The organism is Peribacillus simplex (assembly GCF_030123325.1).
Lineage (GTDB): Bacteria > Bacillota > Bacilli > Bacillales > DSM-1321 > Peribacillus > Peribacillus simplex_D.
The window spans coordinates 661,200-718,870 of sequence record NZ_CP126106.1; the positions used below are offsets into that span (position 1 = coordinate 661,200).

Annotated in this window: 41 protein-coding genes and 1 pseudogene (2 of these 42 cut by a window edge); 36 read left to right on the forward strand and 6 right to left on the reverse strand. The window is 37.3% G+C overall.

What is annotated here, in order from left to right; genetic code table 11:
• Window positions 1–107, reverse strand: partial view of a hypothetical protein gene (locus QNH43_RS03165; RefSeq protein ID WP_057278656.1) — the 5' portion only. The gene continues 106 nt to the left of window position 1, outside the view; 107 of the gene's 213 nt are visible here — the first part of the coding sequence; its start codon is at window positions 105–107; its stop codon lies off the left edge, out of view.
• Window positions 108–578: 471 nt separating this feature from the next.
• Between QNH43_RS03165 and QNH43_RS03170 the strand changes: the two genes are divergently transcribed.
• The 11 genes from QNH43_RS03170 to QNH43_RS03220 all read left to right on the forward strand — a co-directional run bounded on the left by QNH43_RS03170 (window position 579) and on the right by QNH43_RS03220 (window position 9,773).
• A complete protein-coding gene (locus QNH43_RS03170; protein ID WP_283916773.1) occupies window positions 579–1,490 on the forward strand; it encodes a LysR family transcriptional regulator in 912 nt (303 codons plus the stop codon).
• A gap of 133 nt (window positions 1,491–1,623) precedes the next feature.
• A complete protein-coding gene (locus QNH43_RS03175) occupies window positions 1,624–2,646 on the forward strand; it encodes an LLM class flavin-dependent oxidoreductase (protein WP_283916774.1) in 1,023 nt (340 codons plus the stop codon).
• Window positions 2,647–2,714: 68 nt separating this feature from the next.
• Window positions 2,715–4,049, forward strand: coding sequence for an LLM class flavin-dependent oxidoreductase (locus QNH43_RS03180; RefSeq protein ID WP_283916775.1), 1,335 nt, complete (start codon window positions 2,715–2,717; stop codon window positions 4,047–4,049).
• A gap of 38 nt (window positions 4,050–4,087) precedes the next feature.
• Entirely contained in the window at window positions 4,088–4,348 is a 261-nt protein-coding gene (locus tag QNH43_RS03185) for a glutaredoxin family protein (RefSeq protein WP_283916776.1), read from the forward strand.
• 121 nt (window positions 4,349–4,469) lie between these two features.
• On the forward strand, window positions 4,470–5,006 hold the full coding sequence (locus QNH43_RS03190; RefSeq protein WP_283916777.1) for a GNAT family N-acetyltransferase: 537 nt from the start codon (window positions 4,470–4,472) through the stop codon (window positions 5,004–5,006).
• 21 nt (window positions 5,007–5,027) lie between these two features.
• The gene (locus QNH43_RS03195) at window positions 5,028–5,846 is read left to right on the forward strand and encodes a transporter substrate-binding domain-containing protein (RefSeq protein WP_283916778.1); all 819 of its coding nucleotides are present in this window, start codon (window positions 5,028–5,030) and stop codon (window positions 5,844–5,846) included.
• A gap of 32 nt (window positions 5,847–5,878) precedes the next feature.
• Entirely contained in the window at window positions 5,879–6,586 is a 708-nt protein-coding gene (locus QNH43_RS03200; RefSeq protein WP_283916779.1) for an amino acid ABC transporter permease, read from the forward strand.
• A gap of 20 nt (window positions 6,587–6,606) precedes the next feature.
• Entirely contained in the window at window positions 6,607–7,317 is a 711-nt protein-coding gene (locus QNH43_RS03205) for an amino acid ABC transporter permease (RefSeq protein ID WP_283916780.1), read from the forward strand.
• On the forward strand, window positions 7,314–8,084 hold the full coding sequence (locus tag QNH43_RS03210) for an amino acid ABC transporter ATP-binding protein (protein ID WP_283916781.1): 771 nt from the start codon (window positions 7,314–7,316) through the stop codon (window positions 8,082–8,084). The genes QNH43_RS03205 and QNH43_RS03210 overlap by 4 nt, the downstream gene beginning before the upstream one ends.
• Window positions 8,085–8,106: 22 nt before the next feature.
• A complete protein-coding gene (locus QNH43_RS03215) occupies window positions 8,107–8,616 on the forward strand; it encodes a GNAT family N-acetyltransferase (RefSeq protein ID WP_283916782.1) in 510 nt (169 codons plus the stop codon).
• 14 nt (window positions 8,617–8,630) lie between these two features.
• Window positions 8,631–9,773: an amidohydrolase gene (locus tag QNH43_RS03220; protein ID WP_283916783.1), complete on the forward strand. Its 1,143-nt coding sequence runs from the start codon at window positions 8,631–8,633 to the stop codon at window positions 9,771–9,773.
• Window positions 9,774–9,999: 226 nt separating this feature from the next.
• On the opposite strand, the gene QNH43_RS03225 is transcribed toward QNH43_RS03220, so the two are convergent.
• Both QNH43_RS03225 and QNH43_RS03230 read right to left on the reverse strand, forming a co-directional pair.
• Window positions 10,000–10,785: a glucose-1-dehydrogenase gene (locus QNH43_RS03225; RefSeq protein WP_283916784.1), complete on the reverse strand. Its 786-nt coding sequence runs from the start codon at window positions 10,783–10,785 to the stop codon at window positions 10,000–10,002.
• 18 nt (window positions 10,786–10,803) lie between these two features.
• Window positions 10,804–11,655: a GRP family sugar transporter gene (locus tag QNH43_RS03230; protein ID WP_283916785.1), complete on the reverse strand. Its 852-nt coding sequence runs from the start codon at window positions 11,653–11,655 to the stop codon at window positions 10,804–10,806.
• 217 nt (window positions 11,656–11,872) lie between these two features.
• On the opposite strand from QNH43_RS03230, the gene QNH43_RS03235 reads away from it, so the two are divergent.
• The gene (locus QNH43_RS03235; RefSeq protein WP_283916786.1) at window positions 11,873–12,433 is read left to right on the forward strand and encodes a thioredoxin family protein; all 561 of its coding nucleotides are present in this window, start codon (window positions 11,873–11,875) and stop codon (window positions 12,431–12,433) included.
• Between the two features lie 120 nt (window positions 12,434–12,553).
• Here QNH43_RS03235 and QNH43_RS03240 read toward each other — a convergent pair whose 3' ends face one another.
• Window positions 12,554–13,099 (reverse strand): helix-turn-helix domain-containing protein, encoded by a 546-nt coding sequence (locus tag QNH43_RS03240; RefSeq protein ID WP_076371013.1) that lies wholly within the window; start codon window positions 13,097–13,099, stop codon window positions 12,554–12,556.
• Window positions 13,100–13,502: 403 nt separating this feature from the next.
• On the opposite strand from QNH43_RS03240, the gene QNH43_RS03245 reads away from it, so the two are divergent.
• The 14 genes from QNH43_RS03245 (at window position 13,503) to QNH43_RS03310 (ending at window position 43,847) form a co-directional block, all read left to right on the forward strand.
• Window positions 13,503–13,742, forward strand: a complete 240-nt coding sequence (locus tag QNH43_RS03245) for a PLD nuclease N-terminal domain-containing protein (protein WP_034305547.1) — start codon at window positions 13,503–13,505, stop codon at window positions 13,740–13,742.
• Window positions 13,739–14,644: an ABC transporter ATP-binding protein gene (locus QNH43_RS03250; RefSeq protein ID WP_283916787.1), complete on the forward strand. Its 906-nt coding sequence runs from the start codon at window positions 13,739–13,741 to the stop codon at window positions 14,642–14,644. Before QNH43_RS03245 ends, QNH43_RS03250 begins: the two co-directional genes overlap by 4 nt.
• Complete coding sequence (locus tag QNH43_RS03255) at window positions 14,641–15,429, forward strand: ABC transporter permease (RefSeq protein WP_283916788.1); 789 nt, start codon at window positions 14,641–14,643, stop codon at window positions 15,427–15,429. Before QNH43_RS03250 ends, QNH43_RS03255 begins: the two co-directional genes overlap by 4 nt.
• A gap of 49 nt (window positions 15,430–15,478) precedes the next feature.
• On the forward strand, window positions 15,479–16,195 hold the full coding sequence (locus QNH43_RS03260; protein WP_076371019.1) for an ABC transporter ATP-binding protein: 717 nt from the start codon (window positions 15,479–15,481) through the stop codon (window positions 16,193–16,195).
• Window positions 16,170–17,762 carry a hypothetical protein gene (locus tag QNH43_RS03265; RefSeq protein WP_283916789.1) on the forward strand — a complete coding sequence of 531 codons (1,593 nt, stop codon included), beginning with the start codon at window positions 16,170–16,172 and terminating at the stop codon, window positions 17,760–17,762. Before QNH43_RS03260 ends, QNH43_RS03265 begins: the two co-directional genes overlap by 26 nt.
• A 79-nt stretch (window positions 17,763–17,841) precedes the next feature.
• On the forward strand, window positions 17,842–18,129 hold the full coding sequence (locus QNH43_RS03270) for a transposase (protein ID WP_076371023.1): 288 nt from the start codon (window positions 17,842–17,844) through the stop codon (window positions 18,127–18,129).
• 364 nt (window positions 18,130–18,493) lie between these two features.
• Complete coding sequence (locus tag QNH43_RS03275; RefSeq protein WP_283916790.1) at window positions 18,494–19,207, forward strand: 4'-phosphopantetheinyl transferase family protein; 714 nt, start codon at window positions 18,494–18,496, stop codon at window positions 19,205–19,207.
• The gene (locus tag QNH43_RS03280; RefSeq protein ID WP_283916791.1) at window positions 19,198–19,857 is read left to right on the forward strand and encodes a hypothetical protein; all 660 of its coding nucleotides are present in this window, start codon (window positions 19,198–19,200) and stop codon (window positions 19,855–19,857) included. Before QNH43_RS03275 ends, QNH43_RS03280 begins: the two co-directional genes overlap by 10 nt.
• Before the next feature lie 12 nt (window positions 19,858–19,869).
• Window positions 19,870–27,408, forward strand: a complete 7,539-nt coding sequence (locus QNH43_RS03285) for a non-ribosomal peptide synthetase (RefSeq protein WP_283916792.1) — start codon at window positions 19,870–19,872, stop codon at window positions 27,406–27,408.
• Window positions 27,409–27,419: 11 nt separating this feature from the next.
• Window positions 27,420–27,686, forward strand: a complete 267-nt coding sequence (locus tag QNH43_RS03290) for a phosphopantetheine-binding protein (protein WP_076371031.1) — start codon at window positions 27,420–27,422, stop codon at window positions 27,684–27,686.
• Window positions 27,687–27,712: 26 nt separating this feature from the next.
• A complete protein-coding gene (locus tag QNH43_RS03295; protein WP_283916793.1) occupies window positions 27,713–32,431 on the forward strand; it encodes a non-ribosomal peptide synthetase in 4,719 nt (1,572 codons plus the stop codon).
• Between the two features lie 79 nt (window positions 32,432–32,510).
• Window positions 32,511–40,196: a non-ribosomal peptide synthetase gene (locus tag QNH43_RS03300; RefSeq protein ID WP_283916794.1), complete on the forward strand. Its 7,686-nt coding sequence runs from the start codon at window positions 32,511–32,513 to the stop codon at window positions 40,194–40,196.
• The gene (locus QNH43_RS03305; RefSeq protein WP_283916795.1) at window positions 40,193–43,096 is read left to right on the forward strand and encodes a non-ribosomal peptide synthetase; all 2,904 of its coding nucleotides are present in this window, start codon (window positions 40,193–40,195) and stop codon (window positions 43,094–43,096) included. The genes QNH43_RS03300 and QNH43_RS03305 overlap by 4 nt, the downstream gene beginning before the upstream one ends.
• Window positions 43,097–43,115: 19 nt before the next feature.
• Window positions 43,116–43,847 (forward strand): thioesterase II family protein, encoded by a 732-nt coding sequence (locus QNH43_RS03310; RefSeq protein ID WP_283916796.1) that lies wholly within the window; start codon window positions 43,116–43,118, stop codon window positions 43,845–43,847.
• 174 nt (window positions 43,848–44,021) lie between these two features.
• On the opposite strand, the pseudogene QNH43_RS03315 reads toward QNH43_RS03310, so the two are convergent.
• Both QNH43_RS03315 and QNH43_RS03320 read right to left on the reverse strand, forming a co-directional pair.
• Window positions 44,022–45,211 (reverse strand): annotated as a pseudogene (locus tag QNH43_RS03315) (IS3 family transposase).
• A gap of 320 nt (window positions 45,212–45,531) precedes the next feature.
• Window positions 45,532–46,923, reverse strand: coding sequence for a hypothetical protein (locus QNH43_RS03320; protein ID WP_283916797.1), 1,392 nt, complete (start codon window positions 46,921–46,923; stop codon window positions 45,532–45,534).
• Between the two features lie 1,012 nt (window positions 46,924–47,935).
• Here QNH43_RS03320 and QNH43_RS03325 point away from each other — a divergent pair.
• From QNH43_RS03325 to pduL, 10 genes are all read left to right on the forward strand, one after another.
• The gene (locus QNH43_RS03325) at window positions 47,936–49,270 is read left to right on the forward strand and encodes an MFS transporter (RefSeq protein ID WP_283916798.1); all 1,335 of its coding nucleotides are present in this window, start codon (window positions 47,936–47,938) and stop codon (window positions 49,268–49,270) included.
• Window positions 49,271–49,367: 97 nt separating this feature from the next.
• Window positions 49,368–50,501, forward strand: a complete 1,134-nt coding sequence (phnW, locus tag QNH43_RS03330) for a 2-aminoethylphosphonate--pyruvate transaminase (RefSeq protein ID WP_283916799.1) — start codon at window positions 49,368–49,370, stop codon at window positions 50,499–50,501.
• A 158-nt stretch (window positions 50,502–50,659) separates the two neighbouring features.
• Window positions 50,660–51,463: a DeoR/GlpR family DNA-binding transcription regulator gene (locus QNH43_RS03335; RefSeq protein ID WP_283916800.1), complete on the forward strand. Its 804-nt coding sequence runs from the start codon at window positions 50,660–50,662 to the stop codon at window positions 51,461–51,463.
• Window positions 51,464–51,524: 61 nt separating this feature from the next.
• Window positions 51,525–52,055, forward strand: coding sequence for an MgtC/SapB family protein (locus QNH43_RS03340; protein WP_283916801.1), 531 nt, complete (start codon window positions 51,525–51,527; stop codon window positions 52,053–52,055).
• A 297-nt stretch (window positions 52,056–52,352) separates the two neighbouring features.
• Window positions 52,353–53,540, forward strand: coding sequence for a saccharopine dehydrogenase family protein (locus QNH43_RS03345; RefSeq protein WP_283916802.1), 1,188 nt, complete (start codon window positions 52,353–52,355; stop codon window positions 53,538–53,540).
• Window positions 53,541–53,667: 127 nt separating this feature from the next.
• Window positions 53,668–54,477 carry a phosphonoacetaldehyde hydrolase gene (gene phnX, locus QNH43_RS03350; RefSeq protein ID WP_434060149.1) on the forward strand — a complete coding sequence of 270 codons (810 nt, stop codon included), beginning with the start codon at window positions 53,668–53,670 and terminating at the stop codon, window positions 54,475–54,477.
• Between the two features lie 111 nt (window positions 54,478–54,588).
• Window positions 54,589–55,119, forward strand: a complete 531-nt coding sequence (locus tag QNH43_RS03355) for a BMC domain-containing protein (protein ID WP_283916803.1) — start codon at window positions 54,589–54,591, stop codon at window positions 55,117–55,119.
• The gene (locus tag QNH43_RS03360; protein WP_283918272.1) at window positions 55,119–56,591 is read left to right on the forward strand and encodes an acetaldehyde dehydrogenase (acetylating); all 1,473 of its coding nucleotides are present in this window, start codon (window positions 55,119–55,121) and stop codon (window positions 56,589–56,591) included. Before QNH43_RS03355 ends, QNH43_RS03360 begins: the two co-directional genes overlap by 1 nt.
• Window positions 56,592–56,615: 24 nt before the next feature.
• Complete coding sequence (locus QNH43_RS03365; RefSeq protein WP_076372078.1) at window positions 56,616–56,903, forward strand: BMC domain-containing protein; 288 nt, start codon at window positions 56,616–56,618, stop codon at window positions 56,901–56,903.
• A 10-nt stretch (window positions 56,904–56,913) separates the two neighbouring features.
• On the forward strand, window positions 56,914–57,671 hold the 5' portion of the coding sequence (gene pduL, locus QNH43_RS03370) for a phosphate propanoyltransferase (protein WP_283916804.1). Its footprint extends 25 nt past the window's final position; 758 of the gene's 783 nt are visible here — the first part of the coding sequence; its start codon is at window positions 56,914–56,916; the stop codon falls past the right edge of the window.

A 57,671-nucleotide genomic window follows, 5' to 3' on the forward strand; every position in this document is an offset into this window, starting at 1 on the left:
GGATCAGAGGAAGATTTTTCAATTGCTTGTGAAAGTAAGGTTTGCGTAAGGGTGACATTTGCTTTTGCTTGATTTAATTGATTGATATCAATTTGTTGTTGAGGCATGAAGTTTCTCTCCTTATGTCATTATTGGAATTACTCCATTAGGATGACCTTTCTTTTCTTTTTTATAAGGAGAAAAATATATAATTTAGGCAGGATGGACAGCTTGGAAATTTTCTGTAACAGGAAAAAAATCCAATGGAATAAACAACAAATTCGTAAAAAAGTTAGGATTGAAAAGAGGCAGAAAGAGAATGGGATTATTCGTTTTATTTACTTGGAATCCTTAAATTTTCATCGGCATAATTCGTATTATGTTCCTTGAATATCATAATGTATGAAAACGCAAAAAATTTATCGTGACTTTTTGCTTGTTCAGTTAATTAAATTATACTTTACTTATTGGTTTTATCAGATTAAAATCGGAGAAAGAATTATTATAAGAGGATGAGCTGATTGGACAACCGAAAGCTCCTGAACGCTATAAGCGAACAGGGGCTTTTTGCGTTCATTTTGGAAAAAGGAGTTGGCAAGATGAATATTGATCATATTGAAGCTTTTATGTATGTTGTTCACCTTAATAGTTTTCATAAGGCCGCAGAGGCAATGTTTTTATCACAGCCAACGGTTTCGGCAAGAATTAAGACGCTTGAAAGTGAACTCGATTCAGTACTATTTGAGAGGCAAGGGAGAGGGATTATTTTAACTGAAAAAGGGAAAGCCTTCATTCCATTTGCGGATCAAATTATTCGTACCTTTCACCAGGGGAAAAAGCAGTTGAAAACAGGAAGCGAACTGGAGGAAATAACGATAGGGGCTAATATCATTACATCGCAATACTTTATTCCATATGCTCTTCCTCTATGGAAAAAGGAAAACCCTAATTTACGCTTTAAATTTATTTCAGCAACAAATGATGCATTAATGGAAAAATTGCTTCAGAAACAGGTCGATATAGCCTTTATGAAGGATGTTACACATAGTGGTCTGCAAAATTACAAAACCCTTGATAATTCGATTCGTTTAGTGGTGTATCCAGGACATCCATTTCAACTTCAAACTGAGCTAACAGTTCAGGAACTAGCAATGGAGCCGTTGGTATTTTTCGAGTGTGGTGCGTTTGACTGGAACCACGTTCATAAAATTTTTGAAGTATCTAATGTTGAGCCGCGCATTGAATTTCAGGTTGATCACCTGGAAGTGGCGAAATCGCTAATTCTTAGCAGAAGCTGTATCGGATTTTTACCGTACTTATGTATTAAAAAAGAGTTAGAACAGGGAACTTTGGTTGAAGTGGATGTGTCACATTTAATCAAGATAAAGCAGCACATCTATCTGACGCATTTAAATCACGGGATGGAAGCCCCCTTATTATGGAAAGACATTCTTTTTTCAATTCGGAAATTTGAGAAAAACCATCAGAAATTACAGATACAATCGAATTGATAGATATTTTCTATCAATACAATATTTTTTTCTATTAGTTAAACCATTGCCATTAGCATGTTTTAGGTGATAGGATATGTCAAAATATAATTATTCGCATAAGTAAACTTTGAATTAAAGCGGAGGAGAGAATATGAGTTATAAGCTTGGCATTTTAGACCAAAGCCCGATATTTCCAGGAGCTTCAGCATTTGATGCACTACAGCAAACCATTAATCTGGCTAGACATGCAGAAGAGTGGGGTTATACCCGTTTCTGGGTATCGGAACATCATCATGCCGAACAGCTGGCGGGGTCCTCCCCGGAAGTATTGATTTCTTATTTATTAGCCCAGACAAAATCGATTCGGGTAGGGTCCGGAGGTGTTATGCTTCAGCATTATAGTCCATATAAAGTGGCGGAAAACTTTCACGTGTTATCGAATCTTTCGCCAGGCAGGGTAGACCTTGGCATCGGAAAGGCACCAGGTGGTCTCCCCTTATCAACGAAGGCGCTACAGTTTGGAACTGTGAATGATGGAAAAGATTTCGAAGAGCGGTTATCTTTCCTGCAGAAAATAATTGAAAATTCAATTAATGAAACTCACCCGCTTGCAGGCATTCAAGCGACACCACTCCCTTCGGAAAATCCTAAGATGTTTTTGCTTGGTGCTAGTGCCGGCAGTGCCAGGCTAGCAGCCGATCTTGGGATATCTTATGTATTTGCTCGATTTATCAACAGTAATGAGACTGTACTTGAAGATGCTGCACGCATTTACCAAAGTATCTATCCGACTGGGAGCTTTAAGGTATCGGTTTCAGTGATTGCTGCTCCTTCACAACTAGAAGCGGAACAGTTAACAGGTGATCAGAAGATCGTGAAAGTTCATCTCAAAAGCGGTCGTTCTGTCACGGTCCAAACACTAGCGCAAGCAGAGTTATTCGGGAAGCAGTCTGGGGAGCCTTACGAAATAGAAGAACAGGATTCCAATATTATTGCTGGAACTCCTTCTTATGTAAAAGAAGTCTTAGCAAATTTACATGAAAAGTACGGGGTGGATGAGTTTATCCTGCATTCGCCGATTTTAAAGGAAGCCGAAAGGTTCAGATCTTTTCGATTGTTGAGTCCACTTCAATTAGCCATATCTGAAGAGAAACACGTTACGAGCCAAAATTAAAAAGTCTTCAGTAATTAGGGAAGATGGTAGATGAAGTCATAAACCGATTAATTAAAGGAGGAGTATTGATGACTGAGCAGAGAAAGTTGAAGCTTGGAGCGCTTATTCATGGAGTTGGAGGGAGTATATCCGGTTGGAGACATCCAGACATTCAAGCAGATGCCAGTGTTAGTCTTGAATATTATAAGGAGCAGGCCCAGAAGGCTGAAGAGGGAAAGTTCGATTTACTTTTCATTGCTGACGGATTGTTTATCAATGAGAAGTCAATTCCGCATTTTTTAAATCGATTTGAACCAATTACCATTTTATCCGCACTCGCTGCTTTCACATCAAGAATAGGGCTTGTCGGAACAGTTTCCACCTCATACAGTGAGCCATTTACAGTAGCTCGGCAATTTGCTTCACTTGATCACATTAGTCAAGGTCGTGGAGGATGGAACCTTGTTACTACCCCTCTTGAGAGTACTGCCTTGAACTATAACAAAACGATTGAAGAACACCCTGATCATGCCAAACGCTATCGGATAGCATCAGAATATATACAAGTCACCAAAGGACTTTGGGATTCATGGGAGGATGACGCGTTTACTCGGGATAAAGAATCCGGTGAGTTTTTTGATCCTTCTAAAATGCATCAATTAAAGCATAAAGGAGAATTTTTCTCCGTGCAAGGACCACTCAACATTGCCAGATCTAAACAGGGGAGACCTGTCGTTTTTCAAGCTGGTTCATCAGAAGCTGGCAAAAATTTTGCGGCTAAAGAAGCGGATGCAATTTTTACAGGTCAACCAACATTGGAAGATGCAAAGATATTTTATCAAGATGTAAAAAACAGGGCTATTGCATTCGGGAGAAATCCTGATGAAATTGTAATTCTGCCAGGTATCGCGCCAATCATTGGTGCAACTGAGGAAGAGGCGGAGCACAAATATCAAGAACTAGCTAACCTAGTTTCTATAGATAAGGCGCTTGACTATTTGGGGCGTTACTTCGATCATCATGATTTTTCCCAATATGAACTGGATGCACCTTTCCCAAATCTCGGAGACATCGGAAAAAACAGTTTCAGAAGTACGACTGATCGAATTAAACAGGAAGCGAAGGAGAAACAGCTAACGCTCCGTCAAGTTGCACTTAAAGAGGCTACACCCCGGACTTCTTTCATTGGAACCCCAGAGAAAGTGGCGCATTTGATTCAGCAATGGTTTGAAGAGAAGGGGGCGGACGGATTTATCTTTTCTTCAAGTGTTCCAAATGCTTTAAGTGACTTTGTAGACGATGTGGTCCCTATCCTTCAAAAAAGGGGAATATATCGTACAGAATATGAAGCAGAAACCTTAAGAGGCAACTTGGGGCTTCCATTCCCGGAAAATCGTTATGCGAAGGAAAGCATTAATCAATGATATAAGAATCATTTGAAAAATTGAAGGAGGAATAAGAAATGGGAGAAGCGCTATCTGTCGTCGTTTGGTCAAAACAAGGATGTCACTATTGCGAGGAGGTTAAACAATACTTAAAAGAAAAGGAGATCGCTTATCAAACGGTGGATGTTACCAATCATGATGATCGGCGAGATATTTTAGAAATCAAATATGGGGTTCGGCATGTGCCCATTATTGAAATTGGGCGAGGCAGCGTATATGAGAGCGTTACGGAAATTGGAATTCCTCATCTTGAAAAAGTACTTAAACGTGTACAATAACAAAAAATCAAGCGTTTAAATCTGAGTTTATATGCATGAGTGATTGAATTAAGGAAAGATTGCATAAGTAAATCCGACTATTCTTGTGTAAATAATATGTTATAGAAACGGGGAGTTAATCATGACCCAATTAATCCGTCTTGCCACTGTAAAGGATGCTCCAGAAGTGCTAGATGTCACACTTCGGGCTTATGAACCAATCAGGGAATTGAATATTAATTTTCTTGCTGCGACAGCTGATTTGCAGCTAGTGACGAATAATATTAGGCGGAATCTCACTTATGTTTTAGTAGAACAGGAGGGCCAAATTGTTTCCACCGTGACAGTTCGTCCTCCATGGAATGATCCTGATCATTTCAGTCCGTACCCGTTCATTTGGTGGTTTGCAGTCGATCCCGTATACAAACAAAAAGGTTTTGGCTCGACTTTGTTAACCTGGGTGGAAGAAAATGCACTTCGGAAACAGGTGAAGGCGCCGGCCGTTTATTTGGCGACTGCTGAACGTCATCCTTGGCTTGTTTCCATTTATGAAAGAAGAGGTTATGAGATTTTTGCTGAACGAGACCATGATGGAGAAAAAATTGTGTATCTTCGCAAAATTCTAGATGAAACGCTGTATCGCATTATTGAAAATAAAGAACCAATTGTTAGTAATTAAAAATGTTCGGGGGGAATTGAGATGAAAAAAACATTACTAATTGTTATGGCACTGCTACTAACTTTTTTAGGAGCTTGCTCTTCAGAAGAAACAACCAGTACAGCAAAATCTGGGGATTCAAAAGATAAAAAAGTTCAGAAAATCATTGTTGGAACAGGGACGCAATTCCCTAATATTTGCTTTTTGGATAAGGCTGGTAATCTGACAGGGTATGATGTCGAGTTGGTTCGTCAAATCGATGAAAAGCTGCCTGAATATGAATTTGAATTTAAAACGATGGAATTTTCTAATCTATTATTAAGTTTAGAAACGAACAAAATAGATTTTGTTGCTCATCAAATGGAAGTTAATGATGAACGGAAAGAAAAATTTCTATTTAATGAAGAACCATACAATGTCTTTCCGCTTCAAGTTACAGTTCATCAGGACAACAATGATATTCATTCCATTAAAGATCTAAAAGGAAAAAAAGCGATAGTGAGTGCAACGAGCAATTCTGCTGTTTTTCTTGAAAAATATAATAAAGAAAATAATGCCGGTATTGAAATTGTCTATTCTGGCCAAGGCGCAGATGATACGAAGACTCAAATCAAAACTGGTCGGGCGGATGCTACCATTACTACACCATTTGCAGTCGACTTCTTAAATAAACAAGCAGATGCACAGCAAAAGGTTGTGGGTGAGCCGCTTCTTAATTCAAAAGTATACTTTTTGCTAAGAAAAGACGAAACGCCTTTACAGAAGAGAATTGATGAAGCACTTGTGGAACTGAAGAATGAAGGGGTAGTTAGCGAACTAAGTAAAAAGTGGCTGGGCGCAGACTATTCAGTGGGATTTTAATTAGATAGTAGTAAGCGCGGAGGTGCTAAAGCATGGGAAAAGCATTTGATCCCACATTAATCGTCGATTTCATTCCGACGTTAATATATTATCTTGGAGTAACATTGCAAATTCTGGCAGCATCCGTATTATTAGGAATGGTCATCGGGATAGCGGCAGCCATCCTTAGATTATTTCGTATCCCTGTCTTGTGCCAATTTGTCATATTGTATATTTCATTCATTCGGGGAACGCCTATTTTAATACAATTATTTCTAGTTTTTTATGGACTGCCTGCAATCCTGTTATTCATTAATATTGATATTTCAAGAATGGATGCTCTTTATTTTGTCATCATTACGTATGGATTAAGTAATGGGGCGCATTTCGCTGAAATATTCCGAGGAGCGATTAAGGCTGTCGATTATGGGCAAACGGAAGCAGCCTATTCTGTTGGCATGAATAATAGTCAAAGTTTTTTTCGAATTGTGCTTCCTCAGGCAATAAGGATTGCTTTTCCGAATATCGCAAACTCTATTATCGGATCCTTGAAGGATACCTCACTTGCCTTTACCATCGGCGTGATGGATATGATGGGCAGGGGAGAGACATTGATTGCCGCAACTGCACATGCTCTCGAAGTCTATCTCTCATTAGCCGTTATCTATTATGCAGTCGTGCTATTGTTCGAGAAAATATTCAGACTTTATGAAAACCGCATAAATCGGCATCAATCTGCTGATGTGTCTGCTACTGGATAACAAAGGGAGGAGGGAAGGACTTGACGATTGATATTCTATTCATTTGGACTGCTTTTAAGGAGATTAGTAGAGCACTTCCGATCACACTTATTTTAACCATTCTTCCTCTTCTTGCAGGGTTTATTATCGGTCTCGCTGTTGCATTGATTAGGATATATAAAGTGAAATTTCTATGTGGAATTGCAAATGGCTATGTTTCCTTCTTTAGAGGAACACCGATTATCATGCACATAATGCTCATTTATTTCGGTTTTCCATTATTAATCGATCAAATTTCTAAAAAGTTTGATTTGGGTATTCAATCTAATTCCATTCCAATCATCTTATTTGTCTTAACCGCCTTATCGTTGAGTGCGGGTGCTTATTTATCGGAAATATTCAGATCGGGAATTATCAGTGTCTCCAATGGCCAAATGGAAGCAGCCTATTCCGTGGGGATGAATTCGTTTCAAGCCATGACGCGAATCGTTTTGCCACAGGCCATTGCTCAGTCCATCCCGAATTTCACGAATATTTTCATTGGATTCTTGCATACGTCATCCATTGCTTTCATTGTATCGCAAAAAGAAATGACAGGAGCAGCCAATATAGTTGCATCCACAAATTTGAAATTTTTGGAGTCTTTTATCGCTGCTGGTTTAATTTATTGGGGCCTTACAATCATTGCAGAGGGGCTTTCGTTTTTAATTGAGAAAAAGGCCACTGCCTATAATCGAGGAGGAGTACAATGATTTATTTAAAAGATATACAAAAATCATTTAACCAGCAGCCCGTTTTAAAAGGAATTAATTTAAAAATAGGCAAGGGGGAAGTAGTTACCATTCTTGGACCGAGTGGATCTGGGAAAACAACCTTGCTTAGGTGCCTGAACTTTCTGGAGAAACCTGATGAGGGAATTGTTCAAGTGGGAGATATACAGGTGAAGTCCAAGAAGGCGACCAAAAGGGAAATCTTATCCCTTAGAAGACAATCGGCAATGGTTTTTCAGCATTATAACTTATTTGCTCATAAAACTGTTTTGGAGAATGTAATGGAAGGGTTAATTGTTACAAAAAAATATAAGAAAGCTGAAGCGGAACGGGAAAGCGAGCTGTTATTGGAAAAAGTGGGTTTGGGAGATAAGCATAACTATTTCCCTTCGCAATTGTCAGGAGGACAACAGCAGCGTGTTGGAATTGCCAGGGCACTTGCTTTAAATCCGGAGGTCATTCTATTTGACGAGCCAACGTCGGCACTCGACCCTGAGTTGGTTGGGGAGGTGCTTTCTGTTATAAAAGCAATAGCCCTGGAAGGCATCACGATGGTGATAGTGACCCATGAAATGAGCTTTGCTAAAGAGATATCGGATCGCGTTCTTTTCATGGATGGCGGGGTCATTGTTGAAGAAGGGTCACCATTGGAGATCTTCAATGCTCCAAAGGAAGAACGAACACGACAATTTTTTAACCGGATATCAAGAGATTTTTCCGTACCGTTATTAGAAGAAAAGGCCAATTAAAGGAAGGGGCCAAGGAGGACGTATGATTAATACAATTGTAGTCGATGAATTGATTGAAGAAGATAAAGAGACGGTGCGCCGTTTATTGGTAGAAAGTTATCAACAATATGAACATGAATATTCGAACCCGGAAGCTTGGGAAGGATATTTAAAAAATATTGAATCCTCGGTGGATAATCCACATGTTGATAAGGTGTTGGTTGCAAAGTGCAATCAGGATATCCTTGGCACATTACAGCTTTTTCAATCATCTGAAAAAGCATATGAAAAGCCGGAACTTGGGATTTTTTCACCAATCATTCGGTTGTTGGCCGTTCATCCCGAATCAAGGGGACGCGGTATTGCACAGGAATTATTAAAAGCTAGTGTAACTTATGCAAAATCGCAAGGTGCGTCCAGTTTGTATCTACATTCTACTGATAAGATGCATAAAGCCATTAAACTATATGAATGGTTTGGCTTTAAACGGGATCGAACGAAGGAATTTCAAAATCATGATATTTTAGTAAAATGCTATCGCTTGGATTTATAGAAGGAGGCGACTGTATGAGTCGAGAGTTGGAAAAGCGCTTAATATCGATACGGCGCCATTTACATCAATATCCGGAATTATCAAATGAAGAATTTGAAACGACAAAATCCATACAAACGTGGCTCGAGGAAGAGGGTATTGAGATCCGTCATACAGGATTGAAAACAGGTGTTTTTGCAGACATAAAAGGTGGCAAACCCGGACCGACAATAGCCATAAGGGCGGATATCGATGCCCTTCCGATTGAGGAACGAACCGGGCTGCCATTTGCTTCGAAAGTAAAAGGGGTGATGCATGCTTGCGGCCATGATTTTCATACGGCAGCTGCAATAGGTGCTGCCCACCTTTTAAAAGAATGTCAATCGGAGTTGTGCGGGACAGTGCGATTGCTTTTTCAACCCGCAGAAGAATTTGGAGGAGGAGCGGTGCAAGTGATAAAAGATGGTCAAATTGACGATGTGGTAGCTGTGATTGGACTGCACAATAAACCCAACTTGCCTGTCGGCACCATTGGTATAAAAGCTGGTCCGTTAATGGCGGCAGTGGACCGTTTTCATATTGTCCTTCAAGGGAAGGGGAGTCACGCGGCCATCCCTCAACACGGAAAAGATCCAATAGCGGCAGCGGCCCAGCTTATTTCCGCTCTTCAAACTATCGTCAGCCGGAATGTATCCCCATTAGATAGTGCTGTGGTGAGCGTTACGAGAGTAACAGGGGGAAGCACCTGGAATGTGATTCCAGGTGATGTCACACTTGAAGGAACGATACGAACCTTTGAATCCACTATCCGGAAAGAATTAAAGAATAAGTTTTATTCGATTGTGAATCATATCGCCGCTGCTTTTTCACAGGAAGCTGAGATTGGTTGGTTTCCTGGACCACCCGCGCTTCATAATCATCCAGCTGTCACAGAGATGGCACGCAGGTCTGCTTTGGAGCAATCATTACGAGTAATCAATCCAGAACCTTCAATGGGTGGTGAAGATTTCGCTTATTACCTTCAACATATCCCCGGTACCTTTGTTTTTTTTGGTGCAAACGGAAACGAAGATTGGCATCATCCAGCTTTTACTGTTGATGAAAAATCCATTATTAAAGCTGCTCATTTTTTATCTGAAAGTGCCAAGGATTTATTATATAACCATGGTAAGTGGTGAACATATTTGACTTAGGTGCCAGACACGATTGCGTGCCTGTACCTTTGTTACAAATTAATATAAAAATATGTGATATATTTCTTAGATTCATAAACAAAGACATATATAGGAAGGGACATAAAGAAGAGACCTAGTCCCTCAAATTCTTTTTTCCTATCCATATACATAAATGTTTCTTATTTATAGAAGGGAAATATCAACAGCCACTAAAACTAACAAGTTAAGTTCAGCCCTTTCCTGCTTGGAATCCTGGATATTTGGTCATTCCGCCATCAGCATATAAGGTCATTCCCGTTACGTAGCTAGACTCTGAGGATGCTAGCCAAGCGGCACAAGCGGCAATTTGTTCCGGTTTTCCGATATATCCCATCGGTATCAGGTCGATGACTTCTTGTTTGGCTTTTGGGTCATTGAATTTTTCGGCATTGATGGGTGTGTCGATCGCACCAGGTGAAATATTATTAATGCGAATCCCTTTGGGAGCATATTCAAGTGCAAGGGTTTCAGTCATCATCTTCACTCCGCCCTTACTTGCTGCATAGTGGACAAAATGAGGCCAAGGTATCCGGTCATGAACGGATGACATGTTAATGATATTGCCCTTAATTCCATGATCGAGCATATAACTGATTGCTTCCCTGCTTGCGAGGAACATCCCCGTTAGATTTACATCGATGACTTTCTGCCAATCTTCCAGAGTCAATTTTTCGCTGGCCACTTCATTTTCAATACCTGCATTGTTTATCATGATGTCGATCGTACCAAAGGTGTCCACAGCGAATGAAAGCAATTTCTTCACATCCGCTTCCTTTGAAATGTCACCTTGAATCGCTGCGGCTTTCCCGCCTGCAGCTTCAATCGTTTTGATGATTTCCTTATGGTCGTCATTTTCAGTGTGATAATTCAATACGACATGTGCTTTTTCTTTACCGAACCTTTCGGCCATGGCTTTTCCTAACCCTTTTGCCGCCCCAGTAATGACTACCACTTTTTTCTCTAAATCTTCATACATCATTTATCGCTCCTTTAACTATTCTTTTGTAAAGCCGATCATGACTCCGCCAGCAATTACGAGTGCACACCCAATGATGACGAAGGCCATTTGCTTTTTGGATTTTTTCTCTCCTAAAAGAAAGATTCCGCCTAAAGTTGAAATAACGATTCCCATTTGGGAAAATGAGAATGCAATGGCAACGCCCACTTTTGGATTAGCGAGCAGGAGACCGATATTACCGACTGCCCACATCACTCCAGTAAGAATATTTCGCCTAGCATACTTATTAAACGGTTTATGTTTGATGGAAAGGAGCAGGGCAGCCAGGAACATGCCGATTGCTTGCGGCAGGATCGCCGACCATCCGTCAACTGCATTCCATCTGACAACAATGACATATGTAACATAACCCACCGTTGAAATGGCAAGGTAAAAAACGCCTTTTTTCAAGCTTCCTTCTTTTTTGTCATCACCATCTCCGTAGCTCGTCAGCAAGACACCTGTAACCAAACAGATTATTGCAACGATGCCGATGATGACTGTAATCCTGTCATTCCATTCCCTGAAAATGATAACCGCAAAAAATGTATTTCCTAGAATTTGCAGTCCTGTTGAGATTGGAACGGTTTTCGATACTCCGATTTCCTTGACACTATTGAACTGAAATAATTGCCCGAATGCCCAGCCTATCCCTGAAATGATGCCGACAACCCATACTAGATTGCTCCATTCCGGCGGATTGATGAATGACATCATGATGGCGAACAGTAATGAACCGATTGTAATGCCAAGTGTTTGATTATATGAGTTACCCCCGAGTTTTTCGGAAACAAGCACTAAGCTGCCCCATGTCAATGCAGGGAGTAGCGCAAAGAGAAAACCTTCCACAAAATTTCATCTCCTAAATTAGAAAACAATGTTTTAATGAATATAAAAAAATGGGTAGTTAGCAAGCTATTGAATGTATTTAGAGTTTTCCCTTTACACGGGAAAGAAAAACATGGTTTTAATTTACCAATTTGTCATTTTATTTTTCAGTGTGGAAACAATGAAATAATAAGTGGTTTATGGTACTTTTAATTTAAAAATAGTTAGGAGAAATAGTATGACGACACTGAATGAATGGTTTGACAAGGGGATTCCTGCTAAAGAATTTGTATCTTCGATGAAAGTCCATAAAGAAAACTTACAATCGATTCAGGAGGGTTTTTCCATTTTTGAAGAGGACCAAGGTTTTTTTGATGAATTAAAGACGAAGGAACTTCGAGCCATTGTCATTACTGAAGACTGGTGCGGAGACGCGATGATGAATATTCCTATATTGCTGAATATATCTGAAGCGGCAAATATTGAAACTCGCATGGTTTTACGAGATCAAAATCTTGAACTGATGGATCAATACTTAACGAATGGAACAGCGCGTTCGATTCCCATTTTTATATTCATTGATAAGAATGGTGAAGAAAAAGCTGTTTGGGGACCTCGTGCACCAAAGGTACAAGAGTACGTAATGGAGTTAAGGTCTGACCTGCCGGCCAAGGATGATGAACGTTTCGAGGCAGAGCAAAAAGCAGTCATTAAAAAGATAACTGCGGCTTTTGCTGAAGAAAAACATTTGTGGGCCGAAGTATACAGCAGCATCAAGGAAGCATTGGGGAGCTGCTGACAGCGGGTATGGCACTTTTTGACCTGTCCAAAAAAAGGGTGGGTCCATAATGAATGGCTGTTTCAAAAAATGGAGACTGCCTTTCTTTAGTCCATGTTTTTGGAACAGCCTTTTCATTTTTTATGATTCTGGAATAATTGTAACGCCGATTGTTCGAATAGGAGAATCTTGTTTAGCACTTTGATTCGTAGCTTTGTAGTATTTTAACATTAAATCGTTCAATTCATTTTGGAAGTTAATAAAGCTTTCATCATCAAGCTTTAGTTCTAAAAGGGAAAAGGTTGAACCATCTTCCGCGCAGTCTCTTTCTTCTAATTTCGTAAGATAGTTTTGATATTGAGTCATAAGGGATAATTGATAATAAGAAAAATAGTTCACCTTTTTCTCATTAGAAGATTTTTTCCATTCTTCCCCGCTAAGTCGCGCTTCTTCTTCATTTAAAACATAGTATTTTTCGGAAACGGATCTCACTTTTTTTTCTTTTACAATGCGAATGACCCCTGAATCCAACAGGACCTGTATATGTCTATATAATGTTGCCTGGGGTACATCTTTAATGATTTTTAACATTTCCAATGGTGTTAAACCATTTTCCCTGTTTCGCATTAAAGCTTGGGTAATCTTTATTCTTACAGGATGCATTAAAATTTCAGCTTTATTAATCATCTTATTCTCCTCACATTGGAAATAATAACTGGATAATTTTTTAATCAATTTTAATGTTGGTCATGAATAATAAGTTTATTTCATCATATATTGTAATGTTTGAATCATTTTCATTTAAATAAAAATGACACGGTTTGAAAAATAATATAACAGAAATATTTTTTCGAAGTAAATAATAAGCATTTTAAAATAAGTGTAAAAAAATAACGTCTTCATGAAATGAAATTTAATAAATAACACTATATTTTTAATATTATTCATTGTGATAATATTATCATTATAAATAACAATAAATACTAAAACAATATTTTATTAAAGAAAAAAAATAGGTGCAAAATTCCATTTTGCATGTTATCATTATCGATAATGATAATAATATTTCGTTTTCAAAGGAGTGGTATATATGGAATTGCATTACGGCTGGAACGAATTGAAAGATATTGATTTCATGTCTATTCTGCCGATTATTTTACCGGTAATTGCTATTGGAATGATTTTAGTCCTTATAGCATTAATTGATTTATACAGAAATCGAAAGACGAGGAAAAATGTTTTATTGTGGACACTCATCATTATTTTTGCAAATACTATCGGTCCAATTCTGTACTTCGTCATCGGTAGAAAGGACAGTGAGAGAATATGAAATTAGAGATTAAAAATGTTACAAAAAAATTCAAAGAAAAAACAGCGGTCAATAATTTTTCAATGGAACTGCAATCAGGGGAATGTGTTGGATTGATAGGGCCAAATGGGGCTGGTAAATCGACACTAATAAAAGTGATTTCAGATATTATAGATCCAAGTATGGGAGAAGTATTGCTTGATGGTAAGAAAATTTCAAAAATGAAAAGGGAGATAGGCTACTTACCACAATACCCCAACTTCTTTCAATGGATGACTGCCAAGGAAACCCTCAATTTTATGGGCCAGCTCTCGGGTATCAAGAGGGAAGAATTATTAAGCGGCATTCCAGAGATATTGTCCAAAGTGGGGTTGAGCGGGGAAGAGAATTCGAAGGTGCGGACTTTTTCAGGCGGAATGAAACAAAGGCTTGGAATTGCACAGGCGCTGTTACATAAACCGGCATTGATTGTCATGGATGAACCGGTTTCGGCATTGGATCCAATCGGCCGGAGAGAAGTGTTGAATATCATAAAAGAGATAAAGAAAGATACGACAATTTTATTATCGACGCATATATTAAGCGATGCAGAAGAAATATGTGAGAGGTTTGTCATTATAAAAAGTGGTGAAAAAATTGAGGACACAACAATGTCGGAATTATTAAACAGGAATAGCGGAAATAAAATCAATGTCGACATAACCTCAAAAAGTCAAAAATGGATTGAAAATGTTAAAAGCTTGAACTTTGTCAAAGGTGTAGAGGTAATGGGAAATAAATTGAAGATAGAAGTGGAAAATATTGAGTCAAACAAGAATATGTTACTGGCGAATGCTTTGGAGCATAATGTTGATCTAGTAAGGTTCGAAATAGATAACGATACATTGGAAGAGATATTCTTAAAATTGGTGGTGGAAAAATGAATAATTTTGCCGTTTTAGCTAAAAAGGAATTTGTTCAGATGTTACGTGAATATAAAGTGATTTGGCTGCCGCTTGTTTTTATATTTTTAGGAATAACTCAACCAGTCGTAAGCTATTATTTACCTTCAATATTAGAAGCACTTGGCGGGGGCCAAGGGATCACCATTGATCCAAGCATGGCTGCCCAAAAAGGCGGCGAAGTTCTTGCTAGTACCCTAGGGTCCCAATTCGATCAGCTAGGGGTCATGATCATCATCGTTTCCATGATGGGAGTCGTGCAATCCGATAAAGCAAATGGTATGCTGGCTTTCATTCTTACAAGGCCAGTGACGGTTGGATCTTATATAAGCGGGAAAATCATTTCCAATTATCTGTTTGTTGCCTGCAGTGTAGCATTGGGATATTTGGTTTCATATCTGTATGTAGTTTTTTTGTTTACGAGTGTTGATTTTGGGGATTTAGTAGTGGCTTTGCTGTTCTATCTGCTGTGGATCCTATTTATCGTTTCATTCACGACGATGATCAGTACCATTTTTAATAGTCAGGGTATTATTGCATTAATTTCGATAGTATTTCTCCTAGGCTGCAGGATCATAGTTGGGTTAAGTCCGGTTATAGACAACTTGAATCCGGCAAGCATGAGTAAACATGCCATGGAAGTACTGATTTTAGGCACAGTCAATTCACAGGCGATTTGGGGTGCAATAGCGGCACTTGTGTTAACGGCAGTAACGATATTGGTAACGAACATATGGATTTCAAAAAAGAAATTCAATAGCGAGTAAGTTGGGGATGGAAATGTGTTAATCATGAAGTGATGGGAGGATGATAACATTGTTAAGCATCACAGATTTAGAGAAAAGCTACTCGGCCAAGAAGATTTTGAATGGTGTAAATCTAGAAATCCAAAAAGGGGAAATCTTAGGTTTTATAGGGGCAAATGGCGCAGGGAAAACCACGACGCTGAACATTATTACGGGCATTTTAGATTCTGAAAATGGAAAGGTTGAAATAAATGGCCTGACCAAAGAAGACGGCATAGAATATAAAAAACAATTTTTCTTCATCCCTGATACTATCAATGTTTTTAACAATGTGTCGGGATTTGATTGGATTCGTTTCTTGATGAACCTATATGGAAATGATGACAAAGAACGGTTGGGGAAATATATCAATCGGTTTGGGATGCAGGAGTCCATTAAAAAGCCAATGGGAAGTTATTCTTATGGAATGATGCACAAGGTTTCCTTGATAGCGGCTTTTACCATTAATCCCCCGATCATCATTATGGATGAACCGTTAAATGGATTAGACCCAAACGCCGTTTTAGTTTTTAAGGGGTTAATCAAACAATATGTTGAAACGGGCGGTACAGTGTTTTTCTCGACGCATCTGCTGGATGTGGCAGAGAAGATTTGTAATACAGTGGCTATTTTAAAAGAGGGAAAAATCATCCTGCATGATGAAATACAAAATATAATAGGTGAAAGTTCATTGGAATCTACCTTTATGGAGGCTCAGGTATATGAAGGAAAAACTTCAGTTAACTAGATTTTTCATTTCTTCCTTCTATAAAATGCCCAAGCAGACAATGTTGCAGGCTGTACTGATAATAGCCGTTTTTTATATGTTTTTGCAGCTGACTGTCGTAAATGCCTTTGTTTATTTTCTTGGAGATACCGAGGTCTTCCTGTTTTATAATGTAACGATTTCTAGCATTCTCGTCTTTGCATTGGTTTGCTATTTGTCCACATCGCAAATATTTGCTTATTATGAATTTAAAGTATTGGCGCCTCTTCCACTCACCTATAAGGAGATATCAAGGGCTAAGGTATTAAGTGGCTTATGGGTACCCATCATCTTATCAATGGCAATCCAGGTGCCAACAATCGGCTTCTTGATAGTCGATCTAAAGTTTATGGAAGCGTTTAAATTATTCATATTTTTACCGATTGTCAATGGTTTAACGGCTTTGCTCCTGCTTTTTATCTTATCGTGCATTAATAGGTATTATTATAGATTCAAAAATAAAGTAGCATACTTACTGGTGAACATTGCTGTCATCCTCATGCTTGCGATTATTTCCATTGTATATTTTGCTGGAAAATCATCGATTGCCCTATCAAAGGTCATCTCGGAAATAGATTTGAATTCTATTGAAGGGCTAAAAAACTCGTGGGCATTCATAATGAGACATATGTTTGAAACCGCAAATATGATTCCAGTGGTTAAGTGGATACTGGATGCCTTTGTATCAAATGAAATAACAGTTCAATTTATTATCATTTATATTTCGATACTAGTAATGGGTTTCCTATTGTATTCATTTATTATAGAAAACATTTCCGTTCATTATTTCAAAAACGGGTTATTGGGAAATAACAAAGCGAATATGAAAAACTCAAAGGTTAATATATCAAAAAATCAATGGAGTAACTATTTACAAAGAGAGATGTGGATCATTAAATCTGAAGCATATTTTAAGATGCAAATCGCTTTAGGTCTTTTATTGCCGCCGGTCTTTTCACTTGTCATGTTATTGCTGATTCGGAATGAAGTGTTCCCGAATTATTTGAATATAACGAAAGAGGGAGTATTTGATAAATATTTTTCATATTCGATCCTTTTCTTGTGTTGTATAAATAATATAAGCGGAACCCCATATTCAAGAGAAGGGAAATATCATTATTTGCTGAAAAGTGCCCCTTTTGATGAAAAATATGTTTATTTTTCTAAAGTGATATTTTCATCAATAATAGGAATTATAGCCGTATTGATCAGCTTTATGATATTTGCACTTTTTGGCTATTGGGAAATGGAAAATGCAGTCATGTTATTAATTATTTCTTGTTTAGTGGTTTGCTATAATCTTCTAACACCATTATATGATATGAAAAATCCAAGTATAGAATGGGAGAATCCATCTGCTGCCATTAAATCAAACCCCAATGTATTAATAAGCCTGCTTTATGGATTGCCATTATTAATCATGGTTACAGCCATTCATTTTGGTTTGGTTTGGTTCAGTGTCCAACCCCTGATGGGAGCTCTCATCATATTAATGATCGTGATAGCGATCAATTCCGTTTTGATTAATAGGTTGAAATATAATTTATGAAAGTCGTTATATTAGAAAAGTATATAAAGGAAGTACAGAAAATCGGCACTAAATAAATTTAAAAAAGGAGTGTCTTATTATGGGGAAGCACCATGATAGAGATTTTAAAATTTATGCTGCTCGATTAGTATTGGAAGAAGGCAGAAAACCTAGGGAATTGGCCGAAGAACTTAATATCTCGACACCTACATTAAGAAATTGGGTCAATATTTATAAAGAAACAAATGAAGAGGGCCCAGCGGACTCCAGTATTGGTTTTTCAGGTCTCAGTCTGAAAGAGGAAAAGGACAAAATAATTAAAGATTTACAGGAAGAGAATGAGATATTAAAAAAGGCAATGCACATTTTTACGAAACAGCCAAAATGATCGAACAGTATGTAAGCCATATTTTATTTTTCACAAATTATAGTGAAAAATAAAATATGGTTTTTTTTTATTGGGAAATTTATTCACTTCATGCACATTTTAAAAGTATTTCATACTAAATTCCCTATGAAAATACTACTAAAGAGGAAAAATAATAAAAAATGGTAAAGTTATTATGTAATGTAGATAATTTACAAATTTTTAATGGACTCGGCAAAATTGTTGTGATAAAGTGTTATCGATAATGATAATAGGTAATAATTAACCTAGAAAATGAAATAATTGTTTAAAAAAAGAAATTTTTGAGGAAAAAAATGGAGAAAAATTGTCGAATTTCAGGAGAAAGAGAGGAGGGAAATTATAATTGATTGAATATTTTATGAATAAGAAAAAATTTTATAAATCTTACATCAAGTTTTATGAAGCGGATTCAGTCAATTTGGACTATATTGATGATATTTTCAACGAAAAGGAATGGAATTATCTTAATTTACAAAATGGGAAAAGAACCATCGAAGCAAAGAAAAGTTTGTACTTTGGAAAAAAAGCAATTATGGAGTTTTTAGATATAGGTTTGGATGAAATAAAGAATGTATCACTGTTGAAAGGAGTCTTTGGACAGCCGATTATTGTTAATAACTTGTTCTTATTAATGAACATGAACATGGGTATATCCATCACTCATACGGATAAAACATTCGGGATACTGATTTTTGATCAACTGCATCCAATGGGAATCGATATTGAAACTAAAACGAAAACTGATTCTGAATTTTTAGAGACCTATTTAACTGAATCCGAGAAAAAGATGATTAAGGATAGTGATGGTCTTTTAAGTAATGAAATTTTCTTTAGTGCAAAAGAAAGTCTATCAAAAATACTAAAAACAGGATTGACCTCTCCACTTGAAATCTATGAGATTTCCAAGGCTGAAATGGATCATGATAACATCTCACTTTTCTATAGAAATTTTCCCCAGTACAAATCAGCGGTCGTACTCGTGAATGATGAAATAAGAAGCGTTACCTTTCCAATAAACTCTACGAAAATAATTGAGGGGGAATACCAATGGAATTAAAAATGGAAGCAAATGCTGAATTTAAAAACAATAATAAATTAGCACAATATCTTTTTAAAAAAGAGGATAGATTTCATAAGTTAATAATTTCGTTATTACTACTCAGTTTAATCGCTGGTATCGAAACGACGCTTTTGTTATATTCTGCGGATCAAAAAGGGATGAATGTATTAAATGGCATGTCCATTTCAGAGATCGGGGCCATGAGTTTTGCCATTAACACAATTGTAATGGGGGCTCTAGGATTATTGGTCACTTTCATCATTCAAATATTAATTGTGTGCCTATTATTTTTAGTTTTAAAAGAAAGACCGGTAAATATTAAAGGAATTTGCCAAGCTGTCATAAATGCTGGGATATGCATCGTAATTGGATCCGGTGTTAATGCAATAATCGCATTATTGGTCAAGAGCAAGGAAACCACGTTTACTAGTTTATCCTTACTTGTGCATGATAAAAATACCATCCTTCACACCTTCATGGCCGAGTTTGAATTGTTTTACATTGTAAGTTTAATCCTATTCAGTTTTAGTCTGGAAAAGTTGGCGCTCGCCAAGAGAAGAAATGCAATAATCATAACGTTTGTAATAGCTTTAATTTCTTTAGTTTTTCATATGTTGACAGTTGCATCAGGCACATATTTAAAATAATGGGGGAAAATGATGAAGATGAATTCTTTAGCGAATCTATTTGAAGAAAGTGTTAGGGAATATGGAGACAATATTGCAGTAAGAAATAAGGATAGGCAATTTACATATAAAGAAACGAATGTCTTGGCAAATAAAATGGCGATGTACATAAAGGACAAAGGGATAAATAAAGGAGACAATGTCGGAATCTATATTGAAAAGTCAGAGCATGTTTTATTTTTAATCATAGCACTCCTTAAATTGGGGGCTACCTATGTACCTATCGACCCTAAAAGTCCTGATGAAAGAGTAAAGCATATAATAAAGAATTCAGAATTGAAGTTATTGATTGGGGATAAAGGCCGGATTAGCGGTATTGATTGCAATTATGTAACCCTCGATGAAGTGATAGGGAATTCAAAAGACATGACAGGTGAGAATTTCCATACCTTAATTGATCCAGAGGATCCAGCCTATATCATTTTCACATCGGGCTCTACAGGAAAGCCTAAAGGAGTTTGCGTTTCACATGAAAATGTCATGAACTTGTTTTTAGGCTGCGACGGTTTGTTCGAGTTCAATAATAAAGATAAATGGACATTTTTCCATTCCTACGCATTTGATTTCTCCGTATGGGAGATGTGGGGGGCTTGGATATATGGCGGAGAAGTTGTAGTGGTTTCATTTGAGGAAAGCAGAAATCCAATATCCTTTGTTGATTTATTGATCAGTACACAAACAACCGTTTTCAATTGTACGCCAAGCGCTTTCTTCGAGGTGATTGGTGAGCTCATATATCGTCAAAATGAATTAAGTTTAAAATACATCATTTTTGGAGGGGAAGCATTAAACTTCAAGAAATTGACGCAGTGGTTTTCTCCCGAAAATGGCAGGCTGCCAAAGCTAATAAATATGTACGGAATAACTGAAACCACCGTTCATGTAACATACAAAGAAATCGCCAAGAGTGATGTGGAAAAAGGAATTACCAATATCGGAAAAGTCTTGCCTCATCTTGGGTTCAAGGTGATGAATCAACATGGAGAAGAAGTAACTGGAGATGAAGAGGGCGAGTTATACGTTTCAGGAAAAGGTGTTTCGCTAGGCTACTATAAAAATACCATGATGAATAAGATGAAATTTACAGACATTGATAATGTTCGCTACTATAAGTCAGGGGATGTAGTGAAAGTTTTGGATGATGGTGATCTGCAATATATCGCCAGGAATGATGAGCAAGTGCAGTTAAGAGGTTTCAGGATTGAATTAGGGGAAATAGAGAGCTCGTATAATGATTTGGAAAACATCAAGAATGCAGTCGTTACGATGGATAAAGCGTTTAATGATGATAAGCATTTATTTTTATACTATGTTGCTGATGAAGAATTAGCTGCCGATTATTTGAGGGAAAGTGTAAAAAGCTCATTGCCAGCCTATATGATACCAAGCTTTTTTATCAAGGTGGACAGCATCCCCCTAACGGTAAATGGAAAACTGGATAAATCACTATTACCAAAATTCATCAATAAAGACAGTGAAACGCCATCGAATATCAAGAGTCCAGTGGATGAAACAATAAGTGGAAAAGTAAGGGAATTGGTGGTTAGCATCATAGGTAATGGGGTTATAAAAAATAATCAGTCCTTACTTGAATGGGGAATGAACTCATTATCGATAATGAGATTGATTGTCAATATAAAAAATCAATTTCATATTGAAATGGCTCCTTCAGTTTTATTGGATAACGATACGATTATGAAATTATCCAAAGTCATAGAAACTCGTCAAAAAGAAGAGGTGAAGCAAGATCATGCACCGATCAATATTAATGATAGAAATACATATCCTTTAACATATGAACAAGAAAATTTGTGGTTCATTCACCAAACCAATGCCGACAAATCGTTATATAACATCGTTTTTTCATATGAAATATCAGGTGAAGTGAATGAAGGTTACCTGGAACTATCATTAGATAAGCTAAGCGATAAACATCAAATTTTAAAAAGTGTCATTAGAGAGGAAGCTGGAATGGGCATCTTGGCATTCGATGAGTCGATTCATCATGATATTACCTATTTCGATGTTTCGGATATTCCCTTAGACATGCAGGAAGAAAAAATAAATCACTTGGTGAAGGAAGAAACGGAACGGCAATTTGATTTAGGAAATGGTCCCCTCTTATCGATTGCGCTAGTAAGGAAAAATGAATGTGAATATCAATTACTATGTAACATCCACCATATTATTTTTGATGGTTGGTCGATTCCATTAATGATCAATGATTGGTTTGCCATTTATGAGGAAATCGAGAATGGCGGACGAAATGATGGAGAAAACCAATCAATCCAATATGGAGATTATGCTTTATGGCAAAAAAACTCGCCAAATTATGTAAGCAGTAAGGATAATGAGTTCTGGAGTAATGAAATAACTGCATTAAGGCAAAAGTCCTTTTTACAATATGATCATCAAAAAACCGGAGAAGGTAAAAGCACTTCGGATATGATCAGCTTTTTGTTACCTAAAGAAATTCAAAACAACCTGGAAATTCTTCATAAAAAAACGAAATCGACTTTGTTCATGAGTTTACTTACGGCCTATCAAACCTTTTTATCGGTTTATTTTGATGAAGAGGAAGTTGTCGTCGGAAGTCCTTTGGCGAAGAGAAACCATGTGGATACTGAACAATTGATAGGATATTTCGTCAACACCTTGCCCTTTAAATTAAATGTATCCCAGGAAGATTCATTTGAAGGGATTTTACGGAAAAACATAAAAAACATTGCAGGAGTTTTTGACCATCAAAATTTACCTACTAAGGAAATTTTGAAATATATATCAGCAGAAAGAACCATGGAAAATACGCCATTGTTCGATACAGTATTTGTCCTGCAAAATAACCAAAAAGAAAAGCTGGCATATAGAAATTTCACGTTAAAACCGAAAAAAATCAATACCTTTAAAGCTAAATTTGATTTAGTTGTTCAGGCAGAAGAAGTGGATGAGGGTGAACTATTCATTTCGTTTGAATACAGCAAATCATTATTTAATAAAGCGACGATTCAAAGAATGGCTAGTAATTTTCAGTATTGGCTGCAAGAGATTACAACCGAGGAAACCAAGAAGATAAAGGACATTACCTACCTAGAGCCTGCACAATTACGATCAATAATCGAAATGGGTACAGGTAATGTAAATCAAGAAGTGGAAGAAAGCCATTTTGAAGATGTAATAACTAGGTTTGAGGATAAAGTAAGTGAAAATTTCAATGATGTTGCCATTGTTCATGGTGATGATAAGCTGACATATAGCGAGTTAAATGACCGGGCAAATCAGGTGGCGCAACGATTATTCCTGAACCATGTAGATGTGGAAGATAGGATTGGGATTTTTATGGATCGATCGATCAATATGGTTACGGCCATTTTAGCCATCATGAAAGTTGGGGCGGCATATGTGCCTTTGGACCCATCACAACCAGAGTCACGGCTGAAACATATGATAGAGGATTCTCAAATCACATATTGTTTAAGTAATGAAGAAGGACTTTCAAAGTATCCCGGTGATGAAAGAAAACTAATATGTATCGAAGACATACTAAATGAACGGGAAATTGAATGCGAAGAATTCGTTTCAAGAAAGATATCGGAAGGTGATCTGGCCTATATCATCTACACTTCAGGAACAACGGGAAAACCTAAAGGGGTCATGATTGAACATGGAGGGTTGGCTAACCTCTGTAATTGGCATATCAATTATTATTCTGTCGATGGAAAAGATGCAGCAGTACTAGTTTCGAATACATCTTTTGATGCTTCCGTTTGGGAGATATTCCCTTACCTGACAAATGGGAATAAACTCCTGATATTGGATTACTATGATTTATTGGATGTAGAGATCCTTTCGGAGAAGATGGAAAAGGAGAAAGTCACACTCGCGTTTTTTTCAACGGGACTGCTCGAGCAATTGTTTATCAACGATATGAAATTTCCACGATCAATCAAAGCCATTTTGACAGGGGGAGATCGTTTAAAAACGATACCCGATCATTTGAATTTTGATTTATATAATAATTACGGGCCAACTGAGGGAACTGTCGTTTCGACAGCATATAAGGTACTTCCAAGTGATGATACAGTGATCCCAATCGGAAAGCCAATCTTAAATGCAGAAGCATATGTGTTCAATTCCAGGATGAAGCCGACTCCTAAAGGTCAAATAGGAGAGCTGTATATCGGCGGGAAAGGCATTGCAAGAGGATATATAAATCATCCGGAGAAAAACGTTGAAAGCTTCATCCCAAATCCGTTCAATCCTTCAAGGAAGCTATATAAAACTGGAGATTTAGTTAAGTATACCGAGGATGGAAATTTACTATTTGCGGGCAGAGCGGATGACCAAGTGAAAATCAGGGGATATCGTATCGAACTTGGCGAGATCAGTGCCGTTCTAAATAAATGCAAAGGTATAAAGGATTGCTTTATAGCGATAAAAGATGAATCCAAGGCAAAGAAATTCATCATTGCTTATTATATCTCCGACAATGACCTGGAAGAAAACTATATCAGGGATTATATGAAGAATCATCTTCCGCAATATATGATTCCTTCTTATTTCATTAAAATGGAGTCATTTCCGCTTACCGTTAACGGCAAAGTCGACATGAAGAGCCTGCCGGATACAAAAACGGTCACGGAGGGAACCAACAATAAAAGTGTCGTTAATGGAACGGAACAAAAATTGTTAAAGATATGGAAAGAGGTGCTGAATAATCAGGAAATAACCATCTTTGATAACTTTTTCGAATGTGGAGGAGACTCCATCCTAAGCATTCAAATTTGTTCACTTGCCAAGAAAGAAAATCTTTTCATTACTTCAAGAAACATATTTGAAAAACAAAGTATCGAAGAGCTGGCAAAGGTTGTGGAATTGACTGGAGATTTAACGATAAATCAGTCTGATGTTTTTGGAAAGGCGCCATTTACACCTATTCAAAGTTGGTTTTTCACTCAACAAATAAATAATTATAATCATTGGAATCAATCTGTAACGTTAAAGGGATACCCGCAATTGAATGAGAAGCGGCTGCAAAAGATCATGGCCCATATCGTTCGACATCATGATGGGCTGAGATCAAGATTCAATAAAGATGAAGCATTTTCAAAAGTGGAAAAGCATGTCGACCCGACTGAAAATTGGACTATGAATTACGTAAATCTATCGAACATGAATAAGGACAAACAGGAACGGGAAATAGCTAGACTCGAGAACGGTGCACAGCAGGGCATGAACATTTCAAACGGACCACTGATGAAAATTGAATGCATCAATACTGGCCAAAATGAGCATGTAATCATTTGGATCATTCATCATTTACTTGTTGATGGGGTTTCCTGGAGAATCTTGATCGAAGATTTTGACCGGCTATATATTCAGGATGTCAACAATCAAGAACTAAAACTGGATAATAAAACGACATCATACAAGGAATGGGCGAATAATCTAAACCAATACAAAAATAGCATCCCATTAGGCATTAAAGAGTACTGGCTGAATGAACATGAGGCAGTAAACGAAAACGCCCTAGTCAAAACAGGGAGTGTTTACGATGGAAAATCATTTGAATTGAAGCTGAATAAAGAGATTACAAACAAAATCTATAATGAAATGACAAAAGCGTATAAAGCATCCATTGATGAAATATATTTATCAATTTTCGCAACGCTAATCGGGAAGTATTTTAATAAAAAGGATATTCATTTCACTTTGGAGGGACATGGTCGCGAAGAATTATTTGCAGGTGTCGATTTGTCCAGGACAGTAGGATGGTTTACGACCATGTGCCCGGTTTATATAGAAAATAAAGAAACCATTTCGAACACGATTCAAGGAACAAAGAAAAAATTAAGGACACTGCCTAATAAAGGGATTGAGTATGGAATCCTGACAGAATTATGTGGCGAGACACATATGAAACAAAATCGGCCGATTATCAGTTTTAATAATTTAGGTAGATTTCACCAAAGCAATGAATTGGCTGCAAAAGAGGTCATCTTTTTTAGTGATCAAGATATACAACATAATTCCTATACCGAGCATGAAGTCGATATTGAATTGCTTGTAGTGAACGAAGAGCAAACTATAAAAATAAACTATAACAGACATTTCGTCAGAGAAGATTTTGAGAAATATATTCAACGCAATTTTCCGAAATTGTTACAGGCATTGGAAGAAGAAATAAAATTGGTGAAACAGATGTACCGTCCGGAAGACTTTCCATTGTTGGATATGCCTGAAGAGGAACTTAACCAACTACTGCGCAAAGAAACAGGAATAGTAGATATTTATGAATTGACTGCTTTGCAAAAAGGGATGTTGTACCATAGCTTGTTTGATAGTGAGAGCAGCCAGTATAAAGTGCAACTCATATTTGATATTAAAGGTTTTCTGGACGTCGAAAAATTAAAGAATGCCATTGTGACAACGGCAGGAAAACATGACATTTTAAAAACGAAATTATATTCAAGTAAAAAAGGGTTATTCTACCAACTATTAATGCATTCCATGGATACCGAGATTGAATATGAAGAAATAATGGATCAGCAAGTAAAGCTGGAAAAGTTGTTAGCAGATCAATATAAGATCATAGATATCGAGAACAATAGGTTGAATCGGTTCATGATCGTTAAGCTTGCGGACAATGAATACCAATTAATATGGACATTCCATCATATTATTATGGATGGCTGGAGTTATTCGATGGTTATTAATGACATTTTTGATTCTTATCATTCAATAACTCCATCATCATCCGGTAGTGCTTCATTTAAAAAGTATGTTGAATATATGAAAGATTATACGAGTAATAAGGAGCTGCGGGACTATTGGGCAGGGAAATTGGAAGGCGCCCGAAATTCTGGATCTAGTTTAACGGGAGTGTGGGAAGGCGAGGGATACATTGAAAATAGCTACTTGAAAGTATTGGATGAGGAATTGAGTGATTCCATTCAACGATTCTGTCAGGAATACAAGATTACCATGAATACTTTCTTTCTAACTATATGGCTAGCCACTTTAAAAGAGGTAAAAGGTATGGAAGATGTATGCTGCGGCGTAGTGACATCCGGCAGGAATATCCCAGTCCAAAATATTGAGGCCATGGTTGGTCCATTTATCAATACTGTGCCATTTATAAAGCATATCAGCCAAGAAAAGACTTACATTGAACTGCTCGATGAAGTTCAAAAGGAATTTTTGGAATTAACTGCCTTTGAGAATACACCATTATCAGAGATTTATGAGTGGGCCCATTTGGAAAATGATTTGTTTGAATCATTATATGCGTTTGAAAACTATCCCATGACTTTGCCTGATAATGATGAAATCATTGTGAGTTTGAAAGAAGGACGGGAAACGACACATTATCCAATCGTCATTATCATCACCCCTGGTTCAAGTGTTCAAATTAAGTTTAATGAGGCAGAGGTCAATCCAAAGTTAAGGTCATCAGTACTTTCTCTATTTAATCGAATCTTAAGCGAAATGCTAGAAAAAATGAAAGTGAAATGAGGGGGATATATATGGAAACAACTATTGCGGTGAAGGAAAGGTTAATTGAGGAACAGCTTATAGGATTTTGGAAAGAGATCCTAGAGCAAGAAACAATAGGTGCAGATTCCAACTTCTTTGACTTGGGAGGGAATTCCCTTTTAGCCATGCAATTTATTCAAATGGTGAAGAATAACATGGGAGTGAGATTGCCAATCAAAGTGATGTTCGAACAATCAACCATCCAGGAACTATCCGTACTCATCAAACAATTGGATGATATTAATAAGTTAGGTTGAATGGAAAAGAATTGAGGTGTTTTTCTATGAACAGGATAATCAGTGAAACGGAAGCCAGGCTATTAAACTTGATTTCAATTGTTATCGAACCTTTTAAAATATCACTAATGGAGGACATGAATGAATCACTAAGCACAAATGAAAGAAAAGATGAGTTTTTGTCTTCGATAAAACAAGAGTTTGGTATTCAATTAACACCGGAAATCATTTCAAGTCAATGGAATATAGAAAAGCTGGCAAGTTTTCTGGACATGCTTCTCAGCATGAGGGAAGTTGAGGTAAATAAGCCTTATAAACATGGCGAAAATGAAGGAATGCTTTCACATAACCAAGATCGAATGTATCTGTTTGACAGCCTGAATGAAAGGAAAATGCTCTATAATATGCCATTTAAATTCATTTTAAATGGCGTAGTGGACATTGATGATCTGCAACAGGCACTAGATTTCATGATTGAACGCCATGAAACTTTGCGAACCAATTTCAAGGGTGAAGAACATCAAATCCTTCAATTCTTATCAAATAAAAGCAGAAACATAATTGCCTATGAAGACTGTCGGGAAGTAGATCGCGAAGTCAGTAATATAATGGTCACCTCCCATCTTACTGAAGAAATGGAAAGATGTTTCGACCTGGAAAATGATCATTTATTTAATATGAAACTATTTCGAATTGACGAAGAAAAGCATTATTTAGTATGCAACTTTCACCATATCATTTTTGACGGAGTATCGTTTGTCACCTTTTTTGAAGAGTTAATGGAGATTTATGAAAGAATTCAAACGGGCAGGGTTGGGGATATTCCTCCTTTGGACATGCAATATTTAGATTATGCAATCTGGCATAAGGAGTGGGTCAAGGAAAGTACGCCAAGCCAAAGGAGGTTTTGGGAAAGTTATTTAGACCAAGAGGAAGAAGCATTGGAACTTCCATTTGACTTTCAACGTCCAAAATCACCTTCATACTCAGGTGGAAGGCTGGAAATGGTCATAACAGATGAACTTCATGTATTGATAGACAGGATTTTAAAGGAGAATGGCACGACTTTATATGCTTTTATGATGACCGCCTATCAAGTGTTTTTAAGTCAGTATACCGGGAAGAATCAAATCATTGTCGGAAGTACCGTCGCAAACCGTGGCCAAGAAGAATTTGCCCGGACAGTTGGATGCTTTGTCAATACGCTGCCATTGAAGCTGACCGTGGATGCCACAGAATCATTTCATGAAATATTGAACCGAAATCGTAAAGTGATTTTGGATGTATTGGAACATCAGGCTTTTCCATTTGAGAAAATCGTTGAAATCATTAATCCAGACAGGGATCTCAGCCATTCCCCATTGTTCCAAACAGCTTTGGCAATGGAAGAAAGCTTTGGTGGGAACTTTAGCAATTCATTCTTCACTCTTGAACAAGACAAATTCGAAATTCCTTTTTCAAATTATGACCTGACCATAAAGGTAAAGGGTTCTCATGACCTAATCCTGGAATTCGAGTATTCCGATGAACTTTTCAGACGGGAAACGATTGAAAGAATCATGTTGAGCTTCGAAAAATGGTTATTCCAAATTTGCAGAAATGCAAATATACCTATCTGTCATTTGGAGTATTTAGATGACAATCAAATGAATCAATTATTATTTGGGTGGCAAGGCGAGGTTTCGGATGCACATCAAAATGAGACGATCACCTCCATATTCAAAAGAATCGTTAAGAAGCATTCAAACAAATTAGCCGTTGCTGATAATGGTAAGTACATCACCTATTCGGAATTAGATCAAAAATCAAATGTGATTGCGAAATTGCTTAGAAATAATATCGAAAATGGCTCCAATAAGGTGGGCCTGCATGTAAACAGATCGATTGATATGGTAATCGGCATGTTGGGTATCATTAAAGCCGGATGTGCATATGTTCCGCTTGATCCTATGCTGCCAGCTGAAAGGTTGGAGTATATCATCAATGATTCGAAAATGGATATATGCATTACGAATCAAGTTGAGGTTCCTGCCATAAAAAAAATAGCCAAAGTGATTAATCTTGAATCGGTACATTACGTGGATACCGAGTCCTGTAACGAATCGATTGCACCTTCCGATCTTGCTTACATAATCTATACTTCGGGAACGACAGGAAAACCTAAAGGTGTCATGTTATCCCATAGAGGAGTAGTGAATTTAATAATAAGTCAAAACAAGTACTTACAACTTGATGAGACCTCCAGGGTATTACAATTTGCCACTTTTAATTTTGACGCTTCCATCTATGAGATTTTTGGAAGCTTATTAAATGGTGCAGAGCTGCATATCGGGAATAATAAGGAGGAAATGTTTGATATATTCGCTTTGGAAAATCAAATCAAAAGTGAAAAGTTAACTCACCTAGTATTGCCGCCTGCAGTTTTACAAGAGCTCAATATTGAGGGGGCCAATGTGAAATTCGTTGGTTCAGCCGGATCTGAATGTCCAATAGCTTTGCTGGATCGCTATCGAAATATAAACTTTTATAATGCCTACGGTCCAACGGAATATTCAGTATGGACCACGGTTGAAATGTTTAAAGCGTTCGAAAACAATGAGACTGCTAATAATAAAGTATCGATAGGCAAACCTATCCTGAATACTGACGTCTATTTATTAAGTCCGGAGCAAAGGCTTGTCCCGATAGGTGCCGCAGGGGAAATATATATTGGTGGTGAAGGGTTAGCTGTTGGCTATGTGAATAATGATGATTTAACAAAAGAAAAGTTCATTGAACATCCTTTTAAAGCTGGAAAGCGTTTATATCGCAGCGGTGACCTTGCGAAATTCACGAGCGATGGTGAGTTGATTTTTCTGGGGCGTAAAGATAATCAAGTGAAAATAAGAGGTTTCCGAGTGGAAGTTGATGAGATTTCGGTCAATCTCAATGCGTATCCGCAAGTAAGTGACTCATTCATTAAGGTTCAGGATCAGCCAAACTTAAATAAACAAATAATCGCTTATTTCACATCCAATCAACAAGTTGATCAGGACCACTTAAAAGCATTTTTAAAAGAGAGATTACCAAGTTACATGATTCCTTCATTCTTTATGCAAGTGGACAAATTTCCGTTAAATGCAAATGGGAAAATTGATTCAGCGCTTCTTCCGGTCCCCCTAACTAGAAGCGATTCATTGGAAGAACCTGAGACGGTCAATGAGAAAGTGCTTCTACAGATTTTTAAGACTGTCTTAGGTTTGGATGACATAAGTATCCGGGATAACTTTTTTGAACTTGGCGGCGATTCCATCCAAAGCATTCAAATATGTTCTCTAGCAAGGCAGGAAAATATAATCATCAGTCCAAAATCCATTTTTGAAAATCAAACGGTAGCAGAGCTGGCAGCGATCGCGAAAACCGAAAATAAGATCATGATTCAACCTATAGCCACTAGGGGGAATGTGGAACTGACCCCCATCCAAGAATGGTTCTTTGCAGAACACACGACTTCCATCAATCATTGGAACCAGTCCATTGTTTTTAGTAAAGATTCCTGTGCTCAAATGGAGAATATTGAAAAAATTCTATCTCATATCGTGGAACATCATGATGGATTGTTAACCCTATTTAAAAAACATGAAAATAAATATATCGGGAATATAGATTCAGAACATAAAACATGGGAGTTAGTCTATAAGGATATACATCATTTAGATGAGGATACGAGAATAAGAATGAGAGATGAATGGGAAAGCAAGGCTCAACGTTCATTGGACATAAGTAATGGACCGATCATGAAAATGCTTGTTTTAAAAGAACAATCAAACAAGTATCGCTTCTTTTGGGTAATCCATCATTTATTGATTGATGCAGTTTCCTGGAGAATTTTACTTGAGGATTTCAATACTCTCCATGATCAAGCATTAAACAATCAAACAGGGAAGCTTGCTTATAGAACTTCATCATTCAAAGACTGGTCAAACTTCTTGAAAAAATACAATGAATCGTTGATGGACCATGAAACACTCCGTTATTGGGAACAAAAAACAAAAAGTGAGGTAACGGATTTTAAGATAGCGGAAGACTTTATAGCTAAAGAAGAAAGAATGTTGGAGAAATCATTCAGTGAAGAAGAAACTGAATTGTTGATCCAGGAATTATCAAGGCAATCAAAAGCGACTGTAGAAGAAGTATTGTTGTCATTGATTGCAAAGAGTTTGAAAAAAACTTTTGAGGTGAAGAACTTCTGGATGGAAGTAGAAGGGCATGGCAGGGAAATGGCGGATGAAACAATGGATGTTACTCGGACGGTTGGCTGGTTTACTGCGATGTATCCGATATTGCTGCATTCAGGAGAGACGTTTGATGACACTTTAAAAAATACGAAGAATGCTATAAGGGAAATTCCAAATAAAGGTTTTGATTATGGCGTTATCAAATATTTACGCCCTGGGGTCATTAAGGAGCCGGATATCCACGTTACTTTTAATTATTTAGGAAGATTGGACTCCCAATTTGAATCATCCAATAGCAAGGACTTTGGTGAGTTTGAAAATAAACCGAAACTCCATTTCCTGGCATTGATCCAGGATGGAAAACTATTTATAAAAATAATTTCAAAATTGGCTGAAGAAAAGATGAACTTAATAATAGAAGCTATTGGTAATGTCGTCATGGAAATCAGGGGAACTGAATTTGACCAAGCTTCTTTAATAGAAAGTGATTTTCCAGATGCGATGCTTACTGAGGAAGATTTGTTTCATATATTGAATTCCAATAAATAAGGTTTTTTAAGGGTTAATAGAATGATTGCAGTCAGCATGTGCGGATGAAACGAAGATAATGGAACAGGGAGGCGCAAAATTGGAGAAAACTATTCAGAATATTTACTCATTAACTCCACTTCAAGAAGGAATCCTTTATGAACTGGAAATGAACAATACAGCAGAGAACCTTTACATTTCTCAAATGCGAATCAGGATAACGGGCGCTCTTGAAGTACATGCATTATTCCAGGCGTGGAGTCAGGTTGTAGAACGGCATGAAGCATTAAGAATGAAGATCATCTCTAAAAATATCGAAAACAATGTTCAGGTTGTATTCAATGCAATGGATTATGAACCAGAAATAATCGATATGACAGAGTTGAATAAACATGATCAATTAAATAAAATTCAGAGAGTGACATTCAAATCCCAGGAGATGGATGTGAATAACTCCAATTTGATGAAACTCCAGTTAGTGAAAATCGAAGAAAATCAGTATATCTTGATTTGGACTCATCACCATATAATTTTGGATGGCTGGAGTACCAGCATCGTCATCGATGAACTCTTTGTTATTTACAGCCGAATTGTAGGAAGGGACTCCAAGCGGCTTATTGAAAAGCCAAAGCAATATGGAGATTTTATCCGGTATATGAATAAAATCGATGCGGAAGATTTAAACCGTTTTTGGAAAGAGCTAGCAAAGGATATTGATCAGCCGACAATCACTTTCCCCGTTCTGAAACATGTGAAGGAAAACCAGCAGGAAAATGATCTGTTTTGGGAGATGGATAAAAAACAGAGTGAGCTTTTAAGAGAATTTGCCGCTAAAAACCATGTAACGATTAATGTATTATTGCAGTTAATTTGGTCGATCGTCCTAAAGGAAATGTCCAATCAAAATCGAATAGTCTTTGGAATTGTAAGCTCTGGAAGGTCGAATAACTTATTCAAATCCGAAGAAATTGTTGGGCTGCTCATTAATACGATTCCGATGATAGCTGAAATGAACGATACAGATAGCATTACTGATTTACTGAAACGGTTCCAGGAAACATTAAACAATATGCTGGATTACTCTCAAATTTCTTTAGTGGATATCAAAAGGCATACGAAATTAAAGAAGGAAGATCCGATTTTCGAAACTTTATTCGTTTATGAAAATTATCCGGAAGCGAAAAATGAAAGGTTTGGCATTAACTGGGAAATTGAAGGTGGAAAAGAGACACATAGCTTTCCATTATCATTACAAGCCCAGGATAATAAAGAAATGATTAAATGCAAATTGTATTTTAATCGCTGCTTCATAGAGCGTTCACTAGTAAATGATATCCAATCAGCCTTCATGCAGATTGCCCATCAAATTACAAAAGTACAACAAATTGACGAAATATATGTCGATGTTGATTTTTCAAAACTAAAAAATAATGGGATTAAGAACCATCAAGAAAAAAGTAACAATAAGATCATATCCACATCCGTTAATCAAGAACTTAAAGAAATATGGCAAGAGTTTTTCTTGAACAGTGAGATTAATGAGGATTCTGATTTCTTTCAATTGGGCGGGCATTCGATAACAGCCATGAAATTGGTGTCTAAAATAAATAAAAGACTTGATGCGAATATGAAATTAGCCGATTTGTTTGAAAATCCTACATTGAAATTGCTGAGTCATAAGGTCTTTCCGGAAGTGAATACGACTCCGGAAGATGACACACAAGCAGTTTCATCTTTTGTGGAAAAGACATTTTTGGAAGTCTTATCAACAAGTCAAATCGATAAAGATGCCGATTTTTTTGAAGTGGGCGGACACTCGATTTTAGCCATGAAGTTATTGACAAAACTAAACAAAGAATACAATCAAATTCTAACTTTGAAAAATATTTTTCAAAATTCAACAGTCGAATCGTTGACGGCCTTCATCATTAATGAAATTTCAGATCATGACATAGAGCAAAGTGAAGCACGACAAAAAAATCATGTTTTATCCAGTAACCAAGAGGCTTTGTGGTTCAACGAAAAACTCAATGGCAAGACAACCAATTATAATATCCCTCAGAAATATAAAATTACTGGTAAAGTAGATACTTTGATATTGGAAAAATCTATAAATCATGTCGTTAATAGACATGAGATTTTAAGGACCACCGTCCGTGAAAAAGCCGGGAAAGGCTACCAGGAAATCAGGGAAGATTTGTACATTAAAATAGATGAAATTGACCTATCTGCGTTAAAGCCCGAACAGCAAGCGACTCGTATGCTGCAAATCGAAGACGATGTCCAAGCGGAAATCTTTGAAATTGAAAAAGGTCCTCTCATGACAGTGAAACTGGTTAAATTGAGAGAAGAAGAGTCTGTTTTATTTGTGAATCTCCACCATTTCATTTTTGACGGATGGTCAGTGAGTATATTTTTAGATGAATGGTTATCTTTTTATGACAGTGAAGTGAATGAAAAGGAACTTATCCTTGGAAACGACTTTAAACAATATAAGGATTTTGCCTTTGAGCAGAAAAGCTGGTTAGAACACAACTTTAAAGAAGAATCGCTATTTTGGGAAACAAACTTATCTGGGGAATTGCCCAAATTGGAGCTTCCTTTAGATACGATACGTACAAAAGAAAACCGTACAGATGGCAGTAGTTTTATAGTGGAACTAACAAGGGAAGAGCTCCATGGTTTAAAGCGGATGTCCCTTGAAGAAAACTCGACATTATTCATGACACTGCTAACGATGTACCAGTCTTTTCTAGCAAAATATACAGGTCAAAACGATATCATCGTTGGAAGTCCTTTGGCAAATAGAATGATTGAAGGAACAGAAAAATCGATAGGTTATTTTGTCAATACACTGCCCTTTAGATTAAAGCTGGGACATGAGGAAACATTTGAAGAGATTCTGCAAAGAAATACAAACCATATCATCGACATCTATGATCATCAGCAAATGACATTGGAGAAAATCGTTGAAGTCATTAACCCTGAAAGAGATTTAGCAAGCACTTCATTATTTCAAACTGTCTTCATTTTACAAAATAATGCCAAAGCTGCCTTTGAAAGTGAATACATAAAGATAACGCCTGAAGTAATAAAATCAAAGGCAGCAAAATTCGATTTGAGTTTAGCTGCAGAAGAATATGAAGATAAGCTTTTATTCGCTTTTGAGTATAATTCAGGGATCTTCAATGAACAAACGATTCAAATATTAGCTGAAAATTTCTTAGAGTGGATTAGGAATATTACTTATCAGCCTGAACGATCGATTGACAAGGTATCCGTCGTGAGTAAGAGGCAGGAAAAAGTATTATTGGAAGAATGGCAGGGAGAAACCATTCGTTTTGAGGGGATCAATGACACAATCCCAGAAGCCTTCCATAAAATTGTTGAGCGGTTTCCTGATAAGGTAGCCATTGTTGATGGTCCGAGAACCATTACATATCGCGAACTGAATAATAAGAGCAATCGACTTTCACACTATTTACTAAGCAAAGGGATTTCTAAAGAAGAAAGAATCGGAATTTATGTGAATCGATCAATTGATATGGTGACAGGGATGTTGGCAGTAATTAAAGCTGGTGCTGCGTATGTTCCATTGGATCCTCATTATCCTGATGAACGGTTAAGCTATATGGTTGAAGATTCGTCCATTTCTTATTGCTTGAGTCACAAAGAACTCGGAAAGAATGGTTTGATTGACTCATCCAAAATAATATATTTTGAAGATATTGAAAAAGAATCGGATTTGTTATTGGAAACGAATCTTCACATTGCGGATCAGAGAGACTTGGCATATGTCATTTATACCTCTGGAACGACAGGCAGGCCCAAAGGAGTCATGTTAGAGCATAGAGGAATCATTAACTTAGTTTATAACCAAAATGAAATGATGTGTTTGGATACATCAGCTAAAGTGCTGCAATTCGCTACGTTTAATTTTGATTCATCCGTCATAGAGATTTTCAGCACACTATTATTCGGTGCCGAGCTGCATATAAGTGTAGATAAAGAAAATCAATTTGACATGAGTAAACTTGTTGAACAAATTAAGCGGGAAGGAATTTCTCATATCATTTTACCGCCTGCTGTGTTGAAAGAACTGCCAATCATTGAATTGAGTACGATTAAAGTGTTGGGATCTGCAGGTTCTGAATGTCCAGTTGAGCTCGTTTCAAAGTTTAAACATATATCGTTTTTCAATGGCTATGGGCCTACGGAATATTCGGTATGTACTAGCTTTAAAATGTTTCCACCGAATGAGGATGTTACAGATGAATTCGTTGTTTCGATCGGGAAGCCTTTGACTAACACGGTTGTACTTGTGTTGGATGAAAACCGGAAACTAGTGCCGGCAGGGTCAGTTGGTGAACTTTACGTTGGAGGAATTGGGTTAGCAAGGGGATATTTGAATAATGAGAACCTGACAAATGAAAGATTCATATCCAATCCATTCAACCCTGCAGAAAAAGTGTACAGAACTGGGGATTTAGTTAAGCATAACAAAGCTGGGGAATTAGTTTATATAGGCAGGGCGGACGATCAAGTGAAAATAAGGGGATACCGTGTTGAACTATCGGAGGTTAATGCTTCATTACGAAAAATGGCAGAAATCAAGGATAGTTATGTAACGGTAATGGAAGCTGGATTTGAGAATAAAAGGCTAATTGCTTATTATACGGTGAATGATGAGGTTTCGATAGATTCAATCAGAAGACGATTGAAAGAAACACTGCCTGTTTTCATGATTCCTGCCCATTTTCTGCAATTGGATAAATTTCCTTTGACGCCGAATGGAAAAGTTGATCGGAAATCCCTGCCGAAATGGACGGAACAGTTTGATGAGAGGAAGGAAAAAGAGCTGGATGTGCAAGAATTGTCCAAAACTGAAACAGAGCTTCTGACAATTTGGAGAAATGTTTTAAACGATCCCACTATAGGACCGGAAGATAACTTTTTTGAATGTGGCGGTGATTCAATCATCAGTATTCAAATATGCTCTGCCGCAAAAGAAAAAGATTTATTTATAACTCCTAAAGATTTATTTGAATGCCAAACGGTCCGTGAGCTAGGGAATATTGTAAATGAGCTGGAGCAAAAACAAGTGGTTCAAGAAACAGTATCAGGTTATGTCCCGTTGACGCCTATTCAATCTTGGTTTTTTAATGAAAATCATGAGAATATCCATCATTGGAATCAATCAGTCGTTTTGATGAAGGATAATACGTTGACGACTGAACAATATAAAAAGATCATCATGAAATTAATAGATCAGCACGACGTTTTAAGGACATTATTTGAAAAACATGGTGATTCATATATCGGCAATATTTCAAATGCTGATACGGCATGCGGTTTTCATGAGTACCATGTTTCAAGTTTTAAAGATGAAAAAAGCTTGAAGGAAATTAATGAGCTAGAAGAAAACGCCCAACAAAGTTTAAATATACACAATGGCCCTTTGATGAAGTTCCTTCTATTCAGGGATCAAAGGGAGGTAAGGGTTTTTTGGGTGATTCATCACCTTGTGGTTGATGGTGTTTCGTGGAGGATACTTCTTGAACAATTTGAAAGATGCTATCAACAGATAAAGAATGAACAAGAACCATCACTGCCTTTAAAAACGACTTCATATAAACAATGGTCCGAGAAACTAAACGAATACCAGGACGTTGACCTACCGGAAGAGGCCGTTCAATATTGGGAAAAGGAAATGAATGTTCCAGTTTCTCCGCTGAAGGAAGACTTAGGAGAAACATGTGATTATGAAAACATGTATAAAATACAAGTGGATGAGGCCCAAACACAAAACCTCATTAAAAACACTTTAAGAAAACATAAAACGACGATTGATGAAGTTTTATTATCCGTTATCGCACATGCACTTTCCAATCGAATGGGAATCAATGAATTTTGGCTCGATTTAGAAGGACATGGCAGAGAGGATATTGAGGATGATATGGATTTATCAAGGACGGTAGGGTGGTTCACCTCGATTTATCCAGTAAGGATTAAAGGAATGGCGACTTTGGGCTCAACCTTGAGAAATACAAAAAGCATATTAAGAAATGTGCCAAACAAAGGGTTTGACTTTGGAATCCTAAAGTATATTTCCAATCGAAATCATAACTATCCAGATAGCCTCGTGAGTTACAACTATCTAGGTCAGTTTAATAACACTGGTGATATGGAACAAACCAATAGCAGCAATATAGATTCGAACTATAAATTTCCATATAAACTCAATTTTGTTGCCAGCATCGTAAACAATAAACTCATGCTGAATATTATTGGCGATAGCAGCAATGAAAACTTCCGAATGATATGTAGAGAAGTTGAAGTACATTTAAACAAAATATTAAGTGGAAGTGCAGATTTGAATGACTCCATTGTCGAAACGGATTTTGAAGCTGAGAAAATAGTCGATGGAAGCACGATCTCCCATTTCATTAATAAGTTTAATAACATTGAAGAGATATACCCAGTGACATCACTTCAAGAAGGGATGTTATTCCATAGCGAAGTAACCCAAAGTCCTGAATATATTTCACAGCTATCCATTGATTTAGTAGGTGATCTGGACTTGGATAAATTAGAAGAAGCCTGGAATGAAACCTGTAGAAAATACGAAGTTCTAAGATCCGTTTTCAGGCGCAATCAATTGGGGGACCGTTATCAAATCATACTTAATGACATTTATTATGTGTTTAATCATGTGGATCTAACGATGTTTAGTGAAGACGAGTCAGAATCCAAGATAGAAAATCTTTTAGAGCATAGCAAAAATAGACAAACGGATTTAGAGAATGGTCCGCTCATGAACATCACTTTGATCCAGCTATCGGATCATCGCTATAAATTCATATGGACACATCATCATGCTTTAATAGATGGCTGGAGCCTGCAAATTGTCATTAACCATTTTTTGGATAATTACCGAAACCCTTTCAATACTACAAGAGACAGTGATGAACATAAGAATGCTTATAAACAAGTCATGGATCATGTCAGGAATATTAATAAACAGGAAGAAGCAGCTTTTTGGAATGAAGAATTGAGGGATTTCGAACAAGTAAAAGCACTTGCGGGTAATAAAACGGATAAGGTAGCTTTTACATCGGATAAAGTTATTGAATATAGCTTACCTGAAGAGCTTACCGAAAGATTAATAGAATTATCCAAGCGGCATAGAAAGACAATTAATACCGTTGTTCAAGGAGTTTGGAGCATCGTTCTATCCTACCTCAGTGAAAGCGACTCAGTATGCTATGGGGTGACAAGCTCAGGAAGGAACCTCAGCATTCCGCATATTGAATCAGCTGTAGGCTTATTGATCAATACTCTGCCATTCTCTTTGAAAATCGATTGGGATGATGATTTACACTCCTATCTAACTGCTATTCAAAACAAGCAATTACATATGAGAGAGTATGAGTTCAGTTCACTTACGGATATAAAGCGATACGCTGAAATTCCATGGGATAAGGAATTATTCCAACATATATTTGTATTCGAAAATTATCCGAGCACAGAACTGGCGGAGGATTCGCAAATCATGATCGAAAATTCAGTCGGAAGTGAATCGACCAATTTTGATCTTACGTTCTCTGCGGCTGTAGTGCAATCCAAGCTGCATTATAAAATCATTTATAAAGACAGTAAATTCGATGAAAATGAAATTTTACGTTTTATGGATTCCATGCAGGAAATATTCGTAAAACTAACAGAAGAAGAAGCACTTCTATCTATTGGTAAATTAATAAATCACTTGAAAGTTGGGGCCCGATGATAAGTAAATCGATGACGACGAATAAATTGATGTCAATAACTGAAGCTTTTATAAAAATCGTGGAAGAGAAACAGTCAAGAACGGCACTTTGTGAAAATGAACGGCAAATTACTTATAAAGAATTGGATATACTTTCAGATAATCTTGCCAAAAGGATCATTGATTTGGGGATTCAAGAAGAAACAATGATCGGGATTCCAAGCAAAAGGTCCATTGAACTGATCATCGGGATGCTTGCCATAATAAAGTCAGGCTGTTGCTATGTTCCAATAGACGAAAAGTACCCATTAAAAAGATTGGAATATATGCTTGCAGATACGGATATGAAGTACTTCTTATCGTTTAATGGGCAAGAAGGGAAGCTTCGTGAATTGGATATTGAACCAATTCCATTTGAGATTAATGAACTAAGCAGGGAAGGGCACATTCCCGTTAACCGTTCTTCGGAAAATGGTCTCGCATATGTTATCTATACATCAGGAACGACTGGAAAGCCTAAAGGTGTGATGATTGAGCAAAAGAGTGTAGTCAATTTAGTATTGAACTCTGAAATACTTGAAATAAACGAAAATAATAGAGTGGCTCAATTTTCCAACCCATGCTTTGACGCCGCAACTTTTGAGATATGGGGAGCTTTATTGAATGGCGCAACTTTATTCTTGATGTCGAATGAGTTCACTTCCTTTGATGATTGGAAAGCAGCGATATCCATTGGAAAGGTGGATGTAGCTTTTTTTACGACAGGTCTTTTCAATGCAATGGTTGATGAGGATCCATTAATTTTTGAAGGATTAAAGAAAATTGTGGTTGGCGGAGATAAAATCTCGGTTTCCCATGTGAGAAGATTGAAGCAAACAATCGGACATTTTTCCTTGATTAATGGGTATGGACCAACTGAATGCACGACTTTTGCACTTTGCCATGAGGTCGAAGACAAAGATGCAGATGTTATTCCCATTGGAAAGCCGTTGAGCAATGTAGAAATCAAGATTCTATCTGAAGAACAAGTAGAGGTAGCGGATGGGGAAATAGGCGAGATCTACATTGGCGGTCAAGGGGTCATGAGAGGCTATTTAAATCAGCCGCAATTAACGGAACAAGCTTTGATCATGGATGTTTTGAATCAGGCGAAGTGGTACAAAACAGGTGATCATGGCGTCCGGTTACACAATGGGGAAATCCTGTACAAAGGCCGAAAAGACAGTCAAGTGAAAATTCGCGGCTTTAGAATTGAACTGAATGAAATTCAGGAAAAGCTTGATAAATACATGAAGATTGAAAGTTCAGTAGTTGCTGTTAAAAACATCAATGGTGAGAATTATGTTATCGCTTATTACAAACATAAAGATGATAAAGCAGAAAACGCTGAAAAGGATATTAAAGATTATCTGAGCAATGAATTGCCGAATTATATGATTCCCCATTTTTTTGTCAGAATGGATGATTTCCCTCTTAATGCCAACGGTAAAGTGGATAAAGACAAATTATTGGAAATGGATATCATGCAAAATAAAACTTCCTTAGCCAATCAAGAAACTGGAAAGAAAAAAGAAGTATTGGAGATTTGGAGAAATGTATTAGGAAATCCAAGTCTAGGATTGGACGACAACTTCTTTGAAAATGGAGGCCATTCCATTTTAGCTACAAAACTGGTCTATGTAATGAAGGAAACCGTACTTCCTGAGGCCACTTTACAAATATTATTGGAAAATAACACAGTCAATAAAATTGTTGAGGCACTTGAAGTCGATTCAGCTGGCAGCATGGAAGCAGTGCTGGAGAAGGATTCCATGCTCGCTCCAGCGTTGATGGAGAAAATAAGGGGAATATCCACTAAACCAGTTGAAATTGAAAAAAATATGATGATTACAGGTGGAACAGGGTTTTTAGGAGCACATCTATTAAATAAATTGTTACTGGAATTGGAAGATGTCAAAATCTATTGTTTGGTTAGATTTCCTTCAAGAAATAGATTGAAAGATACCTTAATGAAATATGGTCTTTGGCAAGATGATTTCGTAAGTAGAATCGTTGTAATTGAAGGGGATCTTAGTAAACATCAATTCGGTCTGGATGATACGACCTATGAGAAATTAAGCAATGATGTTTCTCATGTGTATCATGTCGGTGCCGAAACGAATTTCTTCGAGCCATATAGCAAATCAAAGATTTCGAATGTGGATGGTGTAGTGGAGATCATTAAGTTTGCTTCATCATACACTCGGAAAAACATTCATTATGCCTCAACGCTTTCTGTCTTGACCGGTGAAAGGAAATGGGACGAGGAGGACGAGTTGGTTTACTCCCCCGATTTAATGATCGGGTACAGCCAGTCCAAATGGGTTGCCGAGAAATTGCTTCTTCAAGCAAGGGAACATGGACTGACAATCGATATTTTCCGATTAGGCAGGATTTCATCCAATTCAAACGGGGTTTGGAACGAGAAGGATATGTTGTACAAGGTTTTTGAATCATTTATTGAACAAAGGATATTGCCATTTAAAGAGGAAATTCATTTTGAATTGATGCCAGTCGACTTTGTAAGTGAGTTCATTTACAAAATATCAAAATTGAATGCGAATCAGAAGCTCGGGATCTATCATATGTTCAATGATCAGAGGGTTTCAAGTGAATTCGTGACCTCCTTCTTCGAAAAAAATGAAATACCTTACTCCAACATGGATTTGGAAGAATGGTTACAATCATTAAAAGAAAAGACACAATCTAACGAGATTCATTCATTAAGTGCTTTGTCCCAGTTAATTGATGAATCGACAAAATTAAAAGAGTCGGAAATCCTGCAATCCAAAACCAAGAAGGAAATGGAATTGCTATCAATGAAAATGCCGGAAATCGATTCAGGGTATGTTGAAAGCTTTATGAAGTTCATGCTGAAATAATCGATCATGGAGAAGGGGGGTGGAAGGGCTGAAGAAGACACTTTTTTGTTTCCCTTATGCCGGGGGAAGTGCATCTTTTTATAGAGAATGGAAATTTGAAGATGATGTAATAGAGGTAGTCCCGCTGGAATACCCAGGACATGGCAGTAAATATAGTGAACCATTGTGTGACAATATGGAGGATCTGACGGATATTTTAATGAAAGAAATGGAAACAAAGCATCAAATGGATGCACTGGGAAGCATCTCTTTGTTTGGACATAGCATGGGTGCGATCGTAGCCTATGAAATTGCGGCAAAATTAGAAGAGAGAGATGGTAATAAAGTAGAGCATTTATTCATTTCAAGTAAATCGTCTCCAAATTATAAAGTAGATCAAATCGATTGCTCTAATGCAAAACATTTAAAGCAATCGCTTGAAAAAATCGGGGGAACGAACAAGGAACTCCTGGAAACCGAGGATTTCATGTATATATTCCTGCCGATAATCCAGTCGGACTTGAATGTTTTAGCCAACTATCACCATGAAAAGAAGCGCAATAAAAAGGTGGGAAATAAAGCCGTTTTACTATTGGGCTCGGATGATACCGTGACGAAGGAAAGTATCGAAAACTGGAATGAATATATTGAGCATATTGAAGGTTTGCATATATTAAAGGGTGATCATTTCTATATAAAGCAAAACCAGGCTATCGTTTTAAAAATCATTCAAGAGTATTTACTTTATAGTCGTTGTGAAGTTCTGATTTAAGGTTGCGGACTGTCTTGAATACAACTGCAATTTGTTCCGTCAATTAGTTTCAGAAGTCAAAATAATTTAATATAACGTGAGTTTGGCATTATCCGCTTGGATAAGCATGAAACCTGATTTTTAAAAAAGGACTGATTTTTGAAGTGAACCCAAAAAGTTAGACACTTTATTTAATTAGGCAGCCTTGAGGGCATGAACCCGGTAATCTACCGGGCTCATGCCTTTTAATTTTACCTTGATTCGCTGATGATTGTAGTAATGGATATATTCTTCTAGTTCTTGTTTGAAATGCTCCATGCTTTCAAATTCTTGAAGATAGAGTAATTCGGATTTTAATAAGCCAAAGAAGTTTTCAATGACCGCATTATCGAGACAATTTCCTTTGCGGGACATGCTTTGTGTAATGTTATGTTTCACCATTAACAAATCAAGAATGGCCGATAAGTATAGTTTCTCCCCAGCTAGATGGAATTCGGTGACGTCTGTCACCCATTTTTCATTGGACTTTGCCGCCTTGAAATCACGTGCTAGAATGTTGGGCGCAATCTTGCCGATGTTCCCTTTGTACGAACGGTATTTCTTCATGCGAACCAATGACTTCAATCCTAGTTCATTCATCAATCGGAGAACTGTTTTATGATTGATGCGAGCACCTCGGTTACGTAATTCTAGGGTGATACGCCGATACCCATAACGCCCTTTATGCGTATGGAAAATCTCTTTGATAAGTGATTTAATTTCTGTGTATTTATCCTCACGCCCGAAGGCGTTTACCCAATAATAGTACGTACTCCGTGCCATTTTAGAAATGGATAGAAGCAGATTTAAATCAAATTGTTTCCTTAGTTCATGGACTACTTTCGCTTTTTCTTTCTTTGTAAGGCTTCCTTTTCTTGAACTAAGGCATTCAACTTTTTTAGATAGGCATTCTCTGCACGTAAGTATTCTAATTCGGCAAGAAGTGCTTCTTGAGAGCCATTAGCTGGCGATGTTTTCTTGGTTTCTTTTTTCATGGATAGACGCCCCTTTTTCTTTGGTTTAAGGGCGTCTATACCGCCTTCCTTAAACTGATTTGCCCAATTCAAAAGTGTAGAATCGGAAGGAAGGTTATAGTGTACAGCGGTCTCGTTGATCGATGCCCCATATTCGTTCATATATTTAAGTACCTCTAGTTTAAAGGGCAGAGTGTAATTTGTATAGGATGAAGCAAGTCCTTCCATCCCATGTTTTAGATAGCGAGCGACCCATCTTTTCAGAGGGGATAAACCTACATTTCTTTCTTGTGCAATGGATTTATAGGATTTTTTTCCTTCTAAGTACTCTAAAACTGCATGTAATTTTTCGTCTATCGTATATTTAGTCAAAAAAACTGCACCTCCAATTGTTAGATGTTGTCTAACAATTGGGGTGCAGTTCATTTTTATTCAGTCCTTTTTAGATTGTAGACAAATTAAAAAGTTCCAGTTGATTTCAGAAATCCACTCCAAGTAAGCGTCTGTGGGGACTCGGCTAGCCAGTTATTCGGCAGGAGTGTCGTAAATTTATTCAATCAATGAGGGTTTCATCTAACCCAAGTCATTTTCAGGGTTCGGGGTAAGGCTAACCGGACCTCCTTTTAAATATGGGAATGGAAATTAAGAGGCCGTTCCGTGTTTTAGAGTCGATAAACATCGATGCTGATCAATTAAATGAGAAACATCGCAACTATTGTAGTGACTGCCAAACCAATGGTGACCGGCAGCAGGTTCCGGCGGGCAAGTTCAAAGGGACTGACGTTACATATTGCAGCGGCAGGTATCAATGCCCATGGAATCAGGGTACCTCCGCCAACCCAAATCGCGGTTATTTGCCCGAGTGCAGTCAAGATGGCGGTTCCGCTTCCGATGGCCGTTCCGAATAGTTTGGCGACAGATCCTGCTAAAGAAATGCCTGAGAAGCCCGATCCATCCAAGCCAGTGATGGCACCGATGCCCGTTAATGTGACGGCGGCTATTTCTTTCGTTAAAGGAACGGAGGCCGCTAAGGCGGCACCGAGGTCATTGACGATGCCAAGTGATGTTTTTGGTAAGTAGTCACCGATGATCTGATTGAATCCAGAATCACCTAAATAGAAGAATGCGGCGATTGGAATTACAGGTCCGAATACTTTGAAGCCAAATTGAAAACCCTGAATCAAATAGGCCGTTGATTTTTCCAGTCCTTGCTGTTTATGTGCGACAAGGGATAAAATCAGCAAAATGAAAACGGCTGTACCGCCAACCAACGCCGTGGCATCTCCGCCTTGCAACTTCAAAACCGACAATGCCACAACATCCAACAGAAAGGCAATCGGAATGAAAACGGCAAAAAACTTCTTTTGTCCCAGTGTGAGCAAATCTTCACTTATTGTTTGATCTTGGACGATTCCCTCATGATCCGCCGCCTTGATTCTTCCAAGCTTCATATCCCGCTTTAAAAGGATAAAGGCGGAGATGGTGGTGACGACGCCCATTGTAATGACAAGGGGAATGCTCGCAGTGATGACATCGCCGACTGGTATGGAAGCGGCATCCCCCGTTAGTTTAGGTGCAGCCTGAATGATGAAATCCCCTGATAATGCGATTCCATGACCAAAAAGGTTCATCGCCATCGCCACGCCGAGTGCAGGTAATCCAGCCCGTAAGGCAACGGGGAGCAGGACTGCCCCAAGTAAGGCAACGGCAGGTGATGGCCAGAAAAACCAAGATATTATCATCATGACGATTCCAATTACCCAAAAGGCAAGTGTAGGATTCTTAATGAATTTCGCAAACGGTGCAATCATGACATCATTAATGCCGGACCTCGTTAAAACCGTGCTCATGGCAACGATGATTGAAATGATTAAAATCGTGGACATTAATTCCGTGATTGCGAAAATGAAGCTGTTGAATATCCCGCTTATGGAGGAGGCTAAACTGCCTGTAGCCACTAAAGCCAAAAGCAATATTCCAACTATGCAGATGAGGGTAGTATCACGACGTTTTACCATAAACCCGATTATCAATGCAATAAATACAACATAAATCCAATGGAGTGCCGTTAATTCCATCTCCATGATCCGTCCCCCTCATAAATGTGCCTAGTTACAGATTATGAGGGAGGTATGGGGTGGTGAGTTGTTTCAAAAATTTTAAAGGCTTATCTTATTTACATCTTAATATCTATTGATATACTCAACACGGACTTTTTATCAGCAAAATTTTTTTCCATCTAAATGTTCTGTTACTACTCATTATCAATAATAATAGTTTTCCATAAGGGAAGTATTTGTATCTGGAATCTCTGTATCATTAAGTTATTCGGGGTTATCCAATAAATCAACTTTTTTAGCTAAAATGAAATTTTTATCACATCCAACTTCCACAGCTTTTACTGGTATAAAATTGTTCCAAGAACCTTCACTACTTTTAGGGGAAATAGTAACTTGATGATCTGATGTCTATCATTTTCCCAAAATAATCTCTCAAAAATTAAAAGTTTTATTCGCATTATTTTTCTGATAAATAATTATTTGTGAATAATTTACTTTTATGTTGCTATAATGAATTTATTTATAAAGTTAGAAAGTACTAAAATAATACTTTGAGAATTGAAAAAAGAATTGGAACAATTGAAAGTTATTTTTTAGTTCACCGTGTATCTTAAATCGTTTGGATTTCCTATGTTTTCATCATTATAAAAAAAGCGCTGATATGCTCTTCAGCGCTTTTAACATGCGTCCATATGCGAATGAAGAGGTTGAGGTTCGTAAATAGCCTTTTTAAGTAAGATTATGCCTTTTAATTTAGTACAAAGTAAATGAAATCTCGTTTTCTGTTATATAAGAACATTCATTGGCTTTGGAGCTGTACACGTTCATTTATCTCCTCATAAGTAAAAAGTTATAAATTATAGTTTTTAACATATATTTCATAAAACAAATAAAAACCAACATAAAAAAACCTCAGTGCCAATTAAATAAAAAAAAATATAGAAAAAATATTCCCAATTGTCAGAAAATGTGATATGTTATTTTACACATTAGAAAACGCTTTCATCTTTGGGGTTTTAAAAAAAGGGGGGTTTTTATGTCGGTAATAGTTCACTCGAAAAAGATCAAAAGGAAAGCCTTGGTTGCAAGTTTGATTGGTAGTTCAATAGAATATTATGATTATTTGTTGTATGGAACTGTGGCTTCATTAGTTTTCAACAAACTTTTCTTCCCAAATTTTAGTCCAGCGGTAGGTTTACTGATCGCATTAGCATCTTTTGGGATACCTTACTTCTTTCGTCCGCTTGGAGGTATTATTTTTAGCCACATTGGAGACAAAATTGGGAGAAAAAAGTCATTAGTATATACCCTTGGAATCATGGGTGTGAGTACGGCCCTCATTGGTTTATTACCTGGTTACCAATCTATTGGGGTTTGGGCACCAGTTTTGCTTGTCACTTTAAGGTTGATTCAAGGAATCGCTGTTGGGGGTGAATGGGGAGGAGCAGTCCTTCTTGCAGTAGAATACACAGAAAAAGAAAAACGTGGTTTTGCAGGAAGTATCCCGATGATGGGAGCAGCTGTAGGAATGATCCTTGCCACCGCTACCATATCTCTCGTGAGCTTGTTGCCAGATGCCGCTTTTCTTTCGTGGGGTTGGCGTATTCCATTCGTTGGAAGCTTGGCGTTAGTCTTAATCGGTTTATGGATACGGAATGGTTTAGAGGAAACCCCAGATTTTCAAAAGGCAAAAGATGAAGGCAAAGTGTCTAAACTTCCGATTGCTGATACTCTAAAATACCATTGGAAAGAAGTACTTTTGATTACAGGTGCAAAAGCCATTGAGACCGCTCCTTTCTATATGTTTGCGACTTTTGGGGTCTCATACGCAACTAATACATTAAAGATGCCGGAAAGTCCGGTATTAAATGCCGTGACGATCGGAACACTAGTTTCTCTCTTTATGATTCCCCTTATTGGTAAATTATCTGACCGAATTGGAAGGAAAAGTATATTTATATGTGGGACGTTAGGGGTAATTATCTTCTCGATACCATACTTCCTTTTACTCTCTAAGAAATCAGTACTTTTGCTAACCGTCGCGGTAATGATCGGATATGGTCTTTGGTCTATCATTACTTCTGTTATGGGCACTTTATTCTCTGAAATGTTTAAAGCAGAAATTCGTTATACAGGAATTTCTGTAGGCTATCAACTAGGTGCCGCACTTTTCGGAGGTACAGCACCATTAATTGCTACTTGGCTTATTGCAAAGTTTAATGGTTCGTGGCTTCCTGCTGCAATCTACCTCATGTTACTTGGTGTTTTATCACTAATTTGTGTAGTTTTACTGAAAACGATGAGCGAACGTGAAAATAGTGCATCTACAAAAGGTCAATCTTATTTAGCGGACAAAATAGTTAAGAATTGAAGTATGTCTGTTTTTTGTATATTTCAATTGATTCTTTATAGATCCAAACAAATAGGAAATTTACAAAAATAAAAAACTTTAAAAAGGTGGAATTAAAATGAATGTTAAAGATATTACAAACAATCCTTATTTATTACTAACTCCTGGTCCATTAACTACAACTGAAACGGTTAAATTAGCAATGATGAAGGATTGGTGTACATGGGATGATGACTATAATAATATTGTTCAAGATATCAGGAAGACGATCGTACAACTAGCAACTAATACAAAGGATAAGTACTCAGCTGTTTTGATGCAGGGAAGTGGGACTTTTAGTGTGGAATCTGTAATTGGAACCGTGATTCCGAAGAGTGGAAAATTATTAGTGCTAGCCAACGGGGCATATGGGAATAGGATAGCAAAAATATCGGGTATCCTTGGGATCAATACGGTTGTATTGGATAGTGGGGAGGTTAATCATCCAGACCTGAATGAGTTAAATAGAACATTGGAGAATGATCAAGATATAACTCATGTTGCTATTGTTCATTGTGAAACGACAACCGGTATGCTAAACCCTATTGAAAAAGTAAGTGAAATTGTCAAAAAACATAACAAGATTTTTATTGTAGACGCGATGAGCAGCTTCGGTGGTATTGAAATGGATATAGATACACTAAACATTGATTTTCTCATTAGTAGTGCAAATAAGTGTATCGAGGGCGTACCTGGTTTTGGTTTTGCCATCGTCAAAATTGAAGAGTTTGCAAAATGCAAGTCAAGCGCAAGGTCTCTATCACTGGATCTTTATGATCAATGGATAACGATGGAAAATGATAACGGTAAGTGGCGATTCACTTCTCCTACTCATGTAGTTCGAGCATTTGCACAGGCATTAAAAGAATTAGCTGAAGAAGGTGGAATAAAGAGAAGAGCAGAAAGATATAGAAATAACCAAAGGATCCTTGTAGAAGGAATGAAGAAGCTTAATTTCGAACCGTTGCTTCCCGATGAATTACAGTCACCATTTATTACGCCTTTCTATTATCCGCAAGATAAGGAATTTGAGTTTACTGAATTTTACAAAAAATTAAAAGGAAAAGGATTCGTAATTTATCCAGGAAAAGTCACCAATTTAAATACGTTTAGAATTGGTAACATCGGAAATGTACATCAAAGTGATATGGAAGAATTATTACTTGCGATTGAGCAAAGCAGCTATTGGCAGAAACCTGCATTTAAAAACTAAGTCTTTCCTTAGAATGCTTGTATCTTCCATCATTGTTTCTTATACTTTTTTTTATAGATTGGATTTCTTTTTAACGGATATTGGAAATCTAGGTTAGAATAGTAATTTAATCAAACTTATGAAACAATGATGGAAATACTAATTTTGGGGTGAAAGTCTTGTCATTAGCTGGAGAAGAAAGAAAGAGAAAAATTCTAGAATTATTAGAGGTTAGCGGAAAAGTTACGGTTAAGGATCTATCGGGCATATTAAAGGTTTCAACTGAAACCATTCGGAAATACCTAGATGAATTACATCAAGAAGAAAAGTTAAAAAAAGTCTATGGTGGGGCTATTGAAAATTCATTTTTTAATGGGGAACCTTCCACTGATGAAAGAGAGGTCATACATTCTGATGAAAAAAGAAGAATCGGAGAAATAGCAGTTAATCTTATTAATGACAACGATGTAATAGCCATTGATGATGGAAGCACACCATTGCAATTGGCAAAAAATCTGCGGAAAAAGAAAAACTTGACTATTTATACCACTTCTATTAATTCCCTCTCTGTTCTCATTGATTTAAACCATCAAAATATTTTTTCAGGAAAAATTATCATGTTAGGTGGAGAGATTAATACTTCTCATCATAGAGTATCTGGGCCTTTCACATTACAGATGCTGGATGGACTCTACATTGACAAGTTTTTTATATCGGCAGATGGTCTTTCTATAAAAAGTGGCATAACTAGCTATGACTTTTCAAAAGGCATGGTAGCAAAGAAACTAATCGCGCAATCAGAAAAGTCTATATTATTAATTGATCATTCCAAGGTAGGAAAACGCACCCATTATAAAATGGCAGATCTTCAAGAGATAAGTATGGTGATATCCGACAGAGAACATCCAAGTGATTGGGAAACACCACTGAGAGAAAACAATGTAAAATGGTTGGTTGCAGACACTACAATAGATGAAAAATAATAACAAGAAAATCTCTCAGTAATATAGGCGAATTTTTTTGCCTATGAAGGGGGATCAGTAAATGGAGTATTTAGTTGTACTTTACGAAGAACATTTTTTGCAAAATATAGAAATTTATTTAAGGCTATTAATCAGTGCACTGCTAGGAATGTTTATCGGTTGGGATAGGAGTGCTAAAAACAAACCAGCTGGATTAAAAACATTTACTTATGTTTCTGTATCTTGCACTTTAATCACTCTTGTTTCAATTTACAGCGTTGACGTTTTCAGTCATTCAAATATAAATATTAGAATGGATCCTATGAGGCTTTCTGCACAAATTGTTTCTGGCCTGGGTTTTTTAGGGGCTGGTCTTATTTTAAAAGACGGACTTAGGGTACAAGGGTTAACATCTGCCGCTATGGTGTTTTTTGCTGGAGGTGTAGGTATTGGAATTGGTGCTGGCTTTTATGGGCTTGTATGTGCGGCTGTTTTCATTACTTTTATTTTAACAAAAATTAGTAACAATATTGAACATCGACAAGCAAAATCACAGGAAAAGAAAAAAATGCAGCATAGAATACCAAGTCGTAAGGATGTGCAGGAAGGTTAAAATAATAAATTAAAATAGTTATATAAAATAGAAAGCCAGTTCTTGAGATTAGAGAACTTGGCTTTTTATTTATTTATCCTTTTATTTTGGTGTTCCACATGGCTGCTTGAATATATCTTTATCATTAGAATAAATAAAGGGGAATGATGAATTAGAACAAAGTGAAAACAAAATAAAAAAATAAAAACAAATAAAAACAAATAAAAAACAAGTAAAAACAGGACAAAACAATATCGATGTGGTAAACTTTAATTAACTCATAATTGAGTGAATATTTTAAAAAAGAAGGTGTTGCCAATGAAAGTATTCTGTTTAGGTGGAGCTGGAAGAATCTGTAGAGAAGCTGTTCTTGATCTAGTCGAGTATTCTGAATTTGATGAAATTACAATTGGTGATTTCAATGAAGCATTAGGGAAAGAATTAGTTAACGAACTAAACGACCCTCGTGTGAACTTCGTGAAAGTAAATGTAACGAATCATGATGAAACAGTTGAGCAGATGAGGGGCTACGATATAGTAATGGATGGCACTACCATCACATTAAATGGTATTTCTACGGCATGTATTGCAGAAGCGGGATGTCATGGAATCAATTTAAATGGATTTGGTGCAGAAGATGAATTTTCTGAAATTTTCAAAAGCAACAACAGAACTGCGGTTCCAGGCTTTGGGATGACGCCAGGTGTAACTCAAATGATGGCCATGCACGCTGCCAATCAATTGGAAGAAATTGAATCCATTAGAGTAAGCCACGGGTCTTTTAGGCCGATCGCCTTCTCAAAATCAATTACAGAAACAACTACTTATGAGTACGATCCAGACCTTCCAGGAAGAATCGTTTTTGAAAACGGTGAGTTTGTGCAAGTTGCTCCATTTGCAAGGCCCAGAAACATCAAACTGCCAGAGCCGTATGGAGAAACCGTTCAATATATTATCCCCCATTCTGAAACACGCACACTAGCTAAAGCGCTTTCAAATAAGGGCGTACAACTAATCGAAGTCAGGGGTACTTGGCCTAAACAAAATATGCAGTTAGTTCGTTCGCTATATGACTACGGAATCATCGCAAATCCTAAAGTGGTGGTGAATGAAAAAGAAATAGGCCTTATGGATATTATTGGTGATTACTTGCTTCAGTCAAAAGCAGGGCAAGAAACTGAATTATACGGGTATTCTCTCCATGTTGAAGTAGTCGGGATAAAAGATGGTGTTAAAAAGCGTCATATTTTATACCATACGCACCCCTCTAGTGATGGATCCGTTAAGGGATGGGAAAAGCTAAGAGCTTATACTCGAAATGTAGGAATCCCAATGGCGATAGCTACTGAGATTATCGCTAAAGGTTTGGTGAAGCAAACAGGGGTGTTAATTCCGGAAGAAGCATTTGAACCGACAATGATTTTTGATGAACTAAAGAAAAGAGGCATTCATGTTCATGAAGAAATTGAGGTTGTTGATGTAAGTGTAGAAGAAACTACCGTATAGAGCCAATTTAAAAAGATAGAAAAATAGAAATATAGAACCACATCTTTTAATAATATTGACAATAAAACTCCCATTCACTTAAATAGGAGAAATACCAATGATGTTGTCGAAGAAGGAGGTTGGCGTTTTGAATAATCATTCTCCCCAAATTGAGGCGGTTATTTTTGACTGGGCAGGAACAACTGTTGATTATGGTTGCTTTGCACCACTAGAGGTGTTCAAAGAGGTATTTAGAAAAAGAGGAATAGAAGTGTTAGATGAGGAAGCACGAGCACCAATGGGCCTCTTAAAGTGGGATCATATTCGAAAAATGTGCGATATGGACCGAATCGCAGAATTATGGAAAAGTAAGTATGGTAATTTGCCTGAAGATAAAGATGTCGATGCTCTATATGCAGATTTTGAACCTATGCTGTTTTCGATACTCCCTAACTATTGTAATCCAATACCGGGTGCTATTGAATTAGTTGAACGTCTGAGAAGAAAAGGAATAAAGATTGGTTCTACCACTGGATATACAGCTGAAATGATGGAAATTGTTGCGGCAGGAGCGAAAAAAAGGGGTTACGCTCCAGATTTGCTAGTAACGCCGGATGATGTGCCTGCTGGACGGCCGTTTCCGTGGATGATTTATCAAAATGCCATGAATTTAGGAGTCTATCCTATGAAGCATTTTATTAAAGTTGGAGATACAGTGAGTGATATTAAAGAAGGTATTAACTCGGGTTCTTGGAGTGTAGGCATATTAAGAGGCAGCAGTGAATTAGGGTTGAAGGAAGAAGAAGTAAATGCTCTAGATCCAGAAATTTTAGCGGAAAAACTGGAAGTAGTGGCAGAAAGATTTAAAAAAGCTGGTGCTCATTATGTTATTGATAGTATCGGGGACTTAGATCAGTTAATTCCAAAAATTAATTTGCGCCTAGCTAATGGCGATTAAATTCTATAAATAAGATTCGATCCTTTTACAAAAGAAGAAATATTCTTTCAACCAATATGAGGAGTTTTCCTATTATCGGGAATCAAAGAGGCGGAGAGGTGAAAATGATTGGTGGAAAATGCCTACGCATTAGGTCTGGTTGAAACTATTGGCTTTCCCGCAATGATTGCTGCTGCAGATGCCGCTTCGAAAGCAGCTGATGTAAAAATCACTACCTATCAAGGGGCAGATGCAGGGATTGTTACTATTTATATAGTGGGTGATGTTTCTTCCGTACAATCGGCTGTCATTGTAGGAGAAGAAGCGGCTAAAAAAGTCGGAATATTTCGTTATTCTCATGTTTTAGCGCGACCGGATGATCATGTTATCAAAATGCTCTTTCCAAAGCTTGAAGAAGAAAAAAAAGCTGTCAAAAGTGAAAAAGCAATCCAGCGAGTTGAACAGCCAGATACCATAGCTAGTGATGAAAAAGTCGATGAAAATGTAAAAGAACTTCATAAAAAAAGCACCCAAGAGTTAAGAAAGCTTGCCAATTCTTTAAGTGGCTTCCCTCTATCTCCCCAAGAAATTACAACTGCGAAAAAAGAGGAATTAATAAAATATGTAAATGCACTTCAGAATGGGAAAGGTGGGGATAAATGATGATGTTGGATAAAGATCTTGAATCGATTCAAGAAGCAAGACAGCTTCTTGAACAAGCAAAGTTAGCACAGCAAAAAATTGAAAAAATGTCTCAAGACCAAGTTGATCAAATTGTTCAGAGTATGGCTCAAGCTGCTACAAAGGAAGCTGGAAGGCTTGCAGCGATGGCTGTTAGTGAAACGGGATATGGAAAGATAGAGGATAAGCGGACAAAAAATTTATTTTCCGCTAGAGATATATTTGAATCAATGAAAGATAAAAAGACAGTAGGGATCATTTCTCGTAATGAAGAAAAACAAGTGTGGGAAGTAGCTGAACCGGTGGGCGTAATAGCCGGGATAGTCCCGTCCACTAACCCTACTTCAACAACAATCTTTAAAGCACTTATCTCATTAAAGTCCAGAAATGCCATCGTATTTAGTCCACATCCAACTGCTGCAAAATGTACAAATGAAACGGTGAGAATTCTGCAAGAAGCTGCAGAGGAAGCAAATGCACCAAAAGGAATCATTTCAAGCATTACTAATCCGACCCTTTCTTCGGCACATGAGTTAATTAATCATAAGTTAACGGATCTTATTTTAGCTACTGGTGGTACAGATATGGTTAAGGTTGCTTACAGTTCAGGTAAACCTGCATATGGGGTAGGACCTGGAAATGTTCCAGTTTTTATTCATTCCAGTGCAAATGTAGAAAAAGCCGTTAAACAAATCGTGCAAAGTAAAACATTTGATTATGGGACCATCTGTGCATCTGAACAAGCAGTCATTGTAGAAAAAAGTATAAAAAGAAAAGTGAAAAAAGAGTTGGAAAATGAAGGGGCTTATTTCCTGGATGATTATGAAAAGAAAAAAATAGGGGAAATCATCATGGTCAACGGGAGGTTAAATCCTGGAATAGTGGGCAAATCCCCACAAACATTAGCCAATATGGCAGGGATTTTCGTTTCAGATGGGATTAAGGTATTGATCGCAGAAGAAACGAATATCGGAAAGTCTTATCCTTTTTCAGTAGAAAAGTTATCACCAATTTTAGCTTATTATACTGTTGAGGATTGGCAGGAAGCTAGTCATGTATGTAATGAATTACTTAAAGTAGGCGGACTTGGCCATACGCTTGGGATTCATTCTGAAAACAAACAAATTATTGAAAAGATAGGGTTGGAACAAAAAGTATCACGAGTTGTAGTCAATTCCGGAACAACATTTGGCGGAATAGGTGCCACGACAGGGATTACACCATCAATGACACTTGGTTGTGGAACATATGGAAACAATGTATCGTCGGACAACATCGGTCCAGAGCATCTATTGAATATCAAACGAATTGCTTTTGGGGTTCGTGAAATGTCTAATGAACAGGAATCAGACAATGTTCATGCTCGAAAAGAGGAAACAGGTAGTGAGAAAACAATTTCAAGATCGGAAGTTATGGATATCGTAAAAAGCGTCCTGCAAGAACTGAAAATATAACTTATAAATGGGGAGGCATAAACAATGAGCATAGAAATGGGAGCATTAGGAATGATCGAAACAAAAGGGTTGGTAGGTGCAATAGAGGCCGCTGATGCCATGTCAAAAGCTGCAAATGTAAAGCTAATTGGTAAAGTACATGCAGGTGGAGGCCTAGTAACAGTTATGGTGCGGGGGGATGTTGGAGCGGTTAAAGCATCTGTAGACGCAGGAGCCGCAGCAGCTGAAAATATAGGAGAACTGATTTCCGTTCATGTCATTCCACGTCCTCATTCTGATATTGAACTTATTCTTCCGAAGTTGGAAGGATAAACAGTAGCTTATGGCAATTATAACGGAATCCAAATTAAGACGGATGTTGAAAACCGGGATTCCAAATCCATATCCTATTAGGGACGATAAACTAACTCCTGCGGCGGCTGATTTCTTAAGAGATAGAAAAATTGTCATTGGAAATCAGCACCATATTAAACATTCCTCAGCGTCAAATGAAAAGGAAATGCATTTAATGATTCCTGTGGGTGTTTCAAATAGGCATATTCACTTATCATCACATGATGTGGAAATACTGTTTGGAAATAATTACGAACTAACTCCCATACGAGAATTGTCACAACCAGGACAATTTGCTGCAAAGGAACAAGTCACTTTACTGGGGCCAAAAGGGATGATCCCAAATGTCCGAATCCTTGGACCGGTAAGAGAAGATACTCAAGTGGAAATATCTAAAACGGATGGATTTCAATTGGGAATCCATCCGCCCATACGGTTATCAGGTTCAATCGATGATACGCCAGGCTTGACGCTAATTGGACCAAAAGGCTGTATAGCTCTCCATAAAGGGGTGATTATAGCAAAGAGTCATGTGCATATGTCACCTAAGGATGCTCAACATTTTGACGTTAAGCATGGCGAGGGTTTACTTCTTCAATCAATAGGCGAGCGCTCTATAATTTTCTTGGATGTTATTGTTCGAGTAGCTCCGAGATATAAACTGGATTTCCACGTTGATCTAGATGAAGGAAATGCAGCAGGTTTGAAAACAGGTGACTATTTAAAAGTTGTTGGGAAAAATGGGGA

Bases quoted from the DNA above. Each gene is read 5' to 3' on its own strand.
- QNH43_RS03170 (WP_283916773.1), top strand. From the start codon at position 579: ATGAATATTGATCATATTGAAGCTTTTATGTATGTTGTTCACCTTAAT.
- QNH43_RS03175 (WP_283916774.1), top strand. From the start codon at position 1,624: ATGAGTTATAAGCTTGGCATTTTAGACCAAAGCCCGATATTTCCAGGA.
- QNH43_RS03180 (WP_283916775.1), top strand. From the start codon at position 2,715: ATGACTGAGCAGAGAAAGTTGAAGCTTGGAGCGCTTATTCATGGAGTT.
- QNH43_RS03185 (WP_283916776.1), top strand. From the start codon at position 4,088: ATGGGAGAAGCGCTATCTGTCGTCGTTTGGTCAAAACAAGGATGTCAC.
- QNH43_RS03190 (WP_283916777.1), top strand. From the start codon at position 4,470: ATGACCCAATTAATCCGTCTTGCCACTGTAAAGGATGCTCCAGAAGTG.
- QNH43_RS03195 (WP_283916778.1), top strand. From the start codon at position 5,028: ATGAAAAAAACATTACTAATTGTTATGGCACTGCTACTAACTTTTTTA.
- QNH43_RS03200 (WP_283916779.1), top strand. From the start codon at position 5,879: ATGGGAAAAGCATTTGATCCCACATTAATCGTCGATTTCATTCCGACG.
- QNH43_RS03210 (WP_283916781.1), top strand. From the start codon at position 7,314: ATGATTTATTTAAAAGATATACAAAAATCATTTAACCAGCAGCCCGTT.
- QNH43_RS03215 (WP_283916782.1), top strand. From the start codon at position 8,107: ATGATTAATACAATTGTAGTCGATGAATTGATTGAAGAAGATAAAGAG.
- QNH43_RS03220 (WP_283916783.1), top strand. From the start codon at position 8,631: ATGAGTCGAGAGTTGGAAAAGCGCTTAATATCGATACGGCGCCATTTA.
- QNH43_RS03225 (WP_283916784.1), bottom strand. From the start codon at position 10,785: ATGTATGAAGATTTAGAGAAAAAAGTGGTAGTCATTACTGGGGCGGCA.
- QNH43_RS03235 (WP_283916786.1), top strand. From the start codon at position 11,873: ATGACGACACTGAATGAATGGTTTGACAAGGGGATTCCTGCTAAAGAA.
- QNH43_RS03240 (WP_076371013.1), bottom strand. From the start codon at position 13,099: ATGATTAATAAAGCTGAAATTTTAATGCATCCTGTAAGAATAAAGATT.
- QNH43_RS03245 (WP_034305547.1), top strand. From the start codon at position 13,503: ATGGAATTGCATTACGGCTGGAACGAATTGAAAGATATTGATTTCATG.
- QNH43_RS03250 (WP_283916787.1), top strand. From the start codon at position 13,739: ATGAAATTAGAGATTAAAAATGTTACAAAAAAATTCAAAGAAAAAACA.
- QNH43_RS03255 (WP_283916788.1), top strand. From the start codon at position 14,641: ATGAATAATTTTGCCGTTTTAGCTAAAAAGGAATTTGTTCAGATGTTA.
- QNH43_RS03265 (WP_283916789.1), top strand. From the start codon at position 16,170: ATGAAGGAAAAACTTCAGTTAACTAGATTTTTCATTTCTTCCTTCTAT.
- QNH43_RS03270 (WP_076371023.1), top strand. From the start codon at position 17,842: ATGGGGAAGCACCATGATAGAGATTTTAAAATTTATGCTGCTCGATTA.
- QNH43_RS03280 (WP_283916791.1), top strand. From the start codon at position 19,198: ATGGAATTAAAAATGGAAGCAAATGCTGAATTTAAAAACAATAATAAA.
- QNH43_RS03285 (WP_283916792.1), top strand. From the start codon at position 19,870: ATGAAGATGAATTCTTTAGCGAATCTATTTGAAGAAAGTGTTAGGGAA.
- QNH43_RS03290 (WP_076371031.1), top strand. From the start codon at position 27,420: ATGGAAACAACTATTGCGGTGAAGGAAAGGTTAATTGAGGAACAGCTT.
- QNH43_RS03295 (WP_283916793.1), top strand. From the start codon at position 27,713: ATGAACAGGATAATCAGTGAAACGGAAGCCAGGCTATTAAACTTGATT.
- QNH43_RS03305 (WP_283916795.1), top strand. From the start codon at position 40,193: ATGATAAGTAAATCGATGACGACGAATAAATTGATGTCAATAACTGAA.
- QNH43_RS03320 (WP_283916797.1), bottom strand. From the start codon at position 46,923: ATGGAGATGGAATTAACGGCACTCCATTGGATTTATGTTGTATTTATT.
- QNH43_RS03325 (WP_283916798.1), top strand. From the start codon at position 47,936: ATGTCGGTAATAGTTCACTCGAAAAAGATCAAAAGGAAAGCCTTGGTT.
- phnW (WP_283916799.1), top strand. From the start codon at position 49,368: ATGAATGTTAAAGATATTACAAACAATCCTTATTTATTACTAACTCCT.
- QNH43_RS03340 (WP_283916801.1), top strand. From the start codon at position 51,525: ATGGAGTATTTAGTTGTACTTTACGAAGAACATTTTTTGCAAAATATA.
- QNH43_RS03345 (WP_283916802.1), top strand. From the start codon at position 52,353: ATGAAAGTATTCTGTTTAGGTGGAGCTGGAAGAATCTGTAGAGAAGCT.
- QNH43_RS03360 (WP_283918272.1), top strand. From the start codon at position 55,119: ATGATGTTGGATAAAGATCTTGAATCGATTCAAGAAGCAAGACAGCTT.
- QNH43_RS03365 (WP_076372078.1), top strand. From the start codon at position 56,616: ATGAGCATAGAAATGGGAGCATTAGGAATGATCGAAACAAAAGGGTTG.